The 57,671-nt window shown below is 55.9% G+C and carries 46 protein-coding genes and 1 tRNA gene (2 of these 47 running past the window's edge); 17 read left to right on the forward strand and 30 right to left on the reverse strand.

The window, feature by feature from the left end:
* Both vapC and J2I48_RS18035 read left to right on the forward strand, forming a co-directional pair.
* A protein-coding gene (gene vapC, locus J2I48_RS28685) for a type II toxin-antitoxin system VapC family toxin (RefSeq protein ID WP_207336873.1) crosses the window boundary here: on the forward strand, positions 1-214 show its 3' portion. 119 nt of this gene lie to the left of the window's left edge; 214 of the gene's 333 nt are visible here — the last part of the coding sequence; its start codon lies off the left edge, out of view; its stop codon occupies positions 212-214.
* 43 nt (positions 215-257) lie between these two features.
* Positions 258-899, forward strand: coding sequence for a Uma2 family endonuclease (locus tag J2I48_RS18035; protein WP_207336874.1), 642 nt, complete (start codon positions 258-260; stop codon positions 897-899).
* Between the two features lie 121 nt (positions 900-1,020).
* Here J2I48_RS18035 and J2I48_RS18040 read toward each other — a convergent pair whose 3' ends face one another.
* From J2I48_RS18040 to J2I48_RS18080, 9 genes are all read right to left on the reverse strand, one after another.
* Complete coding sequence (locus J2I48_RS18040; RefSeq protein WP_207336875.1) at positions 1,021-1,377, reverse strand: hypothetical protein; 357 nt, start codon at positions 1,375-1,377, stop codon at positions 1,021-1,023.
* A 71-nt stretch (positions 1,378-1,448) separates the two neighbouring features.
* The gene (locus tag J2I48_RS18045; protein WP_207336876.1) at positions 1,449-2,963 is read right to left on the reverse strand and encodes a c-type cytochrome domain-containing protein; all 1,515 of its coding nucleotides are present in this window, start codon (positions 2,961-2,963) and stop codon (positions 1,449-1,451) included.
* Between the two features lie 17 nt (positions 2,964-2,980).
* Entirely contained in the window at positions 2,981-3,541 is a 561-nt protein-coding gene (locus J2I48_RS18050; protein WP_207336877.1) for a hypothetical protein, read from the reverse strand.
* A complete protein-coding gene (locus J2I48_RS18055; protein WP_207336878.1) occupies positions 3,519-4,988 on the reverse strand; it encodes an alpha-amylase family protein in 1,470 nt (489 codons plus the stop codon). Before J2I48_RS18055 ends, J2I48_RS18050 begins: the two co-directional genes overlap by 23 nt.
* Complete coding sequence (locus J2I48_RS18060; protein ID WP_207336879.1) at positions 4,981-6,027, reverse strand: 6-bladed beta-propeller; 1,047 nt, start codon at positions 6,025-6,027, stop codon at positions 4,981-4,983. Before J2I48_RS18060 ends, J2I48_RS18055 begins: the two co-directional genes overlap by 8 nt.
* 64 nt (positions 6,028-6,091) lie before the next feature.
* Positions 6,092-7,678, reverse strand: a complete 1,587-nt coding sequence (locus J2I48_RS18065) for an N-acyl-D-amino-acid deacylase family protein (protein ID WP_207336880.1) — start codon at positions 7,676-7,678, stop codon at positions 6,092-6,094.
* Positions 7,675-7,965, reverse strand: coding sequence for a hypothetical protein (locus tag J2I48_RS18070; protein ID WP_207336881.1), 291 nt, complete (start codon positions 7,963-7,965; stop codon positions 7,675-7,677). Before J2I48_RS18070 ends, J2I48_RS18065 begins: the two co-directional genes overlap by 4 nt.
* 147 nt (positions 7,966-8,112) lie before the next feature.
* Positions 8,113-9,624, reverse strand: coding sequence for a DUF1501 domain-containing protein (locus tag J2I48_RS18075; protein WP_207336882.1), 1,512 nt, complete (start codon positions 9,622-9,624; stop codon positions 8,113-8,115).
* Positions 9,624-12,398 (reverse strand): DUF1553 domain-containing protein, encoded by a 2,775-nt coding sequence (locus J2I48_RS18080; RefSeq protein ID WP_207336883.1) that lies wholly within the window; start codon positions 12,396-12,398, stop codon positions 9,624-9,626. Before J2I48_RS18080 ends, J2I48_RS18075 begins: the two co-directional genes overlap by 1 nt.
* A 286-nt stretch (positions 12,399-12,684) precedes the next feature.
* Here J2I48_RS18080 and J2I48_RS18085 point away from each other — a divergent pair, with 286 nt between their 5' ends.
* Complete coding sequence (locus J2I48_RS18085) at positions 12,685-14,346, forward strand: M28 family peptidase (RefSeq protein ID WP_207336884.1); 1,662 nt, start codon at positions 12,685-12,687, stop codon at positions 14,344-14,346.
* A 91-nt stretch (positions 14,347-14,437) separates the two neighbouring features.
* Here J2I48_RS18085 and J2I48_RS18090 read toward each other — a convergent pair whose 3' ends face one another.
* Positions 14,438-15,679 (reverse strand): MFS transporter, encoded by a 1,242-nt coding sequence (locus J2I48_RS18090; RefSeq protein ID WP_207336885.1) that lies wholly within the window; start codon positions 15,677-15,679, stop codon positions 14,438-14,440.
* A 205-nt stretch (positions 15,680-15,884) separates the two neighbouring features.
* On the opposite strand from J2I48_RS18090, the gene J2I48_RS18095 reads away from it, so the two are divergent.
* Positions 15,885-16,175 carry an ArsR/SmtB family transcription factor gene (locus J2I48_RS18095; RefSeq protein WP_207336925.1) on the forward strand — a complete coding sequence of 97 codons (291 nt, stop codon included), beginning with the start codon at positions 15,885-15,887 and terminating at the stop codon, positions 16,173-16,175.
* A 162-nt stretch (positions 16,176-16,337) separates the two neighbouring features.
* Here J2I48_RS18095 and ruvB read toward each other — a convergent pair whose 3' ends face one another.
* Positions 16,338-17,366: a Holliday junction branch migration DNA helicase RuvB gene (gene ruvB, locus J2I48_RS18100; protein ID WP_207336886.1), complete on the reverse strand. Its 1,029-nt coding sequence runs from the start codon at positions 17,364-17,366 to the stop codon at positions 16,338-16,340.
* A 156-nt stretch (positions 17,367-17,522) separates the two neighbouring features.
* Positions 17,523-21,551, reverse strand: a complete 4,029-nt coding sequence (locus J2I48_RS18105; protein ID WP_207336887.1) for a T9SS type B sorting domain-containing protein — start codon at positions 21,549-21,551, stop codon at positions 17,523-17,525.
* 372 nt (positions 21,552-21,923) lie between these two features.
* Here J2I48_RS18105 and J2I48_RS18110 point away from each other — a divergent pair, with 372 nt between their 5' ends.
* Entirely contained in the window at positions 21,924-22,958 is a 1,035-nt protein-coding gene (locus J2I48_RS18110; RefSeq protein WP_207336888.1) for a PorP/SprF family type IX secretion system membrane protein, read from the forward strand.
* 91 nt (positions 22,959-23,049) lie between these two features.
* On the opposite strand, the gene J2I48_RS18115 is transcribed toward J2I48_RS18110, so the two are convergent.
* The 8 genes from J2I48_RS18115 to J2I48_RS18150 all read right to left on the reverse strand — a co-directional run bounded on the left by J2I48_RS18115 (position 23,050) and on the right by J2I48_RS18150 (position 29,094).
* Entirely contained in the window at positions 23,050-24,330 is a 1,281-nt protein-coding gene (locus tag J2I48_RS18115; RefSeq protein WP_229376450.1) for an aspartate kinase, read from the reverse strand.
* The gene (locus tag J2I48_RS18120) at positions 24,327-24,785 is read right to left on the reverse strand and encodes an energy transducer TonB (protein ID WP_207336889.1); all 459 of its coding nucleotides are present in this window, start codon (positions 24,783-24,785) and stop codon (positions 24,327-24,329) included. Before J2I48_RS18120 ends, J2I48_RS18115 begins: the two co-directional genes overlap by 4 nt.
* 4 nt (positions 24,786-24,789) lie before the next feature.
* Positions 24,790-25,617: a geranylgeranylglyceryl/heptaprenylglyceryl phosphate synthase gene (locus tag J2I48_RS18125; RefSeq protein WP_207336890.1), complete on the reverse strand. Its 828-nt coding sequence runs from the start codon at positions 25,615-25,617 to the stop codon at positions 24,790-24,792.
* Complete coding sequence (locus J2I48_RS18130; RefSeq protein ID WP_207336891.1) at positions 25,529-26,065, reverse strand: hypothetical protein; 537 nt, start codon at positions 26,063-26,065, stop codon at positions 25,529-25,531. The genes J2I48_RS18125 and J2I48_RS18130 overlap by 89 nt, the downstream gene beginning before the upstream one ends.
* 36 nt (positions 26,066-26,101) lie before the next feature.
* On the reverse strand, positions 26,102-26,527 hold the full coding sequence (locus J2I48_RS18135) for a phage holin family protein (RefSeq protein ID WP_207336892.1): 426 nt from the start codon (positions 26,525-26,527) through the stop codon (positions 26,102-26,104).
* A 207-nt stretch (positions 26,528-26,734) separates the two neighbouring features.
* Complete coding sequence (locus J2I48_RS18140; protein ID WP_229376452.1) at positions 26,735-27,301, reverse strand: RNA polymerase sigma factor; 567 nt, start codon at positions 27,299-27,301, stop codon at positions 26,735-26,737.
* A gap of 296 nt (positions 27,302-27,597) precedes the next feature.
* Positions 27,598-28,350, reverse strand: a complete 753-nt coding sequence (locus J2I48_RS18145; RefSeq protein WP_207336894.1) for a ferritin-like domain-containing protein — start codon at positions 28,348-28,350, stop codon at positions 27,598-27,600.
* A 24-nt stretch (positions 28,351-28,374) separates the two neighbouring features.
* Positions 28,375-29,094 (reverse strand): ferritin-like domain-containing protein, encoded by a 720-nt coding sequence (locus J2I48_RS18150; RefSeq protein WP_207336895.1) that lies wholly within the window; start codon positions 29,092-29,094, stop codon positions 28,375-28,377.
* 265 nt (positions 29,095-29,359) lie between these two features.
* On the opposite strand from J2I48_RS18150, the gene J2I48_RS18155 reads away from it, so the two are divergent.
* From J2I48_RS18155 to J2I48_RS18165, 3 genes are all read left to right on the forward strand, one after another.
* A complete protein-coding gene (locus tag J2I48_RS18155; protein WP_207336896.1) occupies positions 29,360-29,875 on the forward strand; it encodes a hypothetical protein in 516 nt (171 codons plus the stop codon).
* Between the two features lie 398 nt (positions 29,876-30,273).
* The gene (locus J2I48_RS18160; RefSeq protein WP_207336897.1) at positions 30,274-33,828 is read left to right on the forward strand and encodes a DUF1553 domain-containing protein; all 3,555 of its coding nucleotides are present in this window, start codon (positions 30,274-30,276) and stop codon (positions 33,826-33,828) included.
* Between the two features lie 109 nt (positions 33,829-33,937).
* A complete protein-coding gene (locus J2I48_RS18165) occupies positions 33,938-35,380 on the forward strand; it encodes a DUF1501 domain-containing protein (RefSeq protein ID WP_207336898.1) in 1,443 nt (480 codons plus the stop codon).
* A 76-nt stretch (positions 35,381-35,456) separates the two neighbouring features.
* Here J2I48_RS18165 and J2I48_RS18170 read toward each other — a convergent pair whose 3' ends face one another.
* Together J2I48_RS18170 and J2I48_RS18175 are read right to left on the reverse strand one after the other, a co-directional pair.
* Positions 35,457-35,924 carry a hypothetical protein gene (locus J2I48_RS18170; RefSeq protein WP_207336899.1) on the reverse strand — a complete coding sequence of 156 codons (468 nt, stop codon included), beginning with the start codon at positions 35,922-35,924 and terminating at the stop codon, positions 35,457-35,459.
* 359 nt (positions 35,925-36,283) lie between these two features.
* Complete coding sequence (locus tag J2I48_RS18175; RefSeq protein WP_207336900.1) at positions 36,284-37,360, reverse strand: glycoside hydrolase family 53 protein; 1,077 nt, start codon at positions 37,358-37,360, stop codon at positions 36,284-36,286.
* A gap of 78 nt (positions 37,361-37,438) precedes the next feature.
* Here J2I48_RS18175 and J2I48_RS18180 point away from each other — a divergent pair, with 78 nt between their 5' ends.
* Both J2I48_RS18180 and J2I48_RS18185 read left to right on the forward strand, forming a co-directional pair.
* The gene (locus J2I48_RS18180; RefSeq protein WP_207336901.1) at positions 37,439-39,124 is read left to right on the forward strand and encodes a hypothetical protein; all 1,686 of its coding nucleotides are present in this window, start codon (positions 37,439-37,441) and stop codon (positions 39,122-39,124) included.
* Positions 39,125-39,162: 38 nt separating this feature from the next.
* Entirely contained in the window at positions 39,163-40,245 is a 1,083-nt protein-coding gene (locus tag J2I48_RS18185) for a mechanosensitive ion channel family protein (RefSeq protein WP_207336902.1), read from the forward strand.
* Positions 40,246-40,280: 35 nt separating this feature from the next.
* On the opposite strand, the gene J2I48_RS18190 is transcribed toward J2I48_RS18185, so the two are convergent.
* From J2I48_RS18190 to J2I48_RS18200, 3 genes are all read right to left on the reverse strand, one after another.
* Positions 40,281-41,786, reverse strand: a complete 1,506-nt coding sequence (locus J2I48_RS18190; protein ID WP_229376454.1) for a S41 family peptidase — start codon at positions 41,784-41,786, stop codon at positions 40,281-40,283.
* A 173-nt stretch (positions 41,787-41,959) separates the two neighbouring features.
* Complete coding sequence (locus J2I48_RS18195; protein ID WP_207336904.1) at positions 41,960-43,054, reverse strand: VanZ family protein; 1,095 nt, start codon at positions 43,052-43,054, stop codon at positions 41,960-41,962.
* A gap of 123 nt (positions 43,055-43,177) precedes the next feature.
* Positions 43,178-43,250 (reverse strand) — tRNA-Phe (locus J2I48_RS18200).
* A gap of 140 nt (positions 43,251-43,390) precedes the next feature.
* On the opposite strand from J2I48_RS18200, the gene J2I48_RS18205 reads away from it, so the two are divergent.
* The 4 genes from J2I48_RS18205 (at position 43,391) to msrC (ending at position 46,841) form a co-directional block, all read left to right on the forward strand.
* The gene (locus tag J2I48_RS18205) at positions 43,391-44,776 is read left to right on the forward strand and encodes a 4Fe-4S dicluster domain-containing protein (protein ID WP_207336905.1); all 1,386 of its coding nucleotides are present in this window, start codon (positions 43,391-43,393) and stop codon (positions 44,774-44,776) included.
* Positions 44,777-44,873: 97 nt separating this feature from the next.
* Positions 44,874-45,674, forward strand: a complete 801-nt coding sequence (locus J2I48_RS18210) for a (Fe-S)-binding protein (protein WP_207336906.1) — start codon at positions 44,874-44,876, stop codon at positions 45,672-45,674.
* A 152-nt stretch (positions 45,675-45,826) separates the two neighbouring features.
* Complete coding sequence (locus J2I48_RS18215; protein ID WP_207336907.1) at positions 45,827-46,324, forward strand: hypothetical protein; 498 nt, start codon at positions 45,827-45,829, stop codon at positions 46,322-46,324.
* A gap of 10 nt (positions 46,325-46,334) precedes the next feature.
* Complete coding sequence (gene msrC, locus J2I48_RS18220) at positions 46,335-46,841, forward strand: free L-methionine (R)-S-oxide reductase MsrC (protein ID WP_207336908.1); 507 nt, start codon at positions 46,335-46,337, stop codon at positions 46,839-46,841.
* A gap of 2 nt (positions 46,842-46,843) precedes the next feature.
* Here msrC and mnmC2 read toward each other — a convergent pair whose 3' ends face one another.
* Positions 46,844-47,503, reverse strand: coding sequence for a tRNA (5-methylaminomethyl-2-thiouridine)(34)-methyltransferase MnmC2 (gene mnmC2 / locus J2I48_RS18225; RefSeq protein ID WP_207336909.1), 660 nt, complete (start codon positions 47,501-47,503; stop codon positions 46,844-46,846).
* Between the two features lie 95 nt (positions 47,504-47,598).
* On the opposite strand from mnmC2, the gene J2I48_RS18230 reads away from it, so the two are divergent.
* Positions 47,599-48,072, forward strand: coding sequence for a DUF4293 domain-containing protein (locus tag J2I48_RS18230; RefSeq protein ID WP_207336910.1), 474 nt, complete (start codon positions 47,599-47,601; stop codon positions 48,070-48,072).
* Between the two features lie 108 nt (positions 48,073-48,180).
* Here J2I48_RS18230 and J2I48_RS18235 read toward each other — a convergent pair whose 3' ends face one another.
* From J2I48_RS18235 to J2I48_RS18250, 4 genes are all read right to left on the reverse strand, one after another.
* Entirely contained in the window at positions 48,181-48,375 is a 195-nt protein-coding gene (locus J2I48_RS18235) for a hypothetical protein (protein ID WP_207336911.1), read from the reverse strand.
* A 152-nt stretch (positions 48,376-48,527) separates the two neighbouring features.
* Positions 48,528-49,244, reverse strand: coding sequence for a cytidine/deoxycytidylate deaminase family protein (locus tag J2I48_RS18240; RefSeq protein ID WP_207336912.1), 717 nt, complete (start codon positions 49,242-49,244; stop codon positions 48,528-48,530).
* A gap of 44 nt (positions 49,245-49,288) precedes the next feature.
* Entirely contained in the window at positions 49,289-49,750 is a 462-nt protein-coding gene (locus J2I48_RS18245; protein ID WP_207336913.1) for a YDG/SRA domain-containing protein, read from the reverse strand.
* Positions 49,751-49,808: 58 nt separating this feature from the next.
* Positions 49,809-50,075 carry a hypothetical protein gene (locus tag J2I48_RS18250; RefSeq protein WP_207336914.1) on the reverse strand — a complete coding sequence of 89 codons (267 nt, stop codon included), beginning with the start codon at positions 50,073-50,075 and terminating at the stop codon, positions 49,809-49,811.
* A 325-nt stretch (positions 50,076-50,400) separates the two neighbouring features.
* Here J2I48_RS18250 and J2I48_RS18255 point away from each other — a divergent pair, with 325 nt between their 5' ends.
* Positions 50,401-57,003, forward strand: coding sequence for an alpha-2-macroglobulin family protein (locus J2I48_RS18255; RefSeq protein WP_207336915.1), 6,603 nt, complete (start codon positions 50,401-50,403; stop codon positions 57,001-57,003).
* Between the two features lie 199 nt (positions 57,004-57,202).
* Positions 57,203-57,671, forward strand: partial view of an aminomethyl-transferring glycine dehydrogenase gene (gcvP, locus tag J2I48_RS18260; RefSeq protein ID WP_207336916.1) — the 5' portion only. It continues 2,468 nt past the right edge of the window; the window shows 469 of its 2,937 coding nt (coding positions 1-469); it begins with the start codon at positions 57,203-57,205; its stop codon lies beyond the right edge, outside the window.

A 57,671-nucleotide genomic window follows, 5' to 3' on the forward strand; every position in this document is an offset into this window, starting at 1 on the left:
AGCGCTTAATTTCTTTCAGTGTGACGCATTTACAACAGCAATAGGAGCGGCAGATCTCTATCGCAGCTTGCGTAAAAAAGGCGTTACCATTCGTAAAGCAAATGATTGTTTGATTGCTCAGTACGCCTTACAGGCCGACATGGCATTGCTACACAACGACTCGGACTTTGATCTAATTGCCAGCCAGTCGCCTCTAAAAGCTAGTCGATCGTAGCGTATTTTAGCTTTTCCGTTGTTGCTATTACTCATACTCAGCCATGACCACAACTGCACCTGCATTACTGCCATTAACACTTGCTGAACGCGCCCTCGCGCCAGACGTGCTGCACGTGAAGGCCACGTTTGAGGAGTACCTTGACTTCGCCGAACAGTGCGAGTATAATGTTGAATATGTCAATGGCGAAATTCTATCCATGTCGCAAGCATCCCTCCCTCACGAATCATTGGTTAGCCGACTGAGTACCATCTTCAATATCCTTTTCGATGAGGATGATACTATTATGGTTTGCGCCAGCAGTATCAAGATTCACGTAGCAGCCACAGGCGATTCATTCAATGCTGACGTAAGCATCATTCGGGGTGAGCCATATTACCTGCGTTTGCCAAGTGGCCAACTCTCGACGGTAGAAATCACGAACCCAATTTTGGTCGTAGAAATCCTGTCGAAGAGTACGCAGGCGTTTGATTTGAGTGATAAACTGGAGGCATACAAACAAATACCATCGCTTGAACAAGTGTTATTTGTGAGTCAGGAGCAGCCTTGGGTTAGCGCATTTGTCCGCAGCGAAACGCCGGGTGTCTGGCTCAACACCAGCGCCCACAGTTTAACCGATAGCATTGGCGTATTGACCCACGATGTTTCGCTGGCGGAGGTTTACAAGAAAATGAAATTTGCGTGATATAAACATTAATAATATAATAGTAAAAACAGCGATTGTTTAAGTATAGTAGTTCAGGCCCAGCGGCGGTCGGCCTGAGTTAAATAACTTGAGCAACTATTATAGTTGCAAATTTACATTGTTAATATCTAGGCAATGAATCTAGTTGTTTTTGAGTAAGAATAGACAATTTTCTTTCGTTCCTAATGTCAATTTTATCAAATTTTTTTGGTGTAATAGTCATCCATACCACTGCATTTTTATTGTTGAAATGAATAGTCGTATCCATCTTACTAAATTTTGTAAAGTATTGACACCTGAGTGCATTATCATCTTGTAGATCATACATACTGTTCCAGAAAAAATTTCTGTTTTGAACATAGTCAAATTGGAACGTGGTATCTAACCGATTTGCGGCATTAATTTCTACTATAACACGTTCGCCATTTTCAAAATTACCGCTCATGTCAATTGCCTGCGAACGGTCGCACGATGTCATTGTTGAAACTATTAATATGAAAATAATTATCTTTTTTGTCAACAAGATCATAATATGGCATTTATTTTTCTTCACTTCCCCAATGCTACGCTATTCCCACTCATGCCACCAACCACTTCCAGGTTGGGCAGGGCTTTTTTGAGGGTGGCAATGCCTGCTTCGGTGGTTTTGGTTTGCCAGAGGTAGACCGTCTGGAGCGATTTCAGGCCTGCCAGGCTACTCAGGCCCGCGTCGGTGATGGCGGTGCCGTAGAGGTTTAGGTATTCGAGGTAGGGCAGGCTGGTGAGTTGGCGGAGGCCCGCGTCGGTGATGGCGGTGCGTTCCAGGTGGAGTTTCTGGAGGTGTTTCAGCTTGGCGATAGACGCCACCGCGCCGTCGCCCACCTGGGTGTCGCTTAGTTTTAGCCACACGAGTTGGTCACTGATTTTGGTGAGCAATGCCGCCTGCGCATCGCTGAACGTGCGGACGTTTACTGCGCTGACTTCCAGTTGGTTATTCTCTTTCGAAAGCGGCAACACCAGCAATCCGGTCTTTTTCAGTTCTTCCACCACTTTTGGATCAGCCACGGGCACTTTCATGGTCAGCACCGGCGAGACGGGGCGGGGGGCGCTGGGGGTAGCACTCGCCACAGCTAGTGTTCTGTCGCCCGCCGTGATGGCACCGCCCGGTCCGGCGTCCCGGCCCAGAGAGGCTAGGGCCGGTTTCACGGCATCATTCACCGTCAGGTCGGCCACTTTTTTATCGAACGAAGCACCCTGATCAATCCACCAGGTCAGGAGTGTTACCTGCTGGTCGGTAAGTTGGGTTTTGCCTTTTGGGGGCATGTGGTGTTCGTCGCTGTCGTCGAGTAGGCACCGCTTAATCATCTCGGAATCAGCACCTTTGCCCACTACAAAGATGGGGCCGTCTTCGCCGCCCTTCTTCAGCATAGCGGGGGTATCCATGCGCAGATCACCCTTCGATTTTTCGGCGTTGTGGCATTGTATGCAGCGGGTTTGCAGAATGGGGTTCACAATCTGGGCGTAGACCATCGCCTGATTTACGTCGGTGATGGGTTCGGCTTTGAACGCCACTGCCGCCGCACGGGGGGGCAAGCCCGCCAGGCCCCGGAAGGGTTCGGGTGTGTACTGCGTGAGGTAGTCTGAGCCGTGGGTGAGCGCCCCGCCATGGTGCCCGGCGGCCATGAGCAGCACCAGCGTCAGCACCAGTGCGGGGGCGTAGAGGGCATTGCCAAACGGAATGCGGTGCATAAACCGGTCGCTGGAAACGGCCCACGCCACCCACGCAAATACGGCCACGCCAATGCCCTGCCACTGGTGTTCGGTCAGGATGTCGATGTCATACCCGCCCCCCAGCGAAAGCAAATACCCAAACACGCACGACACCGTGGCGCTCACCGCCGACCAAAACAAAATGGCCGACATCGTGCTGTTGCTCAGGCTGATACGCCCCGTCCGCCGCCCGATTTCGAGCAGCCCGGCAATGAGCAGAAAGCCGATGGGGAGGTGAACGACCAGCGGGTGGAAATGACCAAAAAACAAGGCCCAATCAGAGGGGTTAGCCTGGAGAAGAAGGAATGCGTTCATAGCGGTAGGCTACGCGGTTACTCGTTGATAACAACAATAGAGTGAAGAGCGAGGCTAGAAATAGTAAAGGAAATTTCGTTGTTTTTATACGTAAACGCTACCGGCTTATTGTCGGGTTGCAACGTCAACTGCTTCGGCTTTCGGGTAGCCCGACAGGTGATCCTCAACGGGCCAAGCGGTGGGATGTCGTCGGTGGAAAAAACGGCCTGATTGCCGTGATTACCCGCCATGTTGATCAAATTCAACATCGTTTTGCCCGCTTTTTTTGTCAACGCCACCTGCACAAACTGCGACCCCGCCACCCGCACCTGCGGACTGAACAACCGCTGCGCCAGCCCGGCAATGACCCGCCTGCCCACGTGCGTTTCACGTCGGAACTGCGCGTCGCCCGCGTTGAGGTACAGTCCGGCTATTTGTCCCTTGCCCAGCCGCGCTATTGAAGCCAGTGGCCCCGTTCGGAACCGGCTGTCCCGTTCGGCATATACACCACCGAAAACAGCCGTGCCAGGCAGCGGCTGAAAAGGTTGGTAGAAGCTTTTGATGCCCGTTAGGTCATCATCGAAACCAAAATAACCCACAGGCCGGTCCGGTAAACGTAACGCCCAGTTCGCGCTCGAACAGCCGCACCGTTTCGTGGCCCATCACCAGCAGGTTGCCGCCCTCCCGTACGTATTGCACCAGCTCCGTTCGGAAGGTGTCGGCCAGCGTTGGCCACTCTGGCACCACAATGAGCGGGTACTGCGCCATGCGGCCGTGCAGGTGATGTTCCATCAAAACTTCGGTAGGTAATTGGCTGTAAAGCAGCGCATTTAGCGTACCCAACAAATTGCCCGACTGGCTGGCATCGAACTTAAACGCACCCGTTGTCTTAGCCCGGTGCGCCACGCCCGAATATAACAGCGCTACCTGCGGCACCTGAGCGGCTTTGTGGCAAAATGGCTGGCGGGCACGGCAAAACCGGGCTAGTTCGGCCATGGTGGTAAAGGCCCAGGGCGTCAGGCTGGCATCGTTGTTTTGTGTCCAGTAAGCCTGAAATCCCCCGCCCATAGCCAGCACCTGCGCCGCCTCCTGACAGAGTTGCACCGCCGGTTTGGGTGTGCCCACCTGATCCGTCCAGCCATAGCCGAAACTCCACGACATAAGGTCCCAGGGTTTGCCCTGCGGGGCTATGCAACGGGCCTGAAACGCCGAGCGGTTGGCCCCGTTCAGCGGGTCGGTATCGCCCGAAATGAAATCGACGGGCAGGCTCACCGGTTCGGGCATAAACGACGAAAACGCCCAGTTACTGGCTACCTGAAATCGGGGGTTATATTGGTGCAGGGCGTTGGTGTACTTGGCCACGTAGCGACGAAATGCCTGCCGCTGAATGTCGATAAGAGCGGTGTAGCCGGGATCGCTTTTTCCTTTCGGCACGTCAACAAGGCCAGTTGCCTGCCGAAACGCCGCTACCGACGCTGGGCCGTAATCAGGCTCTACCGCCCAGCAGTCGCCATCGACCCAAACACCATCAACGCCGTAATCGCTGATTTCTCTCAACTGCGGAATCAGCAGGCTGTCGGCGTAGCTGCTCCAAAGCGACGTTTTTTGGGTATCGGCGGTACCGTCAGGGCGGATTCTGGCCCACGTGGGATGGTGGCGCACGGCCTGATCGTCCCACACGCCGGAGTGATGCACGTACAGCGCCACACCATGCCGGGCGGTTACGTCGCGAAAAAGCCGGAGCGTGTTTTTCTCGAACCGGCTGGGGGTATAACCAACCTTGGTGGGGTAGCTTGTCACGCCCGGATGCCCCTTACTGTCGACCTGAATAAAATCGGGCTTGACCAGCCGTAACAGGCTGTCAATCATGCCGTCGGTGAGGGTCTTGCCAATGAGCGTGTCGGTGAGGGCGGCGTGAAAATCGAAGTGCAGTCCAAAAAAACTGTCGGCCCGGCGCAGGGGCACTTGGTGGGGTGTTTGCGCCATTGCCCCGCCCGCCAACAGGCATCCGACAGCCAGCCATCCCAGCGTTTTCAGCCTACACACGTTCCAGTTTGATTGGGTACGTTTTCCGTGAAGCCCACTGCGCTACGTAGAGGTTTTCGTCGTTGTCAACCAGCACGTCGTGGGGGTGCAGAAACGACATAAACGACCGGTCTTTGCGCTGTTCCTGTAGCTGCCCGTTCTGGTAAACGGGTGCCGAACCGCCCGGCGTCGAGACCACCTTGTCGTTTTTATCCAGGATCTGCACGTAGCCAGAATCAGGATAACTGTCTGACGTTGAGCGAAATACGGCGGCGTAAATATAGTCGCCTTTGATCACGGGGCGGCAAACGTACGAGCCGGGCAAGCTAATGGTGCTGAGGTACTTACCGTCCAGCGTAAAACGTTTTAGTGCGTTATGCCGACGGTCCGTAATCAGTAGGGTTGGATTCGAAGCATTACGTGAATCGACGATGATGCCGTGGCAGCAATCGAACTGCTCATTGGCCGCGCCCGCCCCGCCGAAGTAGCGAATGAGCTTACCCGTCCGGTCGAACTGCGTGATGTAATTTGAGCCGTAACCGTCAGCCACGTAGATATCGCCGTTGGCCCCATTGATGGCCGTTTCGGTGGGCTTGAACTGCCCCGGGTAAGCATACACGCCCGTTTCGCGGGGGTAGTCGAGCTTCATCAATTCCTTACCTGCCAGATCAGTTTTGATCACCTGATGGCGGTCAGTGTCGCAGATGAGCAGGTATTGATCGGTGCCTTCGGTGCCCAGCGTCAGGCCGTGCCCACCGGGGTAGGTTGTGCCCCAGGAATCGAGCAGTTTACCCGACCGGTCATAAATCAGGACGTTGTTTTTGGTCTCGTTGCCGAGCAGAAAGATGCGCCCCTTGGCATCCTGCACCATTTCGTGGCAATCGTTGACGGGGTTTTTCCCGGCATCCAGAACCCCCCAATTAGGCACCACGCGGTATTTGTGGGTACCCTGTCCAACCACTACGGCTTCCTGCTGCCGACTTGTGAAGCTGACAGCGGGGCCTGCTAACGCCGCCGAAGCCAGCGCCGTGTGTTTCAAAAAGGTGCGTCGAGTCTGCATGATCTAGGGTTTGAGTTAGAAGGCCAAAAATGGGCTGTTTTACCCGGTTGAAGCCTAGGCGACATCACTCCCGCTCATACCCACTTCCCAATAAAATCTGACCCGGTTTTTTGCCGGTATGCTTGCCGTTCTCTACCACCGGAATACCATTGACAAGGACGTAATTGATGCCCGTGGCATAGGCGTGTGGAGCATCGTACGTAGCTTTGTCGGAGACCGTGTTTTCGTCGAAAATGACCAGGTCGGCGGCGTAGCCGGGGCGCAACAGGCCACGGTCAGTGAAGTGGAACCGCTGGGCGGGTAGTGACGTCATCCGACGAATGGCCTCTTCCAGCGGAATCACCTTCAGCTCTCGAACGTACCGCCCCAACACCCGCGAATTGGTGCCATAGGCGCGTGGATGCGGCATATTCGACCCAAACCGAGCCACACCCGCGTCTGATGCAATCATGGTATTCGGGTAGCGCATGATCGTGGCCACGTCCCCTTCCGACATGGTGTGGTAGACCATCTGAATCCGCTTCATCTGCGCCTGTTCCAGCAAGGCCAATACCAGATCAGCCTCGGCAGCCGCACTGGTTTTCAGACCGCGCAACCCCGCAATCTGGTGGATGCTTTTGCCATTATACGTCGTGTCGGCCTCGAATCGCGACACCACGGCGTACTCGTAATTTTTGCGGTCGTTCTTCTTGAGCGAAGCCAGCATGTCGTCCAGAATTTTGCGGCGTGTGGCCAGATCACGGAAGCGTGACAGGGTAGCCGAATCGCCGTCGGCCATGGCCCACGAGGGTATAATGCTTTGCAGCGACGTGCTCGATGCCGTGTACGGATACTGATCGACCGTGACATCGATGCCTTCGTTTTTGCGGGCGGCTTCCACCATAGCCACGGTGGTGGTACTCAGGCCCCACAGCGGTTTGCTGGCCACTTTGAAATGCGAAATCTGCACTGGAATGTGCGCCTCACGGCCAATTTGAATGGCTTCATTAATAGCGGTTTGCACGTCCTGTCCTTCGTTGCGCATGTGCGAGGCGTATACCCCGCCATACTTAGCCGCCATTTTGGCCAGGTTCACGATTTCGGGGGTACGGGCGTAGGTGCCGGGCGTGTAAATCAGGCCCGTAGAGAGGCCCACGGCTCCATCTTTCATAGCCTGTTCCACCAGGGCCTCCATCTCGGTCTGCTCTTTGGCGGTCGGTTCGCGGAAGGCGGCTTTCATCACCTTCATCCGCACCGAGTTATGGCCAATAAGCGACGCCAGATTGGGCGTGAACCCGCGCATTCGCAGGGTGTCGAACATGGCGCGGAGATGAATGTTTGAACCACCGCAGTTGCCCGTGACCAAGGTAGTGACGCCGTCGTAGATGAAGTTTTCGGCACCGGGCTGCCGTTCCAGATCCCCTTCTACGTGGGCATGCACGTCGATGAAGCCGGGTGCCACAATCTGCCCCTTCGCATCGAGCACCTGTTTCCCTTCCGAAGCCGAAATAAGCCCAATTTGAGCTACACGGCCCTCTTTTATGGCTACGTCGGCATAATACCAGGGGTTACCCGTGCCATCTACCACGCGCCCGTTTTTGATCACGAGGTCATATTGCTGGGCGTAGGTGGTAGTGGTCAGGAAAAGGAGAAGCAGAGAAAGGTGTTTCATAGATCATCAGTCACTCTTGAGGCGACATAAACAAACAACAGAAAAATGTAGGCTGGGGGCGCACACACGGCAAGGATCAGGTTTAGTTTCAACCGCCCCCGTTGTGATGAATCGACTAGCGCATAGACCATGTAGCTTATCCCGAACAGTACTACAATAAGTAGTATCAGCAGCAGGGGAATGGATACAGCCGGGGTACGGATAACCATGATTGTCATTGTTAGAATCACCTCGATAGCTAGAACTAATCCAGCTGTTTGGAGTGGTTGATTTAACACTTTCTTCATAGTCAATCGAATAGAGATTTTTTTGTCATCCCGACGTTAGGAGGGATCTACTTTCCTATCACTCAGTTCTGAATTAGGAAAGTGGATCCCTCCTAACGTCGGGATGACAAAAAAACGGCGCGATGACAAAAACAACCAAACCATCCCTTACGCAATTACCCCCTTCACTACTTTCCCCGCTACGTCGGTTAACCTAAATGGGCGGCCCTGAAAATGGTAGGTGAGCTTAGTGTGGTCGAAGCCCATCTGGTGAAGAATCGTGGCTTGCAGGTCGTGGATGTGCACTTTGTCTTTCACGGCGTAGTAGCCAATGGGGTCGGTTTCGCCGTAAGAAAGGCCCCGTTTGATGCCGCCGCCGGCCATAAACACCGTGAAGGCATCGAGATGGTGATCACGGCCGTAGAATGCCTGCGTTTGGCCGTCGCGGTTTTCCTGCATGGGCGTCCGGCCAAATTCACCGCCCCATACCACCAGCGTATCGTCGAGCATGCCGCGCTGTTTGAGGTCGTTGATGAGCGCTGCCACGGCCTGATCCGACTCCTTGCATTTCAGCTGCAACCCAATGTCTACCGACGTGTCTTTGCTGGTGCCGTGGGTATCCCAGCCCCAATCGAAAAGTTGCACAAACCGTACGCCCCGCTCCACCAACCGTCTTGCCAGCAGGCAGTTGCGGGCGAATGAGCCTTTGTTTGGATCTACGCCGTAGGCATCCAGCATATACTGGGGTTCGCCGGAAATGGCCATCGCGTCGGGGACGGAGGTTTGCATTTTAAAGGCCATTTCATACTGCGAAATGCGCGTCAGAATCTCCGGGTCTTTGGCGGCTTCGTACTCCTGTTGATTGATCTGGTTAATGGCCTCGATGGTTTGCTTCCTGATGTCGCGGGGCATACCGCTGGGGTCCGAGACATAGAGTACGGGGTCGCCGTCGGTGCGGCATTGTACGCCCTGATACACCGTGGGCAAAAATCCGCTGCCCCATACCGACTTACCCGCGTCGGGTTGTTTGCCGCCAGAAGCCAGCACGATGAAGCCGGGCAGGTTATCATTCTCAGAACCAAGCCCATACGTCACCCATGACCCCATGCTGGGCCGACCTAACCGCGCCGAACCCGTGTGCATCAGCAACTGTGCCGGAGCGTGGTTAAACTGGTCGGTGTGCATGGATTTGATGAACGTCAGTTCATCGGCAACGGTCTGCAAATGAGGCATATAATCGCTGATCCACGCACCCGACTGCCCGTGTTGCCGAAAATTAGCCGTTGACCCCAGCATCTTGGGGACCCCCCGGATAAAGGCGAATTTCTTACCCGTCAGCAACTCCTGCGGACAGTCTTTACCGTTGTATTTGGTCAGTTCGGGCTTGTAATCAAACAGTTCCAGCTGGCTCGGTGACCCGGCCATATGAATATAGATGACCCGCTTGGCCTTCGGCGCAAACTGCGACAGCCGGGGGTCCATGGGCGCGGCCATGGGGTCGTAATCGGCGTTGGGAATACTGGCCGCCACGTTGTTCTTCCGGCCAAAAAGGCTATCACAGCCACCCAGGATTGAGCCAAGCGCCATAGCACCGAGGCCTGTAGAGCAGGTCTGCAAAAAATGCCGCCGCGTGTCGCGTTGCAGGGCCGCTTGCTGAAGTTCTTGCTGAAGCTTGTTCATCAATCTTTGGTTATGACCTCGTCTAAATTCATCATCGCGTTGGCCGTTACGGTCAGCGCCGCCAGCTTTGGCGATGCCGTGGTGCTGGCCAATAGCTTGCCCGCTTCGGCGGGGTTTTGAACGTAATATGTCTCCGTATCCTGGTATAGTTTGGTCAGCACGGCCAATTTTTTTGGGGCTAACTCGCGGAGCAGTAATCGGCGGAAACCAGCTTGTAGCTGTTGATTGGGCGTTTTTCCGTGAGCCGCCATGTAATAGGCCAGGCGCTGGGCGGCTTCTACGTAAACAGGGTCGTTGAGCGTGACCAGGGCCTGCAAGGGGGTGTTAGTGCGCAGGCGGCGAATCTGGCAAAACTCGCGGCTGGGGCTATCGAAGGTGATCATCGAGGGGTAGGGTGCCGTGCGTTTCCAGTAGGTATACAAGGCCCGGCGGTGTGCATCTTCCCCTTTGGCCAGCACCCACGATTCGCCGCTGTAGGGCGACTGCCAGATGCCATCAGGCTGGGCGGGCATTACGCTGGGGCCGTACATTTTGTGGCTTAGTAGCCCGCTCACCACCAGCGCCTGATCGCGCACCTGCTCAGCTGCCAGCCGCACCCGTGGGCCACGGGCAAAGTAGTGGTTGTACGGATCTTCAGCCACCAATTGCTTCGTCACGTCCGACCGTTGGCGGTAGGTGCTGGAGAGGACCATGCGTTTCAGCAAGGCCTTCATTTTCCAACCGTCTTCCTGCACAAACGTCGTGGCCAACCAGTCGAGCAGTTCGCGGTGGGTGGGCTGAATACCCTGCGTACCCATGTCTTCCACGGTTTCGACCAGGCCCGTGCCAAACAGCTGTTCCCAGAACCGATTTACGGCCACGCGGGCGGTGAGTGGGTGGTCGGGGCGGGTCATCCACTGCGCCAGGCCGAGGCGGTTGCGGGGCAATTTTTGGTCATCGGTATCCATTGGCGGCAGCGAATGCGGCACGTCGGGCTGCACTTCTTTTCCGGGGGTAAGCCAGCTCCCGCGCGTAAAGACGTGCGTTTTCCGGGCCAGATCGCCCTGCCCGTCCAGCATGATCGGCGTTGCTTCCGGCGATTTATTGAGCAAACTCAGCAGAGTTACTTCGGCGGCCGGGGCTATGGCGGGCTGAAACGACACCCACTTAATCATCATCCACTCTTTAGGTTCAACGGGGTTGCTCAGCGACAGATACAGATTATGCCGCCCCGTAACCGTGGGTAATTGCAGCACCTGAACGGTGTCGGTCCAGCCGTTGTGGGTGTTGGGTACCAGGGCCGAGGTCAGCACCCGACCGGTGGGGCTATCGAGCCGAAACGTAACCTGTGCGTGGTTGGCGTTGGTACCCCAGGCCACATAGAGGCGAGGCCGCCCGGTTAGGGTCACGTTTTTGATCCGCGCCGAGCCGTTGTTCAGTGCTGCGAAATATTTAGCATCGAACAGCGAGGCATTGACGTGCTGATCGAAATCGTGCGAGTTGATCTTGGGTTCCAGCGTCCGGGCCATCAGTTCCACGCGGTTGGCTTCGGCGGCAGCGCGGCCTTTGTCGGGGCACGTTTTCTGTACAAAAGCCTTTAACTGACCTAATTTGGCCGAGTCGGCTCCTTTGTAGAACCGCAGTGTGGGGGTGTCGGAGGTGACGTCTTCGTCGCGGGCGTTGTTGAAAAACGCCATGTATTTGTAGTATTCGTCGTGCCGGAAGGGATCATACGGGTGGCTGTGGCACTGCACGCAGGAGAAGGTGGTGCCCTGAAAAACGTCCCACGTCGTGTTGACCCGGTCAATGACCGACGCCACCCGAAATTCTTCGTCCTGGGTGCCGCCCTCGTCGTTGTTCATCGTGTTGCGGTGAAAGCCCGTGGCAATAAACTGCTCGTCACCCGCGTGCGGCATGAGGTCGCCAGCCAATTGTTCGGTCAGGAACTGGTCGTAGGGTTTGTCGCTGTTAAAGGCCTTGATGAGGTAGTCGCGGTACCGCCAGATGTTCCGTCCGGGGTCGCGTTCGTAGCCTTTGGTGTCGGCGTAGCGGGCCAGGTCGAGCCACATACCGGCCCACTTTTCACCAAACGCAGGTGAGGCTAACAGCCTGTCTACCAGCTTTTCATAGGCGGCGGGCGAGGGGTCATTCAGGAACGCGCTAGCTTCAGCCTCGGTGGGGGGCAGTCCCGTCAGGTCCAGGCTCACACGCCGGAGCAAGGTAGCTTTGTCGGCCAGGGGGGCGGGCATGAGCGTGCCGCCGCCGGGAGCATCGGCCGTGTGGAGTTTAGTCAGTACAAACCGGTCTATTTCGTTGGTGGCCCAATCAGTTTCGGGATGATTGGTCAGGCCTATCCGGCTCCAAATCGTGCCCACGTTGGGCACCGACGGTGTTTCAGGCGTTTGGTAGGCCCAATGATCACCCCACTCGGCCCCCTGATCGATCCATTTTCTGAGCGTCTCGATATCTTCCGGCTTCATAGGCGGCCCATCCAGCGGCATCCGTTCGTCGGGATCGCTGGCCGTCAGGCGGCGAATGAGTTCGCTCTTATCGGCATCGCCGGGGATGATGGCTGGGTGGCCCGATTTGGCTGGGGCAAAGGCTTCTTCCTTAAACAGTAAGGAAAAATCGGAGGCCTTTTTCACCCCTCCATGGCAGGTAATGCAACTTTTGTTCAGGATGGGCTTTACCTGCGTGTTAAAGTCGACACGGTCGCCGAAGCCACCCAATAGCGAAAATGACGATAACGCCACTACGCCACTCATGCTACTTACCACCAACCAGTTTGCTTTCATACCCTTTATGGCTCGTTCCGAATAATCTGCTACTCACCTAAAGCGACTCTACGCGTTGCTCTCGCTGCTTAGTTAACAAATTTCTCACTTAACAACGTAAAAACCCTGTGAATCAATCGTTTATGTAGTGCACTATTTTAACCGTAAACTGGGTGATTTTGATAAACACCCGCACCTAATCTACATGCCTAATTGTCTCAGAAGCACATACCACCCCAAGCCCGCGAATCGTTTACCTTTGCAGTATGTCAGCAGGCTGGCAGTTCATCACAATCCTTTTGCGTCTATGCACACATCGCGCGCCAGTCGGCTGACTGGCCTATTGATTCTCACGGGGCAGCTGGCGGTTGCACAGGCCCCGTCGGCCAGTGTGGCCACGCCAACAGCCTCGGCAAGCACGGCTTCTTTCGCCAACACCTACGCCCAAACCGTTTCGGCGGCCGACCTCGAAAAACACCTGCGCATTCTGGCCGCCGACGATATGGAAGGCCGCGAAACGGGCACTCGTGGCCAGAAAAAGGCTGCAGCTTACATTGCCGGGCAGTTTCAGAGCTTCGGCCTGACCCCCGTGGTGAAACAGGCCGACGGCCAAATGGGCTATCTTCAGCCGTTTACGCTCTACAAAAAAACCTGGGGCGACCTATACGTAAAAGCCAACGGCAAGAGCTTCACCTACCTCACCGATTTTCTGGTGAATGGCCTGTTTTCGATCCCCACCGAAACCAATTTTGAGACCGTTTTTGTGGGTCACGGCATCACCGGCGAAAAAATTGACGACTACGCCAACCGCGACGTGAAAGGCAAAGCCGTGGTCATGATTGACGGTGAACCCAAAAACGCCGATGGCACCTCGCTCATCAGCGGCACCAAAGACCCCTCTAAGTGGGGCCGCCCCGACAGCTACCGCGTGAAACTGACCGCTGCCAAAGACAAAGGCGCGGCGCAGGTCTTCATTATCTCGGCGGCTGATGCCGCTTCGTTCAAACAATTGCTGGCCGAACGGTCGGCGATGGTGCAACGGTTCAACCGCCTGGGTTTGAAGCCGGGCAACGAAAACACGGGTACCGTGGGTGCGTTTATGGTCTCGGCCGATATGGGCGCGGCCCTGCTGGGGCAGAAACCCGACAAATTTCGGAAAGCGCTGGAGCAGTCGGTCAACGCTACGCAAACGCCTTTTGGTAAGCTGACGGGCAAAGTGGCCGTGAAAGCCGAACGCAAAGACGAGAACGTGCAGACCGAAAACGTGATGGGTTACCTGGAAGGTGGGGACAAAAAAGATGAAGTCCTCATCATATCAGGCCACTACGACCACATCGGCATCAGCCCCGACGGACAAATCAACAACGGCGCCAACGACGATGGCTCAGGCACGGTGTCGGTGCTGGAGTTGGCGCAGGCGTTTGCCAAAGCCAAAGCCGAAGGCCACGGTCCCCGCCGGTCGGTATTGTTCCTGACGGTAGTGGGCGAAGAAAAAGGCCTGCTGGGTTCCGAATATTACGCCGATTTTAGCCCGGTGTTCCCCCTAGAAAAGACCGTAGCCGACCTGAATATCGACATGGTGGGCCGGGTGGATGACCTGCACAAAGACAAACAACCCAACGACAACTACATCTACGTGATTGGTTCGGACAAGTTGTCCAGCGATTTGCACAAAATCAGCGAGGCCCAAAATGCTGAACATACGCAGATGGAGCTTGACTATAAATACAACGATCCGCAAGATCCCGAACGCATTTATTACCGGTCGGACCACTACAATTTCGCGAAGCACAAAATACCCATCATCTTCTATTTCAACGGTTTACACGCCGACTACCACCGCCCTACCGACGATATCGAGAAGATTGATTTCAAGCTGGCCGAAAAAACCGCCCGCCTCGTTTTCTACACCGCCTGGGACATCGCCAACCGCGACGAACGGCTGAAAGTAGATAGCAATAAACAATAGGCAGGTTTTAATGTACAATGAATAATGAACAATGTACAATGGGCTGACGCGAACACACCCATGCGTCAGCCCATTGTACATTGTTCATTATTCATTGTACATTAAAACCCTCTTCCGGGTCGATTCTAAACCACAGCAAACACCCGCCCAGGAGCAGGGCGGCGATGAGGAAAAGGGGTTTATTGAAGTCGCCAGTGATCTCGACAATGTAGCCGAAGACCACACCCAGGAACACCGCGCCCAGTTGGCCCACCATGTTCATAGCGCCCGACACCACGCCCGCCCGGCTACGGCCCACGTCGTTACAGACCGCAAACGCCACGGGCAGCGTAAGGTCTTTAAAGCCCATACCCACCGCCAGTAATATAGCAGCTGTCTGATTATCAGACGTTAACGCCGCCGTCAGGATGATTGCGCTGGAAAGGCCCATGCCCACGATACCCACACTCCGGCGGCCGGTGCGCAGGCCGTAGCGCTTGCTGAGCCAGTCGCTGGCGTAGCCGCCCGTGAAGCAGCCAATGGCCCCCAGAATAAACGGTAACGTGGCAAACAGCTGCATCTGGCTTTGGTTGAAATGCCGTCCTTCTTTCAGGTACGTAGGTAGCCAACCCGTGAAAAAGTAGGCCCCGTACATGAAAAAGTGGAACATGAGCATGATGGCCCACATGTTGCGGCTGCGCAAAATGGCCCGCCACGGAATGTGGTGATCACTGCTTCTAAACCGCCGGTTTTCTTCAATAAAGGCCTGTTCCTGGACCGAAATGCCCTTTTTCTCGGCGGGGAAATCGCGGAACCAGACGTACCAGACTACCACCCACAGCAGGCCCAGCATGGCCATGGCGTAGAACGATACCCGCCAGCCGTAAGCCGCCGAAATAGGCAGCACCAGCCACGGTGCCAGCACGCCCCCCACGCGCCCCGCCGCCCAAATTACCGCCTGCGCCCGGCCTGTTTCCCCTTTCGGAAACCACCGCGACACCACAATGGAGGCGTTGGGGTAGGCACCCGCCTCGCCCGCGCCAAACAAAAACCGGACAATCACCAGGTACAGCCAACTGGTGGCCGTGCCCGTCAGGGCCGTGAACACCGACCACCACCCCACTACCCGCACCAGCACCCGGCGTGGCCCCAGCCTGTCACCGAGGGCACCGGTGGGAAGTTCAAACAGGGCGTAGGACAACGCAAAGGCACTAAGTACCCAGCCCCAGGCGTCGTTGGCAATGTGGAGGTCTTTCTTGATCTCTGCCGCTACAAGCGAGATGCACGTGCGGTCGATGTATGTGATAGTGGATAGCACCGCCAGAAATGACAGCACACGAGAACGGTAATTCATAAGGTCATTGGCGATTTAAGCTATTTGCCTAACTATCATATGGTTAGATGACTATTTAGTAAACAATGTCACGAACAGACGAACATATGGCCCTTTAAATAAATTAGTGCCAACAAACGTATGAACTTTTAGGTAGGTAGCGTCATTACCCTTATTTTAACGACCTGGAACAGCCCTAAGACACACCCTACAATTGACAATGATTATGGAAGATGATAAAAAGATCGAAAAAGCGGCCTACGTGCTCAAGGCAGTAGCACATCCGTTGCGGATCAAGATCATTCAGATGCTTCACGAAAATAAGGAGCTGAATGTATCAACGATCTACAAAAACCTTCACGCTGAGCAATCGCTGATCTCGCATCACCTTATCAACATGCGCGATAAAGGCATCCTGGAAATTCGGCGGAGTGGCAAGAACATTTACTATTTCCTTGTCGACAATGCCGTTGCTGAAATCATTGAATGTATTTACAAAAGCAAGATCCTTGCATAAACTCTACCTGACCAATACGCAAAAAGGGGCCGGTCTTCGTTATGAAGACCGGCCCCTTTTTGCGTATTGGTCATTTTGCTTCGCTGTCATTAGTCATCAGTCATTCGCCATTTGTCGTATTCAGCTACGAATGACAGCGAAGCGAAATGACTAATGACCACCTTACCCAAACAACTCACCGTTTTTGTAATTGGGCACCACGCCGAGGTGGAAGTAAGCTTTCTCGGTGGCTTCGCGGCCGCGTGAGGTTCGTTTCAGGAATCCTTCCTGAATCAGGAATGGCTCATATACTTCCTCAATTGTCTCCGACTCTTCGCCGCAGGCCGTGGCAATGGTGGATAACCCCACCGGGCCACCTTTAAACTTCTCGACGATGGTCATCAGAATCCGGTTGTCCATTTCGTCGAGGCCGTGCTGATCTACCTCCAAGGCGCTCAGGGCAATTTCGGCGATGGCAATATCGATGACGCCGTTGCCTTTTACCTGGGCAAAATCGCGGGTGCGGCGCAGCAGGTTGTTGGCAATACGGGGCGTACCGCGGCTACGGCGGGCAATCTCAAACGCGCCCTGCTCGTTGATGGGCGTCCCCAAAATGCCCGCTGACCGCTGAATGATGCCTGTGAGTAATTTGGCGTCGTAATATTCCAGCCGGGCACTAATGCCAAATCGGGCGCGGAGGGGGGCCGTGAGCATACCGGCGCGGGTGGTAGCGCCAATGAGCGTGAAAGGATTAAGCTTGATCTGCACCGACCGGGCGTTTGGCCCCGAATCGAGCATGATGTCGATCTTGTAATCTTCCATGGCCGAATACAGATACTCTTCCACAATGGGGTTGAGGCGATGTATTTCGTCGATGAAAAGCACGTCGTTTTGCTGAAGGTTGGTCAGCAAACCGGCCAGGTCACTGGGCTTGTCGAGCACGGGGCCGGAGGTCATTTTTATGTTGGCACCCAGCTCGTTGGCAATGATGTGCGAGAGTGTGGTTTTGCCCAAACCGGGGGGGCCGTGGAGCAGGACGTGGTCGAGGGCATCGCCCCGCTGCATCGCTGCTTTAACGAATACTTCGAGGTTCTCCAGTACCTTAGCCTGACCCGTGAAGTCCTCGAACGACAACGGCCGGAGCGCCCGCTCGATTTCCTTCTCAGAGGTCGACATTCCCTCGCCGGAACCCGTCATAAAATCTTTGCGCATTGTTGATTATCAGGCAGTTAGCTAATAGCCTGACCTATTCAAAGATACGAAAAAAAATGGAGAAAAGCAGGAAGGAGGAAAGGAGAAAAGGATTGCTGACGCAGATTTTTTCCGCGTCAGCAATCCTTTTCTCCTTTCCTCCTTCCTGCTTTTCTCCTACCTTAATAACAACACACTCCCCCGCTTCACCACGGTGGGGCGTTCAGGGAAATATTGGCTGCGGTAGCTGATGACGTAGGGGTACACCATCGACTGGGCCGGTTCGCCTCGGTAGGTGCCGTCCCAGTCGGGTTTGTCAGGTGTGCTGGCGAAAATGACCTCGCCCCACCGGTTGTAAATCCGTACTTCCAGGTCGGTCGTGTAGGCATAGAGTGGCCCAAAGCGGTCGTTGTTGCCGTCGCCATTGGGCGAGAAAGCGTTGGGCGTTTGTACGCGGGGTTCGCAGAGGTCAACCACGCGGGCGGCATCGCTGGCTACGCACCCGTTGCTGCCCGTCACCACCACCGAATACGTCCCCACCGAACCCACCGTAATGGCCGTGGTCGATTCGCCCGTAGATACCCACCGGATAACCTGGCCCGGTGCCTGCGGTACCACGCGAAGCTGCGCCTGCTGCCGGTCGCCTACGCAGATGATGGCCTCGCGGGTGAGCGAGAAGCGCGGCGCGGGGTCAACCGTCACCTGCACGTCGTCGGTTTGTTCACAGCCCGCCAGATCAACAATCAGCGTATAACGCCCCGTTTGGGTAGGTCGCAATAGTGATCCCTGCGTACCGTCTGACCACCGGAAAACGGCCCCTGGCGAGCCTGTGGCCTGCACCGTTCGACCGGTACCTTCGCAAAACGTGAGATCAAGTCCGGCGCTGGCTACGGGTGTAGGCTTCAATGATAGCTGTTTGGGTGCGGAATTGGCGCAGCCGTTGGCCGTCACGGAATACGTCAGCGTGATGGTTTGGCCAATCAGCGCTGGGGCTGGTGTAAAGCGCCCCGTGGGATCAACCCCCGTGCCCGACCAGGTACCCCCAACCGGACTACCCCCCGACAGTTGCAGTGAGGTCAATGACCCCGGCGCACCCAGACAAAGCGACAGGTTATTACCCGCCGAGACGCTGGGTTTATTCACAAACTGCACCGCCACGGCATCGGTACCTACGCAGCCATTGGTGGTGTTGGTCAGCGTGAGCGAATACGTGCCGGAAACGTTTACGCCATTAGAACTGCTTGTGACGCCGTTGCTCCAGCGGTAGGTTCCCCCCGCCACCGCCGGACTCAGCAGCAACACCGTATCACCCACGCATTTGCTCCGGTCGGGTCCCAGGTCGAGTGGTATTACCGTGTTCAACCCAACCTGCACCGCTGACAAGGAGGACACACAACCCAGGTTATCGGCCACCGACACGCTGTATACGCCAGCCGAAACGCCTGTCAATGAAGTACTTGTGCTGACAACGGCTCCCGATTTGTCTCGCCATTCATACAACACCGGCACCCCGCCCGACACCCCCAGCGTAGCACTGCCACTGCCCGGTTTGTCGCACTGCTGCGGGGTGGCCTGAGTAGTCAGCAATAGGGGTTGGGCCTTGGTTCGCAGGGCAAAGGTGCTGTCGCGGTAACAGGTATAAGCATCCGTGGCCCTGACTCGGTAATCACCCTGCGTAAGCGCTGATGCCGAACTGGTAGAGGTGGAAATAGGCGTTCCTGCAATGGTTGTCCACGAGTAGGCGAACGACCCCGCCGGGCTGGGCGTGAGGGCAATGACCCCGTCGACGGTGGTGCAACCGGCGGGGTTGGTGAGGGCGGCGGTCAGGGTGGGGTTGTTACGCTGACTGATATTGATCGTGTCGCGGGCTACGCAGGTGACGTCGCCAATTTTGTACGAACCCGTCACCGAATAAGATCCTGGTTTACCAACCGAAATAGTCGCCGAGGTTTCGCCGGTGCTCCAGGCGAAGGTATTGAACGCCTTTTGTGGCACGCTCAGCGCGTAGGTCCGGCCCTGGCAGTAGGACGTATCGGGACCCAGGTTCAGCCGTTGCGGAATACGGAAGGTAAGCCGAATGGTATCGCCGTTAAAACAGCCCCCGTTGGCTGCCAGGCCAATATATTCCCCAGACCGGAAGGCCTGGAAGGTCTTGGTGCGGGCTACCACGCGCCGGTTGAACAGCCAGATATAGAACTTGGCCTGCACGCCAATATCGAGCAGTTTGCCCCGCAGATCGCAGACTTCCACGTCGGGCCCAAGCTTCACCGTATCTGGCACGGCCAGGATGTTAATCGGGGCCTGCACCAGCGTGTCGCGGCAAACGCCGCCGTCGGCCCGAAGGGTCACAATACGGAGCGAAGCCGTGTAGGAACCAGGGTTGGTATAGGTATGCTCCTGCGGCGACGCCTGCGTAAACGATTTGGGTGCACTGCCATCGCCGAAGTTGAGCGTATACTGCTCTTTCAGCTTCTGGCAATTGGGCGTAATCTGAAACGTGGTGGGTTGCCCGGCGCAGGTGTCGCTTACCGACAAGCCAGGGCTGTTCGATTTTTCGTTGAAGTTGGCCACCTGGTTAGGTAAACCCAGCTGACTCACTTTACCGCCCAGGTTGATGCCGTCGGGGTTGAACTTCAGGCTGTCGAGCAGGCCGCCGTTGGGGTTCACGATAACACCCAGTGAGGGGTTGTCTTTTATGGCTACGTAGATCTTGCCGTCGGGCGCCACCTGCAACGAACCATATTGCCGTGTGCTGCTACTGTCGACCACCGTTTTCGAGCTTTTTATGAGCGAATCGGACGGCTGCGTAAGGTCATACCGCAGAATGTAGGATAGTCCTTTTAGCGAACCGTTGGCGTTGGTATCGGCCAACATACTGACGTACAGCGTCTTGCCATCGGGTGAAAACTCCACACCATAAGCTTTGGGCGGTGCGGGACCGAGGTCTATGCGCCGGAGGGGTTCGGTAATCTTGCCGGTCGAGTCGTTGAAGTTGAGTAGTTCGACAAAGTTGTTGGTCTGCTTGCCTTTGGTGGTATCGCCAGGGATAACCACCGCCAGTGGCCGCTGCCCTTTGTTGGTGGTGTCGGTGGCGGGGCCAACTTTCATCTGTCCCTCGCCTTTTTGGGGCGTGTCGTGGGCCGTACCCAAACAGAACGTGGCGGCAGTGGCACTTTCGGCTTTTGTTAAGTGATTGACTCTAAAACAGTTGCTACCGTAATCGTGCGTGATGGCCCAGTAGGTAGTATCGCGGTCATTGCGTACCGAGGCCGTCCGTTCGGTGCTGGGGGTGGTGCCGCCCACGGGAATGTTACGGTCGATGATGGCCCCGTTGCCGTTGTTGAGCCGCATGTCTACAATGCTGTAGGTGAGTTGCTTCGTACCCCGAATCTCGGACGTCGTGTAGACGTAATATTGGTAGTCGCAGCCGTTACAAACCGGTTTGGGTACAATCAGCGCCGACTGTGTAGAGCGTATGTTTCCGCCCAGCTGCGCCACCGTGTCTTTGGGGTTCAGCGGGTCGAAGAACTTCATCTTATTGCCATTTCGATCATAGACCGAAATACCGTCGGTGTAGAACAGCAGCTTGCCTTTGGTGTCGGCAATAGACGAGGTGCCTTCAATGGTATTCAGCTTACCGTTGTCGAGCGCTACGGGCGAACCACCCTGGAAATCGAGGCCCGCGTTGCCGCCAAAATACCACTTAACGCCCTGTTTCTGAGGTTGTTCGCCACAGACATCCACATAGATCCTGTTTTGCGTACTACACCCGCCTGCATACGACACCTCTACCGAATAACAACCCGAGCTGTCGACCTGAATGGTCTGGAGCGTGTCGCCTTTGGGAAACCATCGATACGTCACCCCCGACGGTGCAGGCCCGGACTGATAGGGGTTGAGTATAATTTTGTCGCCCTTACAAATGGTGGTGTCGGAACGCCAGCCCGTAAACTGCGGGGGGCGGTCGCCTACATTGATGGGAAAGACGTAGGTGGAGTCAGTACCATTTTTAAACTTCCGGACCAGCGTGAATTGCTTTACGCCGGGCGTAGCAAAAGACACATTGATGGTGCTGCCCGTAGTAGACGTTCCGCCCGTGCTCAAGGTGCCACCTGTAACGGTCCAGCTGGATGAGGCTACTTCAGTAGCCGACAGCACGTCGCTGATGAGAATGGAATCGGCTGTATTACAGCTAATATCAGGCACGCATATCTTGCGGGGTGCAACGACCCCACGTGGCAAACCAGATGTTGATGTGGGTACCGTCTGTGCCATGCTGACCGACAAGCCCGTCAGCAGCCACAAAACAGCCCACAACCAGTTAAAACGTATAAGTTGAGTGTGCAGTACCATTTGTTGCTTAAAACGAAAGTCGGAAGTCGGTATAACAGACAACAGACACGTTACGTTAGTATAAACGAATGCCAGCGTGTAAAATTTTACCGGCTGAACCGGCATCTTTACAGGGTTTTACCTATGTGCTGATTGGCACATTGACGAGGGGTAAGTATCTATTCGCTGCCTACAATCTTTAACAAATACGCTCATTTGGCAATGAATTTGCGCTGCCCTAACAATATGGCTAAACAGTATACTCTTCTTGTGCTCCTGCTGTTGCTCAGCACGAGGCTGGTTTGGGCGCAGGACCCTCAATTTACGCAGTTTTATGCGGCACCGCAGTACCTCAATCCGGCCTTTGCCGGGTCGGCGCTGGCTCCGCGTGCCACCATCAACTACCGCAACCAATGGCCTGCCATTACCAACTACGTGACCACCGTGGTTGGCATTGACCACTACATCCCCAAGCTTAACAGCGGCATCGGCCTGATGCTGGTGAGCGACAATCAGGGGCAGGGCGCCGTGCAGAGTACCGAAATAGCGGGGCAATATGCGTACCAGTTTCAGGTTGGCGAGGCTTCTTTTGTGCGGCTGGGGGTCCAGGCCAGCTACGTAAACCGCAACGTCAACTACTTCGGCCTCACCTTCGGCGACCAGTTTTCGTCGCAGGGCCTCATCCGCGACAAAACCTCTGACGCCGTGGTGCTGGGCGGTTCACCTACCAACAAGTATGTCGACTTTTCGACGGGTGGCCTGTTTTATTCTGACTGGTTTTGGGTGGGGCTGTCGGCGCACCACATCAACCGGCCCGACCAGAGCTTTTTTGTGAAAAATTCAAGTCGATTGCCCGTAAAAGGCAGTTTGCAGGCCGGGTTGCGCATTCCGCTGAACGGGTTCACGGGCCGAGGCGACGAGATGGAACGTGAGATCAGCTTCTCGCCGGTGGTGTACTACAAGTTTCAGGGCAACTACAGTCAGCTCGATCTGGGGGCCTACCTCACCTATTCGCCCATCACGATTGGGGCTTATTACCGGGGTATTCCGTTCAAAAAATACGATCAGCGGATCAACAACCACGACGCTGTGGCAGGCCTGATTGGCTACCGCGCCGACAAGTTTTCGATTGGCTACAGCTACGATGCCACCATCTCGACGTTAGGTTTTGCTTCTGGTGGTTCGCACGAAATCTCGATCTCCTATATCTTCGACCGTCCCGAAGGCCGCTCCAGCCGCTACAAACAGCGCAAAGGCGAGCTGTCCTGTCCGAAGTTTTGACATTGGTCATTCGCTTCGCTGTCATTCAATGGTCATTAATTGTAAAAGCAATGAATGACCACTGAATGACAGCGAAGCGAATGACCAATGACTACCCCTCCCTCACCACCAATTGCACCGTGGTGCGGCTCTTTTGTTCCAGGAGTAGTGTCTTGTCTATCAGGACGCGGTCTATCGTGGCCTGATTGTAGTGGCGGATCGTGATGAGTTCCAGGCCCTCGTTGTAGTTGACCCGGAAGTGGGGGCGCAACGCCGCAAACAGGCGCTCGATACGGTCGGGCCTGTTGTCAACTACGAAGGAGAAGTTCAGGGCCGTTTGCTGCATGAGGTTGATTTTCAGACCCGCCGCCGATAACTCGCTGAAAATCAGGCTTAGGTTGTCTTCCGTGATAAACGAAAAGTCGGTGGGATGCAGCGAGATGAGCCATTGGTTTACTTTGAAAATAAACGACGCCACCGGCGACGATACCTCCGCTACGCCCACCACCGTACCCGGTTGCGTGGGTTGCAGAAATGAGCGCACGTAGAGCGGAATCCCCTTGTTTTGCAGCGGCTTAATGGTTTTTGGGTGAATAACCGTGGCCCCGTAGTAAGCTAGCTCGGTAGCATCCTGATAGGTGAGCGCCGTTAGCAGCACCGTATCGTCGAAGTATTTGGGGTCGGCGTTGAGCACGCCAGGCACATCTTTCCAAATCGTAACGCTTTCAGCATCAAGGCAATAAGCTAAAATGGCCGCCGTGTAATCTGACCCTTCGCGGCCCAGCGTAGTGGTTTCGCCGGTAGAGGTGCTGCCAATGAACCCCTGCGTGATCATGATCTCGGCTGTGCCGGTGGTGGCAGCGGGCATGGCGGCGCGGAGCTGGTTTTTCGTAACGGTCCAGTCAACGCGCCCTTCGCGGAAGGTGGCATCGGTGCTGATCAGTTGGCGGGCATCGGTCCAGCGGGCGGGCAAGCCCTGTTGCCGCAGGTAGGCCGTTACGAGTTGCGTGGACAGGATTTCGCCCATCGACACGAGTTGGTCATACACCTGATCGTAGCTGCCTACGGGGGGCATACGCAGCAAGGCCCGCACGGCATCCAGATGGGCCTGTACCGGTTGTGTGTCCTGCTCAGACAGGCTTAGTTCGCTGCTGATTGTCAAGTGGTTAGCCTCAACAACGGCCCATCGTTTCAGCGCTTCGTCGGTGTTGCCAGCCCAATAACTGTCCACCACTGTTTCAAGGGCATTGGTTGTTTTGCCCATGGCCGAAATAACCACGCTCAACGGCTGACCAGCATAGGTTTGCAGGATAGAAGTCAGATTGCGCACCCCCGCCGCATCGCGCACGGAAGCCCCGCCAAATTTGAAGATAGCTATGCTGTCATTAGTCATTCCACCACCTGAATGGGTACGGTATATAACTGCGCCACGGGCTGACCATTGAGGCGGGCGGGTTGCCAGCGGGGCATGATCTCGATGGCATGGATGATGCTGATGATGTAGTCATCCATACCGCGTTGAGCCTCAACTTTTCGTACCGGAGCCGAGTCTACGGTGATGTCGTAGAGCTTGCCGTCGGGGGCCACGATGAAGCGTACTTTCATGGGACCGGTTTTGTACTTCATCCGGTCAAGCGCCGAGGGGTATTCGATGTGATCAGCCATAAACCGGAGCATGGCATCGCGCCCGCCAGGAAACTCGGCCAGTTTTTCTACAGACGTATAGTAACGGCCCGGATAAGTCTGTTTGGGCATTTTCTGGGCCGTAGCGGTCAACGATAACGTGGCCAGACAGGCTATATTGGCTAACGTCCTCAGCCAGCGCAGAAACAAGAACGACGATTTCATTCGACTAAATGGATTCGTTAACGACGGGTATTTTTGAGTTGAACGCGGCCAGGGCGGCGGCCAGTTCGGGCAGCAGGGCGCTGTTTTGTTCAATGCCGTTGCCCACCACAATCAGATCTGCACCAGCGGCCAGGGCTTCGTAGGCGCGCTCGCCCGAATTGATGCCTCCCCCAACGGCAATAGGCGTGTCGACGGCGGCGCGGACGGCAGCAATAAGCGCAGGTGGAACGGCCCGCCGGGCACCGCTACCGGCGTCGAGGTAGGTGAGTTTTAGGCCCAGTAGTTCGCCTGCCATAGCCGTGCAGGCTGCCACGCCGGGCTTGTCGTGGGGTAGGGGAGTGGTGTTGCTGATGTACGAAACCGTAGTCTGCGCCTCACCGTCGACCAGCATATAGGCCGTGGGAACAATGTCGAGGCCACTACGCTTAAGCAGTGGGGCCGCCACCACGTGTTGCCCGATCAGAAATTCGGCGTTGCGGCCTGAGATCAGCGACAGCAACAAGAGCGAATCCGCAGATGGTTCGATGTGGGCGGCATTACCGGGAAAAAGAATGATGGGCGTATCGGTCAACTGCCGGATCGTGGCAATCATGTCGCGCTGCACGTAGTCGGTGATGAGGCTACCCCCAACGAAAAAAAAGTCAGCCTGATACCGAACGGCCCGACTGACTGTGTCAACAAAGTCGTATTGCTCCACCTTGTCTGGGTCGAGCAATACGGCCAATGATTTACGCCCTTCCTGTCTACGCCTCGTTAGCGTAGTTAACAGGCTGAACGGGTGCTTTTTCGTGATACTGGGGTTCAGCGGGTTTCGCTGTGGGGTTGATTGCATTGTTATTCCGAATACGGGTCAGCAGTCCCGACACTTGCTCACGGGCGATGTTGGTCAGTACCGACGTTAGCAGTCCACCAATTAACCCGCTGGCGGCGGCTGATTTCTGGGTGGCCTTAGCCTCTTTTTTCACGACGCTTTGGGGGCGACGGCTGCTAACGTAGTCTTCTTCCTCCTCGTCGTCATCATAGTCTTCGTCGTCGTCATCACGCTCACCGTATTTCTCGGCGTAGCGGTACTCGTCAGACTTGGGCAGAATCAGACTGGCCAACAAAAATACACCTAAAGCAACACCTGCCACCAACGCGGTTGTTTTGCCAACCTCTGATGCCTCAGTTTTCAGCGAATCTACACTATCCTGAATAGACTCTTTAAACCGTTCGGTGGCTTGCATCAGTTGCGCCCGGCGGGCTGTGGTATCGGCAAAAGGTACTTTGGGATCTTCCATTATCTTGTGTAGCTTAAATTATAACAAAAATTCACTTTACCGCAGATATTGACCTTCTTCGTTGATCGTTGCGGTGGTTTGGTTCATCAGATCCTGTACGGCTTTCGATTTCTCTTCGCCTTTTTTCTCCTGACTTTCCTTCAGCGCGTTGTAGGCTATCTTCCGGATGAAGTTGATCATCGACGGTTTCGATACGGCCCAGATAATGGTGAGGAGCAGAAAGAAGCCCGCTACAATCAGAAAGCCGAGGTAACGGCTGTTGGTTACTTCGTTGAGATAAGCAGCCAGCAAACTAAACAGGAAAATGGTGGTGATTGTGGCCAAAAAACCCAGGATAACCCCGTGGATGGCCGCCACAGCCCCTTCTTCTACCTTACCGCGCGTTTCGAGTGTGAACAACTCAATACGGGCCTCCAGGTAGCGAAACAAATTTTCGCGGATTCCTTCCAGACGTTCTAACATGGGCTACGTGTACAGTTTATCGTGTGTACATAGGTAGTACAAAAAAGGCCCCACTTTGTTCCGAACTTCGATTCTGTTACAAAAAACTGCCACTAACTGACTAGTAGTCAGTAAATTAGTGTATCAGACATAATCGGTCGGTCATCCAGAGGACACCAGTCCGGGTTGCCGATTTGACACAATAGTGTGGAGTAAAGTCGCCGTCGGTTAGCGACTGAAGAGCGCTTTTAGCTCTTGAAGCGCCGACCTGATACGGGTCTTCACAGTACCCAGGGGTAACCGCAACTCTTCGGCAGCTTCTTCGTGCGTATAGCCGCCGAAGTACACCAGGTTAATCAGTTCACGACGTTCGGGGCGCAGGCGGCTGACTACGTCTTGTAACCCAATATGGTCGGGGTTTTCGGGGGATATTGCGTGTTGGCGATCCACGAGAAACGTGCTCTCGTCGCTGGTTGAAAGGGTTTGGGCACTGCTGGGGCGGCTCATGGCCTTACCCGCCCGAATGCTGTCTATGGCCGCGTTGCGGGCAATGTTGAGCATCCAGGTAAAGAGGCGGCCTTTTTGGCGGTCGTAACTGCCCAGGTTGTTCCAAATTTTTACAAATACCTCCTGAAGCAAATCCTGCGCCTGTTCTTCTTCGCGCACTACTTTCAATAATACACCATACAGGGCGGCCGAATAATTTTCGTACAGCCACTGAAAAGCCCGCTCGTCACGTAGCATGAGCTGGTCAACCAGCACAGATTCGTCGGTAAGCAACGGGCGGCGTTTCAAGAGTAGGTTTTGTTGTGAACCCAAATATACTGGCTTCGGAGAAGAAAGGCTTGGAGGGTTCATGGGGGCGACTGTAAAGCAGTAGGTATAAGTAACTACCAATAACCTATCCACTGTTTGCCCCAACGCCCTAAACCTATTTATAAACTAAAAAGAAAGCGTGGAAACAGGCTTACTTGCTCATTTCCACGCCAAAAAAACTGATTTTATGGTCATTAGACCACCGCTTGATAATCATGTCAAGGCTGTTTGTTCACCAAAATCGGGGAATAACAGCTACAACCGCTTACTTTTCTCTACAGGTAAGCACCCGCGATAGCCAGTACGGCCTGCCTGGTCAGAATTTCGTCGAATGCTTCCCGTGAACGTGCCGCGTCGATACCCGTTACGTTGGGCAGGGTCGTCACGTTTACCGTGGCCTGCGTCACGTTGTCCTCTCCGGCATAGGCGGCGGCGGGCGTTTCGGCGGGGTCAGAGATCCAGCCTTTCAGCCCACGAATGCGCCGAACGATAGCCGCATGGCGGGCTTCTACCGAGTGGATTTGCAGGGCCGTGGTCAGTACTGCCTGACCTAAAAGGTTGCCTGCCTGCCCTTTGTAGGCCCGGACCCCTATGTCTTCAAACGCCTGCGCCGTGGCCAGAAACACCGGGTACGTAGAAAATGCATTACCAAACTTGAACGTAGGCTTGGCCATGGCAGCCGTACCCAGTGCGCCTTTCAACAGTGCTACGTGGGCGGCCTCGTGTTTACTAATCTGAGCAATAACGGCCTGATCACCGGCGGCTATCAATCCGGCGGTGGCCAGACCCGTGCGGTAAAACTCGTCTTCGAGGTATTCCAGCGTGAGGGCAAAGTTGAGAACCTCGGCCACAGTCGCTGACTGAGCGTAGGCGTCGTTGAGACTGGCTGCCAATACGGTTGGTGCGGCCATAGCCGTGGTAGCCTTGCGACCCAGCTTGAACAGGTTGCGGCGGGTGTAGTATGCTACGCGCTCGGCCACATCACCGTCTACTTTTTCTATGTCTGAAAACAGATTGAACAGATTCATAATGTCTTTTGGGATTAAAGGTGATTAGACGGGCAGGTTGGCGCCTGAAATTTTGTTGGTCACAAATGGCTGCGCCAGTGGCAGCACCTGCGCAGGCGTGAACTGTTTGTCGAGGCCCATAGCATCAATCACGTCATCACCAGCGAAGGCCGCCGTGCGGGGGTTGAGCAAGTCACGGATGATGGCCGCGTGGCGGGCTTCAACCGAAACAATCTTACCGGCAAGGGTCAGGTAATCAGCACTTTTAATGAGTTTGCCCGCACCATTATACGCACCCACGCCGAGGTCTTCAAACGTTTTGGCGGCGTTGAGCACGCTGGAACGGTCGCTGAAATTAATGGTCGAGAAGTTGGGCGTCAGGCCAATGATAGCCGACGAGCCGATGGCTGCTTTAAAGAATTCGCGGTGGATGATTTCGTGATCCCGAATTTCGGTCAGGATGGTTTTCTCATCGGCCGACATATTGGCGTAAGGAGTAGCAACGACCTGCGTGTAGAAAGCCGCTTCGAGTTGCTCCAGCGCGTAGGCGTAGTTCAAAATGCCGGTGTCGCCACTGCCGAGGTCAACAATGGTAGGGGTTACCTGCACAGTTTCGGTTGAGCTACAGGCCATAAGCAGGCCAGATGCCGCCACGGTAAAGCCTGCATAGCGCAAAAATAAGCGCCGACCCAGGAACATCGACGGGTGTTCGGGCGACACAAACACGCCGGGAGCGACCTGTTGGTCTTTGTTTGATGAGAGCATAGTTGTCAAGTTGTTAATTGGTTTTCACTCCTGCCACGTGCAGACCTTTCCATGTATACGGCGGTAGTTACCGACATGGATTCATAGCCTTAACAAAAAAAGGGGGGTGAGGGATTAGCCATCGGTTGAAGTTGCGGGCCAAAACGATACCTATACCGCTTGATTACTAAGTGAAACGCTCAGGCACAAAACGGCCCGGATGAGCGAATTAATGTGTAATTACCTGTTCTTCTTTCGTTGTTTTTCAACTAAACAAGCACTAAAAATGAATACGATCTCGATTGCCAGACACCGTTTTTTCGTCCTCCTGGTGGCCATGGCGGCCATTTTTGCTGTTACGCTGAGTTGCAAAAAAGACACGCCGACAGACCCCGTTGCGCTGACGTCGTTGCAGGGCACCTGGAAGCTTACCAGCCTCATCGTATCGCCCGCTTACCTGGGTCTGACCGACCTGGCGGTGGGGCTGAACGCGCTGGAGAACAACTGCCTGGGACAGGCCACCGTCACGTTTACGGCGGCCGGGGCCATCACCAATAATTTATCGTCGGTAACAGCCTGCGCCACCGCTACTAACTCACAAAGGTTGGTGAACTCGTTTTTCAGTTCAACGACCACCTATAGCGAAACCAGCACTGGCGTTACGCTGGTGACGAGCGGCCGGACTGTAGCAGCCACCAAAGTGCTAACCGCCACCACCGCCACCATGGTAGCCAACCTCGACGTTGACCCCGCCAACAACCCTGTAAAGACAACTTACACGGTGGTGCTGACCAAGCAGTAAAACGATTTTAGGCTTTTGACGTTTTTTATTGTGGCTTCGCGCTTGTGGCCCTTCGACTAGGCCGGTCCGCCGGTGCGGTCCCCGACAGGCTCAGGGTGACAACGAACTTGAATCAATTTAAGAACTTGTATCAAGGTCGTTGTCACCCTGAGCGCAGTCGAAGGGCCACAAGCGCGAAGCCATACATATTCAACACACCGAAACAAAGCCGCTTACTGGTGTGTAAGCGGCTTTGTCAATTGTAGGATAGGGTAAACTTATGGCTTTCTTAACCCATAGAAGGTCAAGTTCAACTATAAACTGGTCAATATCGTATAATCTACAAGTGTTTGTAAGTGAGCCGTTTTGCACAATTCCGCTGTAAATTTGTTTACTGTAAACTATTCATACTCAACTGTATGGTTCGTCAGTTAACGAAGCGCGTAAAATCTATAGGGCTTGCTATAGCGGTGGCGGCCTTTGGTAGGGTGGTCTGGTCGTCGTGTAGCCACCTGAGCCACGTGAGCAAACCCGCCGACGTGCTGGCGGCGGAGATCAACCTGCCCGAGAAAGTAGATTATAACCTGCACGTGAAGCCCATCTTGTCTGACCGGTGCTTTGCCTGCCACGGTCCCGACAAGAACAAACAACAGGCCGGCCTGCGCCTCGACACGCCCGAAGGTGCCTACGAAGCCCTGGCCAAAAGTGGTCACAAAGCCGTGGTGCCCGGCGACCTTGAAGGCAGCGAACTCTTCCGCCGCATTACCAGCACCGACCCCGACGAGGTGATGCCCACGCCCAAGTCGAACCTGACGCTCACGGCGGCGGAAAAAGCCATGCTGTTGCGCTGGATTGAGCAGGGGGCCGAATACAAACAGCACTGGTCGCTGATTGCGCCCACCATGCCCGAACTACCCACGCCCAAAAACAGCCGTTGGGCGCGCAACGACATTGACCGGTTTGTGGGTGCGAAACTAGATGAGAAACACCTGCTGCCCGCTGCCGAAGCCGACAAGCTGACCCTGCTCCGGCGCGTTACGCTCGACCTGACGGGCCTGCCACCTACCCCCGCCGAGGTCGACGCGTACCTGGCCGACCATTCGCCCAACGCCTACGAAAAGCTGGTGGACCGACTGCTGGCTGATTCACATTACGGTGAGCGTCAGGCGGTTGAGTGGATGGACGTGGCCCGCTACGCCGATACCCACGGCTACCAAGACGACGGCCCGCGTACGATGTGGCCCTACCGCGACTGGGTGATCCGATCGTTTAACAAAAATCAGCCGTTCGATCAGTTCGTGACCTGGCAGCTGGCGGGCGACATGCTGCCTCGCCTGACCAACCCCGACGATCAGCGCGACAAGCTGCTGGCCACGGCCTTTAACCGCAACCACCAGCAAAGTCAGGAAGGCGGCATTGTGGACGAAGAATACCGCGTGGAATATGTGGCCGACCGGGTGGCCACGTTTGGTAAAACGTTTCTGGGTCTGACCACCGAGTGCGCCCGTTGCCACGACCATAAGTACGACCCCATTTCGCAGAAAGATTATTTTTCGCTCTTCGCGTTTTTCAACAGCAACAACGAACGCGGGCAGATTCCCTACAACGGCGAAGCTGCCCCCACCATTACGCTGCCCAGCCCGGCCGTGGTGCGGCAGTTGGCGGCGGTCCGGAAAAAGGTGGCCTCGTTTCAACCCCAGCTTAATCCAAACAAGCCTGAGTATCAACAGCGTTTTGGGTCGTGGCTGGCGCAGGTCGAACGGCAGCAGACCATTCAGCCAGACCTGGGGCTAGTGGCTCGCTATAGTTTCGATGAAGAAAACCGGGGCGACGTGGTGGCGTATGTGAAGGCGAAAGAAGAAAAAAAGAAGCAGGAAGAAGCTACAAAGAAGGCCGAAGAAGCCCGGAAGAAGCCCGCCAAACTCGGTGCCGCGGCCAAGCCAGCCGTGGCCAAAACCGAACCAAAAAAGCCCAGAACCCGCGCCGACCTGGAGAAGGACCCGCGCAATGCGTTCCTCAATTCGGTGAACGATACACTACCCGCCTCGCTTGCTGGCGACATCGATAACCTGCCCAAGCCCGTGGCGGGGCGCTTCGGTAAAGCGCGATTTCTGCCTGGCGATAGCTGGATTAGCCTGCCTTACGAGTTCGGTGCGTATGACCAGAATCAGCCGTTTACCATCAGTAGCTGGTTCAAAATGAACAAGTTAGGTTCGCTTGTGACGCTGATGGGCCGCACCGCCGGACCCATGGACGGCCAACGTGGCTACCAGCTCGACCTGTTGGCCGACGGGCGGTTGAAGCTGATGCTGAGCCACGTTTGGCCCGCCAACGCCATTGATATCGAGTCGGTAGAAAAGGTACGCGCCGGGCAGTGGTTTCAGGTAGCCTTTACCTATGATGGTCTGGGCCGGGCGCAGGGGCTGACACTCTACCTCAACGGCAAACCCATGCATAAACAGGTGGTGGCCGACCAACTGCAACACAGCATGATCTGGGGCAAAAACAAGACCCACTGGGCGCAACACGCGTTTTACGTGGGCCGGATGCACGACAATTACTACCGTGATTTTGCCGTAGATGAACTCCGCATCTACACCCGCTGCCTTACTCCCGCCGAGATGCCCCGCCTGGCCGGCCAACCCGACGCGCTGACCACTGCCCTGCGTATGCCCGCCGCCCAACGCACTCCCGAACAGCGGGCGAGTCTGTATACTTATTACGTGACTACGCAGGATAGAGTCTACCGCGCTGCGCTGGATTCGACCCTGAAACTACGTGGCGAACAGTTTATGGCTCTCACCAACGCCGATCAGGTGATGGTGATGCAGGAGCGCAGTCAGCCTAAGCCCACGTTTATCCTCAACAGGGGTGCCTATGATGCCCCCGGCGAACCCGTTCAGCCCGCCGCGCCGCACTTTTTGCCCGCCCTGAGCGACACCAAAGCGGGCGAAGCACTCCCCGCCAACCGCCTGGGCCTGACCAAGTGGCTACTCCGGGCCGACAACCCACTGTTTGCGCGGGTGATGGTAAACCGCATCTGGCAAAACTATTTTGGGCAAGGCCTGGCCAAAAACGCCGACGACTTCGGCAATCAGGGTGCGCTCCCTTCCCACCCCGAACTGCTCGATTACTTGGCGATCCGCTTTAGAGAAGGGTCTGAAAAAGAAGGTATTAGGCCCTGGGATGTGAAGGCCATGCACCGCCTGATTGTAACGTCGGCTACCTACCGGCAGTCATCGTCGGTGACAGAAGCGGCGCGGGAATATGATTTCGATAATACGTATTTGAGCCGTGGTCCCAGTTACCGCATGAGTGCCGAGCAGGTTCGGGATAATGTGCTGGCGGCCAGCGGTTTATTAAACAAACGGATGGGTGGGCCAAGCGTATTACCCTACCAGCCGTCGGGTATTTGGGAGGCACTGGCTACGCGCAACGCGGTGGTGTATAACCAGCAACATGGCGACTCGCTCTATCGGCGCAGCATGTACACGATTTGGAAACGGAGCGCCCCGCCCCCAATGATGCTCAATTTCGACGCCGCCGAACGCCACGTCTGCATTGTGAAACGCCAAAAAACCAGCACCCCCCTGCAAGCCCTGGTCACGCTCAACGACCCGCAGTTTGTGGAGGCGGCAAGGGTGTTGGCGCAACGGGCGAAGGGCCGGGAGCAGGGAGCAGAGGGCCTAGAGGAGAGAGTAAACAGCGTGAAGAAAACGGCTGATAGTCAGTTGATTAATCAGTTTTTCAAGGCGGTAATCAGTCGGCCGGCGCGGGCGGAGGAGGTGAGTTTGATGCAACAACTGCATGCCGAAGAACTGGCTGATTTCAAGAAAAACCCCAAACGTGCCACGGCTCTGCTTTCCGTTGGTGAGTACCCCGTTGACAAGACAATCCCCCCCGCCGAACTAGCCGCCTGGACTGTAGTGGCCAGCACGATTATGAATTTTGACGAAGCGATTGTGAAAAGGTGAAATAAAATCGATAGTCGTCAGTCGGTAGTCGATAGTGGCTTCACCTGTAAAGGCTTAGATACGAAGCAACCATTGACTACCGACTGACGACTATCGACTTACCACTCCTATGGACGAACTACACGATACCCTTAGCCGCCGGAATTTTCTGGGGCAGTCGGGCGCGGGCATTGGTGCGCTGGCGCTGGCGTCATTGCTCAACCCGACCAATTTGTTTGGTGGCACGGCCCCGGCGGGCGATCCGGCGCTGGGCAAACCCCATTTCCCGCCCAAGGTGAAGCGGGTTATTTACCTGTTCCAGAGTGGGGCGCCCTCGCAACTCGACCTCTACGACTACAAGCCGAAGCTGGAAACCATGTGGGGTCAGGATCTGCCCGCGTCGGTGCGGAACGGGCAGCGCCTCACGGGCATGAGCGCCGGGCAAAGCAAGTTTCCGCTGGCCGCGTCGACGTTCAAATTCAAGCAGCACGGGCCGGGCCAAATGTGGGTAAGCGAGTTGTTGCCGCACATTGCGGGCATTGCGCCAGAAGCCACGTTCATTCGCACCATGAACACCGACGCCATCAACCACGACCCCGCCATCACGTTCATCCAAACGGGTAGTCAGCAGGGCGGGCGGCCTAGTTTTGGGTCGTGGGTGAGCTACGGCCTGGGGTCCGACAACCAGAACATGCCCGCGTTTGTGGTGCTATTATCTAAAGGCAACCCCGGCGACCAGCCGCTCTATGCCAAGCTCTGGAGCAACGGTTTTCTGCCCTCCGTGCATCAGGGCGTAGTTTTTCGGTCGGGGCCAGACCCGGTTTTCTATCTCAACAACCCGCCGGGCATCGACCGTACCAGCCGCCGACGCATGCTCGACTACCTCACCAAACTGCACCACGAGCAGAGCAAACACGTGCTCGACCCGGAGATCAACAACCGGATGGCGCAGTACGAGATGGCCTATCGGATGCAGGCGTCGGTGCCCGAAACGCTGGACATCGCCCACGAACCTGACTACATTTTCGACATGTATGGCCCCGACAGTCGCAAGCCCGGCACCTTCGCCGCCAACTGTTTGCTGGCCCGGAAACTGATTGAAAAGGACGTGAAGTTCGTGCAACTCTATCATCAGGGCTGGGATCAGCACGGCAACCTGCCATCGGCGATTAAGCCACAGGCCAAGAGCATCGACCAGGCATCGGCGGCGTTAGTGAACGACCTGAAACAGCGCGGTTTATTAGACGATACCCTGGTCATCTGGGGCGGCGAGTTTGGCCGTGGCCCCTACTCGCAAGGCAAGCTCACCCGCGAGAACTACGGCCGCGACCACCACCCCCGCGCCTACACGATCTGGATGGCCGGGGCGGGCGTGAAAAAAGGCTTCGTCTACGGCGAAACGGATGATTTCGGCTATAACGTGGTGAAAGACCCCGTCCACGTCCACGATTTCCAGGCCACCATCATGCACCTGATGGGCGTAGACCACGAAAAACTCACCTTCAAACACCAGGGCCGCCGCTACAGATTAACGGATGTACACGGCAAAGTGATCAAGCCCCTGCTGGCGTAGGAACTTTGCTTAAAAGATCCACTAAGCCGTAACATCAGTAATAAATGAGAGTAGTTGATTTGTCAATCAAAGTATTTTACTGCTTGACAGCTGTGATACGCACCTCTCGCAGAGGAGGTTCGTAATTGGGGGGTAAGGGCCGTGGTATTGAATCAACATTATAGCCCACAGTACGCTCGTAAAAAGTGGTCCCATCAACGTAGCTCTCATAAACTGTTAGAGTAGCATTTCTATCTGAGAACTGAAACCGGCTGTTCGTTTCTTTAACGGCAACATATTTTCCGGCACCAAGAGAAGACCCATCCCTGACATAGACAGTCACTATACCCACACTGTCTGCCGCTTTACGACCAATTTCTACTCTATATGCTCTAATGCCAGGCTTATTTTTACCCCCCTGTGAAAAAACAGTATCGCCATCCACCACGTAAGTCTTCACGTTGTAAATACCCGATGCACGGCCTGCAACGTCTAGCGGTTCTTCATTTTTATGCTGGCAACCAAACACGCTGATTACTAGGCACACAAAAGATAGCTTTTTCATGTGTTGAGTGTTTTGCTCTTAACGACTAGCGACGGTCATTTCATACACTAATCGGTTGTTAAAATCTGATATCGATTAAACGACTTACCGTTTTTTGGAAGTGTCATTACTGTGTATAATGGCCTTTCTGAAATCTGAAGACTAATACGACATTTGGCCCTTTACAGCGGCTTCGAGGTCTATTATATTGGTATGAATATAGCTTCGCGCTCTAGTGGCTTCGCTAGCTAGGCCCCTCGACTGCGCTCGGGGTGACAGGTTACTAGAGTCAAGTTCACTGGGTTGATTCAAGCTCGTTGTCACCCCGAGCGCAGTCGAGGGGCCTATCTAGCGAAGCCAGACGCTAATTCAACAGTGTACTACTCTACCAGAAACGCGCTGAGGGCTTTGGTGGGTTTGCCATCGTTGCCCCAGGCGCTGAGGGCGTATTTGCTCCAGCTGCGGGCACCTTCGGGTTCCCAGTAGAACACGCCGAGGCCTTTGTTGCCCGGCACGGCCCGCGTACTGCGCTGCACAGCCACCAACATATCGTAAGTATTTTGGGCTTTGGTGTCTTCGCCGCCTACTTCCACCACCATCACTTCTTTGCCATAAGTCGCGGCCATCTCGTTCATGTTGGCGCCTAAGTCATTGATAGACAGCGTGTAGTCTGGGCTACCCTTTAGCCAATAGGGATAATACGACAGCCCGATTACGTCATATTTGGCACCGTTGGTGGTGGCGGTGCTGAACCAGTAGCGGAACCGTTCGCGGTTGTTACCCTGGTCTACGTGGAGGATCACTTTTGACTGGGAGCTAACCGATTTAATGGCTTCGTAGCCTTTGTTCATCAACTGCACCAGTTGCGGCCAATTGGCGGTGCTGCCTTCGGGGTAGAGGAACCCGCCGGGGGTTTCATTGCCTACCTGCACCCACTCCGGCGTGACGCCAGCCGTTTTCAATGCGTTCATTACCTGACGGGTATAGTCATAAACGTCGGTCTGGAGCGTGGCAAAGTCGTGGCCCTGCCAGGCAGCGGGCTTCACCTGCTTGCTGGGGTCGGCCCAGGAGTCGCTGTAGTGGAGATCGATCATGACGCGCATACCCCACTGTTTGGCGCGCAGGGCCATCGCCACGGTTTCGGCGGTACTACAGTGCCCGTCGATAGGGTCGTTAGATGGGTTGACGAAGGCACGCAGACGAATGCTGTTGATGCCGTTGTCTTTCAAGATCTGAAAGCAGTCCTGCGCCTGATTGCTGGCGTTGTAAAATTTGTAGCCACTGGCCTCCATCTGTAGTAACCAGCTGATATCGGCCCCTTTGGCAAAGCCCGTGGCAGGCATGGTTGGTGTGGTTACTGTGGTTGCCGAAGGCATATTTTGGGTGGCACAGCCCAGCGCCCCGTTTAGGAACACCACAACACAGGAAGACAGGAACAGGCGTACAGTTAGGATCATATATAGAGAACGGCAGTTGGTGCCAACTGTTTCCAGAACCGCCGCGAGACTATTTTTGCAGCCTTACCAGTGCTACCTATGTCATTGTCTATTACCCGGCCCCGCCAAATCTGGCCCACCCTGTTGGGCATACTGCTGCTGGCCCTGCCGGTGCTGGTCTGGCTGTATGTGTTGCAACGCTACGCCGTTAACGTGGTCATGTTCGACGACTACGCGCTGCTACGATTCATCACCCACTGGGCCAACCCCGCCACGTCGTGGGCCACGCGCCTGAGTGAGTTGCTGGCCGTGCATAATACCCATTACATCATCTACGACCGGCTGGTGGCGCTGGCTACCTACTACGCCACGGGCCACATCAACTTCCTGGCGATGATTGTATTGGGCAACGCGGCACTGCTGGGCATCGTGTGGCGGCTATGGACGCTGTTTCGCGAACTGAACCTGCCAGTCTGGGCCTTTTTGCCGGTGCCCTGCTGGGTGCTAAGCCTGCAATCGCACGAAAACATGTTCTGGGCTATGGCCGGGCTGCAAAATTTCACCGTCGTCTGGTTTGTCCTCGAATCGCTGTACCAGTTGCACCGTCGGCAGTCGCTGGCCCTGCCGTTGGGGCTGGGCGTGGCGGCGGTGCTGACAAGTGGCAATGGTGTGCTGGCGTTTTTGGTGGGATCACTGGTGTTGCTGCACCAACGGCGGCGTGGGGCTAACGGGTTGATCTGGTGGGGCATAACGGCCCTGGTGATGCTGGTGCGGCTCACGATATTGCCCGTCAACGAACACAAAACGCCGTTCATGAACTGGATTCCCAATACCTTCCTGTCGCTGGGGTCGGGCATGACCAACCAGGATGCCCGGCTGTTGCCCATGCTGGCGGGCGTAGGACTAGGCGGGCTGCTGGGGCTGGCGCTGCTGGCGTGGCTGTTTGGTTTGGGCAACGTAGGCAAACGGCTTCAGCAGCAATCCACTACCAACGTGCTGATGGCCTTTGCCGTGGTCATACTGGCTACCTGCCTGCTGCTGGCCATCTACCGCCCCACCGAAGACATCCTGCGCGACCGGTACAAGATTTATGCCCACCTGGCCCTCAGCGTGGCCTATTTACTGGCGTTGTCGGTCATGAAACGGTCCTGGGTACGGGGGTTGGCGGCCGGGGTGGCGGCTGGTGCCGTGGCCATGAATGTAGCAGCGTTCCATGCCAGTATGCCTGCAGTGGTGGCGGCGCATCAGCTTCGGCAGGCCGACGCGTATAATTTCCACTTCTACCAGACCGTGGTGCCGTTGCCTTATTTCCGCGGCCCCCTCGACAGCCTGTTGCTGGAAGCCAAACAGCGCGACACCTACCAGTTTCCGGTGGCTTTTATTCCACCCACCACCTGGCCAACCATAGCCCTCATCAGCCCTGTTTCGATCCGTATTGCCCCCGACCTCACCGTCAACAACTCGATGATTGGCTTCCACCCCAATGTAGTGAACATTAGCCAGCCCACCGTACCGCGTGTACCCGAAGGCCCCGGTGGACGGGGCACCTACGTGGTGATTGAAGCCTCAGACGGCAAACGATTCCTGATGCCCGCCACACCCGCCAAAAGCGGTTTCCGGCATTTTCTCACATCTGGCGAACTCTTCCATCCGGGCTTAAGTGCGGGTATTTTTGCCAAACGGTTCACGCCCGGCAGCTATCGGGTAAAGGTGCTACAAGTGACAGACAGAACCCCCCGGCTCTACGACACTGGTCAACAGTTACAGATAGATGGGGTAAACTGACCACCAGGGTTTGGGGTTAGGTCGTTACTTTTAAGCCTATGCAACAGCAAATCGACCTCTGGATTCGTGCCCTTGTGCGCTGGTTTGGCTACGTACCCAACCGCGACCTGTCGGGCTGGATATTGCTCATCATTGCCGTCATCACGGGCGTGGGTGCCACGTTGCTGCTAACGCAGATTATCCGGCTGGTCCTGCAACGGCGTAGCGATGCCGTGCTGACCCTGCTACGCAACTACCTCCGTACGGCCTTTTATTTCTGGTTGCCTTCGCTGTTTTTCCTGCTGGGGACTAACGTGCAGTCTGAGCGGTTTTTGCAGCGGCACCCCGTGGCCGATAAAACCGCCGAAATTCTGTTTTTGCTTACCAGCGCCTGGCTGGGGCTGCGTCTGCTGAAAGTAGGTGAAATCCTGCTGGTGCGCAGTTACGACATCAGCAGTGACGCTAATCTGTCGCAACGCAAGTTTGTAACCCAGGTGCAGTTTGTACGGCGCATTATGGCCACGCTGCTGGTGCTGGTGACCTTTTCGCTGTTGCTGCTCAGCTTCCAGGGTAGCCGCAAGCTGGGCGTCAGCGTGCTTACTTCGGCGGGCATCGTGTCGGTGTTGGTGGGGTTTGCGGCGCAGAAGTCGCTGGGCAACCTGCTGGCGGGTATCCAGATTGCGTTTTCACAGCAAATTCGCCTCGACGATGCCGTGGTGGTGGAAAACGAGTGGGGCCGAGTGGAAGAAATCAACCTCACCAACGTGGTGGTGCGCCTCTGGGACCGGCGGCGACTGATTTTGCCCATTACCTATTTCGTGGAAACACCCTTCCAGAACTGGACCCGCTCCGACGCCTCCATCACCGGCACGATCCTGCTCTACCTCGATTACAATACCCCCGTCGACCTGGTCCGCGCCAAAGCTCGCGCTCTGGCCGAAGCCGACCCACTCTGGGATCAGCAGGTTTTTGCCGTGCAGGTGACCGACACTACGCCTACCACGGTGGTTGTCCGTATTCTGGTCTCATCCCGTGACGCCCCCTCCTCCTTCGACCTCCGCTGCCATCTTCGCGAATCCCTCATCCAGTTCCTCCGCGACGAACACCCGCAGAGCCTGCCGCAGACGAGGGTTTTGATGTGAAGGGGTATTAATGTACATTGTACATTAATACCCCTTCACTGCACATTACCCCCATCTCCTATCCTCACAGCCGTTACCTGTTGCCGAATGAGCTTCAGGGCGTAGTCGAGGGCGAAATTGCGGTTGGTGAGCAGGTCGGTGTAGGAGCGGGTTACGGTAAAGTCGGGTTCAACGGTGAAGCCGTTGGCGTGGTCGGCATCTACGGCGTGGGTTAACTTTTTAAGGGGAACACGCACCTGAATCCGCGAATGGGGCAGGGTGATATAGTTGAACTGACCGGCGAAATCGCCCCAATAGGCCCCTCCGCAGGCCTCACCTACAAACGTGCCTTTGCCCGCGTCGAGTGTTTTGGCCAGCACCGACGTAGCCGCCGAAAATGACGAACCGTTCATGAGCAGGTACAGATTGCCGCGAAAAGCCAGTCGGCCAATGGGTCGGTACTGCCGGTTGGCCATGCGGCTAATGAACCCGCCGCGCCCATCTTTTTTGTAACGCAGCTTGAAATCGAGCACCGACAGCGGGTTCCAGCGGGTTATGAGTTGCGGGCGGGCGGCCAGTTTCATTTCTTCGCGGGCCATAATGCGGAAGGGGGCAGGCATCCAGAACTGCAACAGCCGCGCCGAGTTGATTACCGCCCCGCCGCCGTTATCCTGCATGTCTACGATGAGGTTGTCGATACCCGCCTCTTTTACCTGCCGAAATGCCCGTTTCAGCCGTTTCCTGAATCCCCAGCCAAACGGGTCGAACCCCCGCGGATTGCTGAACGACGACACCCGCAGCACCGCCGTGCCCGACAGTGAGTCAACAATGCGCAGGCCCAGGTTAGGCTGTCGGCTCTCCGATTTTGGGCCGAAATCGGTGGGGTAGCGCTGCCAGAGCTTTTCGCGAAAACGGGCCACGGTGGGGCAGGCAAGGCGTTTTTCGTGCAAAACGGCATCTACCGTGCCGTCGGCGCGGGCCGGGCGATACTGCACCGTAATAGAGTCGCGGGAACCAAACCAGCAGGCGTAGTAGTCGGCAAACTGCGTGAGGCTCCACTGCTGCCGCCCCGATACGTTGTCCCCGTCCGACCCCGACCGGTCGCCTTCCAGCAACGCTTGGTGAATGTCGGCCACGGTTTGGCCGTCGATGCTGACAAGTTGGGTACCCCGCCGCAACGTGCTGTCTTCCGAGGCGTTATGGCTGATGAAATAATCGCCGTCTACCTGCCTGATATAGAACGGTACGTAGCGGGTGTAGCGGTTGATGAACCCCTTCCGGTGATTGAGGTTGGTATGGCCGTCTTTGAGCGCGTTGAGGTAGGGCGACAGGTGCCGGAAGAAGGGCAGGTAGTCAATCGGCGCATCCACCCGGTTGTAGAGCGAATCGAACACTTGCTCCATGCGCTGTTCGGGCGTGTAGTGGCCGAGGCCGGGGTGGTAGGCCCGCAGTTGTCGGCGCAGGTACAGTAAATCGTCATGGGCCTGATCAGGCGTGAGTGGCTGGGCTGCTGTTGATAAGGGAACGATGAGGGTCAACAGCAGCCCCCAACAGACGAGCATCAGCCTAGTTGCGCGTGAGAAAACAGTCATCTTATGGTTAGTACAAGACTATGCCTGTGGGCTTAGTCAGTTGTTACGAACCGTTAAAATAAATGCTTTCAGAACAAAAATCAACCGCTGGCTAATTAGGCCGTAATTAATTTGTCATATGACAAAAGATTCCGAATAAATACTCAAAAATAGAGCCACCACAGTTTGGGTTTGGGGCCTACCTGCACCGTGGGCATGGGCACTTTGATGTAATTCAGCAGGTGTAACATGGTGCGCATCAGGGGCTTTTTGGGCTTAAACAGCTTCACCAGGTCAAGATCGGGGGCCAGGTAAAATTCCCACAGTCCGCCTTCGCCGTTGCGCGTGGGACTCCAGGTGTCTGCGTCCAGACCAAACCCCGCCGAGAGTTGCAGCCAGTCGGGCCAGTTGCGCCGCATAGCCGAACCGGGCTTACCGAAGTAGCGCGGCGAAAACGAAAACCAGTAGGTTTGATTGATGTAATCGTCAATGGAAAAGGCCGGGATATCGACAATACCCCGGTGGTCCCAATATTTGTTGGTACGTTTCCAATAGCTGATTTTCAACTGCGAATCGGCCAAAAACGGCGACCGGTGTTGCATCATGGGCCAGAAACCACCCAGCGTACCGGCCGCTACATCGGCCCAACTGAAGCCGTAGTTGGGGGCATATCCGTCTTTGAACTCGATGCAAAGCTGTACCAGAGCCGTAGCGCCAAACGCATACCATTCGGCCCGGCGCTGCGGCATACCCGCCCAGCGGAAACCGGCGTAGTAGGCATCGGCGGTGAAGGCACCACCCAGAAAGTGCCCTACCTTGTCGAGGTTGCTGGCGTACCGAAAATCGCGGCCATCGTCGAGGTGGAAGTTGGCGTAGCCGTCGCTCCACCAGCGTTTTTCCAGGTAGCCATAGGTAGACCCCAGCGTCAGCAGCGACGTCCCCGCCAGCAGGTATTTCCGAGACCGCGGTACCCCCGATAGGCACGTTGTCGATGTCATTTCCAGAAAAGCGTCTGCCTGCGTTGCCAGTGCCGATACGTTCGCACCCGTGCTGACGGCGGGCACTGGGGTGGGTACGAGCAAGCTGTCGTGCTGCGCCTGGCCAAGCGCGGGTATGAACAAACAGATCAGTAGCAGTGAACGGTACATTGATTGAGTTACGGTGCTGTCGGGTCGGAATAGGCCAAAATTACCCTGAATTACGGTTTGGCGACCAAGCCTGAAGCCGTATATTTGCCCGTCCGAAAAAATAGTATGCATGCATACTATTTAACTGAAATCAACTCTGCCTTTGCGTCGTTATCCCTATGAAATGCCTCGCCCCGTTTTGGTTTGACCACAACAAAAAAGCCTTCCCCAAACTGGGGAAGGCCTCTTTCGCGGTGGTGATGGACGGAATCGAACCGCCGACACAAGGATTTTCAGTCCTTTGCTCTACCAACTGAGCTACATCACCGCGTCGTCTGACTGTCAAACGTGGGTGCAAAAGTAGGGCGTAGGGGCAGGTTTTGCAACCCCGTGTGCAAAAAAAGTTTTGATTTGAACAACCCTCCGGCTTACGCGTTGAGCCTTAATCAGTTAATCCAGTAACCTATCATGCAGGTACTTCAACAAGTTTTATTCGCCGCCGCTCTGGCCGTAGCGGCGTTCATTATTACCAAACGTGTCAAATACATTGCGCAGGCCATTAACCTGGGCCGTCCTGAAGACCGCTCCGACAACCCCGGCGAGCGTTTCAAGATTATGCTGTTGGTGGCGTTTGGGCAGAAAAAGATGTTCACTAACCTCACCGTGGCACTCATGCACCTGGTGATCTACGTTGGCTTCGTCATCATCAACGTCGAGATCGTGGAGATCATCCTCGACGGGCTGCTGGGTACGCACCGGCTCTTTGCGCCTTACATTGCCCCGGTCTATCCTTACCTGATTAACTTCTTCGAAATCCTGGCCTTTGGGGTACTGGCGGTTTGTGTGGTGTTCCTTAGCCGCCGCTACCTCACGCGGGTAAACCGCCTGCAAGCCGCCACCAACGAAGAACTTCGCCCCCGCTGGCCTCTGCTCGATGCCACGCTGATTCTGGTGTTCGAGATTGTGCTGATGATCGCGTTTTTGTCGTGGAATGCCTCCGACAGTGTGCTGCGCGACCGTGGCGTAGGGCACTACGGCGAACTGAAGGGTGTGGTGCCCGATTTCCTCATTAGCCAGTACCTGAAACCACTTTTCACCGGCCTCAGCGACGGTACTCTGGTGGGCGTTGAACGGGCTACGTGGTGGTTCCACATTCTGGGCATCCTGTTCTTTGCGGGCTACGTGACCTACTCGAAACACCTACACATTGGCCTGGCTTTCCCGAACGTGTATTTCTCTGACCTGGTGCCGAAGGGCGAAATGAAAAACATGCCCAGCATCACCCGCGAGGTGCAGTTGGCGCTGGGCATCGAACCCACCGGCGGCGAACCCATCCTGGCCGATGGCTCCCAGGCGAACGAGAACGGTACACCACCGTCAGACATTGGGCGATTTGGGGCTAAAGACGTGCCCGACCTGTCGTGGGTAGACATTATGGGTGCGCTGTCGTGTACGCAATGTGGCCGCTGCACGGCGGCCTGCCCGGCCAATATGACGGGCAAAAAACTGTCGCCGCGCAAAATCATGATGGACACCCGCTGGCGCGCCGAAGAGATCACCACCAACCGCCAGAAGCACGGCAACGACTACGACGACGGCAAGTCGCTCCTCGGCGACTACACCACCGTGGAGGAAATCAACGCCTGCACCACTTGCCAGGCCTGCGTCAATGCCTGCCCGGTGAACATCAATCCGCTGAACATCATCCTGCAAATGCGCCGCTTCAAAGTGATGGAAGACGCCCAGGCTCCCGCCTCGTGGAATGCCATGTTCAGCAACGTAGAAAACAACATGGCCCCCTGGAAATTCTCCCCCAGCGACCGGTTTAACTGGGCAGAGCAGGTTAACGACTAATTGTTTGGCTGTTTGTTGGTTTATCTGTTTGATTACGCAGGCCGATGGCGGCTCAACAACCAAACAGACAAATCAACAAACAGCCAAACCCTCTAAAATGACTACTGAAAAGACATACTCCGTACCCACCATGGCCGATATGATGGCCAACGGCGACACGCCCGACATTCTGTTTTGGGTAGGCTGCGCTGGTTCGTTTGACGACCGGTACAAGCGCGTGACCATTGCGTTTGTGCGCATCCTGAACCACGTCGGCATCAAATTCGCCGTACTTGGCCCCGAAGAGGCCTGCACCGGCGATCCGGCGCGGCGGGCGGGCAACGAGTTTTTGTTCCAGATGCAGGCCATGGCCAACATCCAGGTGCTGAACGGCTACAACGTCAAGAAAATCGTGACGGCCTGTCCCCATTGTTTCAATACGCTAAAGAACGAATACCCCGACCTAGGCGGGCAGTATGAGGTTATTCACCACTCGCAGTTTTTGCAGCAGCTGATTAATGAAGGCCGCGTGAAGCCGCAGGACGGGCAGCCGTTCAAAGGCCGCAAAATCACCTACCACGACTCGTGCTACCTGGGCCGGGCTAACAAAATTTACGAGGCTCCCCGTGATGTATTAGAGTCGTTGGATGCCGATTTGGTGGAAATGAAGCGCGTGAAAGCCAACGGCCTCTGCTGCGGGGCGGGCGGCGCGCAGTATTTCAAAGAACCTGAACCCGGCAAAAAAGACGTGAACGTAGAACGGGCGCAGGAAGCCCTCGCCACCGGTGCCGACACCATCGCCGTGGCCTGTCCCTTCTGCATGACCATGATGAGCGACGGCGTGAAGAACCAGAACCGCGAAGACACGGTGAAGGTCTACGACATCTCGGAACTCATCGCGCAAGGGCAAGGGTTATGATTTACGAATGACGAGCGGTCCGCCGCTGCGGGACGAATTACGATTTGTTGCTTACGCCGGTCAGCCGGTGCGGTCAGCCTTCCCTTTGGCGTAGGCAACAAATCGTAATTCGTCCCGCAGCGGCGGACCGCTCGTAAATCGTAAATCAACCCATGTTTCTTCCTTTTGATCAGCTGCCCGCCTCGGCGCGGCTTTGGGTATACCAAGCCAATCGGCCATTGAGTGCCGATGATGTAGCAGCAATTGATGCGGCCATCCGCCCCGCGTTGGAGGCCTGGGCAGCGCACGGCCACCCGCTGCTGGCTTCCGCAAAGGTGGTGGAGGGGCGTTTTCTGCTGCTGGCCGTTGATGAGGGCGCGGGCCTTCCCAGCGGCTGCTCTATTGACTCATCTGTACATACGGTGCAGGCCATTGGTCAGGCGCTGGGTGTGGATTTTCTGGACCGCGCCGTGGCCTACCGAGCCACCGATGGTTCGGTGCATACCCTGCCACTGGGCGACGTGAAAGCGGCCGTTGCAGAGGGTATATTAGCCCCAGAAACGTTGGTTTTCAACACGTTAGTGAAAACTAACGCCGAATTCCAGACTAACTGGCAACTGCCCGCCGCCAGCAGCTGGCTGAAACGGTATTTTAAAACAGCTTCTGTTTAGTTAAAGAACAATGGCCGAGACACTCATTATTCCGCAAACACAAGACCGGGCGGCGGTGTATGACAGCCTGGTGCCGCAGATCGAAGCACTACTGATGGGTGAGACTGATCTGGTGGCGAATCTTGCTAATGTGGCGGCAGCGCTGAAAGAGGCATTCGGTTTCTTCTGGGTGGGTTTCTACCTCAAAAAAGAAGACCAGTTAGTGCTGGGACCATTTCAGGGACCTATTGCCTGTACGCGCATTGCCTTCGACAAGGGCGTTTGCGGGGCCGCCTACACCCGTCGCGAAACCATACTCGTGCCCGACGTAGACGCCTTCCCAGGTCACATTGCCTGTAGCTCGGCCTCGAAATCAGAAGTGGTCGTGCCTATTTTCGACCAAAGTGGCATCGTCGTGGCTGTGCTTGATGTAGACAGTGACCAGCTAAATGACTTCAACGAAGCCGACGTGACGGGGCTGGAGGCCGTGGGGCGTATGCTGAGTTCAACGTTTAATCGCTCCGGCGAACCGGTATAAAGTTATTTCAGCACTGCACGGATTACCTCTCTTTTCCGAGCTGGTCCGCTATGTTTCTCAACGGTGAAACCGGCAGCGCGGAGGTTATGCTGTACGTATGTTTTCGAGCAGTAGGTAGTCAAAAAACCGCCTGGACGCATCATCGAGGCCACTTTCTCGAATATCTCCTGCGTCCACAGTTCGGGTTGGCCTTCGGGGGGGAAAGCATCATAATAGACTACATCGAAGGGCCCAATGGTCGGCAGGTATTCCAGCGGTGTCTGGTATTTGGTCAGCATCATGTAGGGCGTCACGGCCGTGGGCACATCCCAAGGGGCATCATGCACGTCGCCCAGCCAAAACGTGTGCAGTAGGTCATCGTAGTTAAGCTGACGGGCATCATCTGACGGCAGCGGGTAAGGCTCAACGGCCACGTATTCCACAGGGCGATTATACCGAATGGCTTCGCGCAGGGTCATCAGGGCGTTGAGACCCGTGCCAAAGCCCATCTCAAACACCCGAACCGCACCTTCAATGGTATCGAAAGCATGTTGCAGACCCAACTCGATATACACGCGCTGCGACTCCTGCACGGCCCCGTATACAGAGTGGTAGTGGTGACCTACCTCCGCATTATATACCGAATGGGACCCATCGGCGGTGACGACAACTTGTGTATTCATGTATAAACTCCTGCTTTTGGGCTAATTTTGTGGGTCGATCTTACCACGAAGCTACTTATCTGTATCGTAAACAGATCTATTTCTATTGTGTTACCATGATTCAACGAATTCAAAGCGTATTTCTGTTCCTCATCAGCGCATCAACAGGTACAGCGCTGGTAAATCCCATATGGGAAAAACACGGCCTCAAGGCAGGCGAAGAGGCCGAGCTTACGCCCATGCAGTACTCTTATGAACAGGGCATTACTACCTTCACCACCCCCACCTGGTACCTGGCAGGCCTGTTAGTGTTGGTAGGACTGGTGGCATTAGTGGCTATTTTTCAGTACCGGAAACGTATTGTGCAGATGGGGTTATGTGCCGTTAATGCCATTTTACTCACTGCTGCCATGGGTGTGGTACTCTACAACATTTTAGTAAATGGTAAGGCCTACGGCAATCCCGGCGATCAGGGATCATTCCTGACAGGCTTCTGGGCTATTTTGGCCGCACTAGTCTTCAACTTCCTGGCCAACCGCTTCATCCGCCGCGACGAAAAACTCGTCCGCGAATCGAACCGGATAAGGTAGATAGGAGGAATGTACAATGGATAATCGGTCCGCCGATGCGGTACAATGAACAATGGGCTGACGCGAAAGTAAGACGCGCTAGCCCATTGTTCATTATCCATTATTCACTTAATGGTTCGGGCAGCCGCAATCGTTCTTTTTGAACAGGCCCCAGAGGAAGCCTTTTTTGCGGCGAAATCCTTTTTTCTTTTTACGGAAAATAGCCACCTCTTTCACGGTCGGGCTAGCCGAGTAGGCCGCCGCCGGTGCTTCTGTTATTGCCAATGAGGCAATAAGCAGTAGCACAACTGTTGTCGATTTCATGCTTGATTATCGTTGAGAGGCTGTAAACTAACTAACGTGAAAAAGGGCTGAAACGTTGTGGGAAAAGAAGCAAGAGAGGAGAGGCAAGAAACAAGAAGCGGCTTATGGACTTTCTCACTTCTTGTTTCTTGCCTCTCCTCTCTTGCTTCTTTTCAAAGCATAAACGAATAAAACAAACAGTGGGCCAATTGCTGTAGAACCGGCCTGTTTTTGGCGGCAACAATTTTGTGTTTCTGGCTTAATTCGGCCCAAAATGGGGGCAGACAGGCCGCCCGGGCGTTCATGCCGTCGTCAGGGCCGGTGCTCACGTAGCGCGTGTCGACACCCACGATGGCTACCCGAATAAAACACATGGGGCAGGGTTCAGCAGAGGTGTAGAGGCGCAACTGTTCGGTATAGATGGTATTGCCCCCGCCCGTGAAATTCCCCTTCGACTGGTATTTTTTGAACTGTGGCAAACTCTCAAACTCTGTGAGCAGGTTCATTTCGGCGTGGAGGTCTGATCGCCCCCGCTGAAGCTGCGCGTTGTGGGCACCGTGCAAGATGCGGCCCTTGCCGCCTACCAACACCGCGCCAATGCCATAGCCGCCCGTGAGTGCCCCACGCAGGGCCTGCACCACCGCCGCTTTGGCATACACATCGTCGGCCTGAGCCGGGTCGGGCTTATAGGCAGTGAGATAAGCTTTAATCTTTCGTAACACAATGGCCTTTGTATCAGCCGATTGAATGCCACAGGGCAGGGCCACAAGCTGCGCCATCAGGGCGGTCCGGCTCGCAGGAGTCACGTTGGCCGAGTCAGTGGGAGTTTGGGCGAAAAGGGGTTTGGTAAGCAGGAAGAGCAGGCAGATAATGGCGTATAGCTGTTTCATGGCGGGGGTGATTGGTAGGCTGTAAATTAACATGCTTACGCCAGCTATATGCGATGCAATTGAAACAGCCAAATCCAGAAACCCGACTTGCCCCGGATGCGCTCGTAAGAAGTGACGCGGAAGAGGCCCTCGTAGCGGTAGCCGGTGGCGGGGGCGTGTTCGTTGCGGAGGGTGGCCCCGCGGATGAGCCGCACCGGATGCCCCGATGCCACGTTCCGAATCAGGGCCGCGTTGTAGCCGTCCAACACCTGATCGGCAATCTGTTTACCCGTTTTCTGGTCGCGCCCGCCATGACCCGCGTAGGCAATATGGTCTCCCGCGTCGATGTCGTCTTCGTACATACCCGCCAGGATAATGGAGTCGGCGCCAAGTGGTCCTGTACCGCTGATGCCCGCCCGCCGTGGTCGGTGTAAGCCGCTCATCGATAGGTCAATACGGTTTACAAACACGTCGCCGGATCGGAAATCAGCGAGAGTAGCGGTAGACGGTTTTGCGATAGAAGCCATAGCCCTGAAACAAAAAATCCTGGCCAGATGGTCAGGATTTTCTATTGAGCAGACTAGCCTACCGCCAGCCGCGACGACTACCAAAACCACCATAGCGGGGACCGTAGTTTCGATACCCGTAGCTAGGGCCACGATAATACGGACGAACAACATAGGGGCGAGGGGCAATAATCACGGGCGGACGGTAGCCATATCCATAAGGCCGCGCACCATAATAACCGGGACCATAGCCCGTGCGGACACCCACGTAAGAAGGCCCGCAACTCCAGAGCGTCAGCACGAGCACGAGGCTCAGTGCTGTATAGATTAATGAACTGTTTTTCATCGGGTTAACCCGGCTGGGTGAACGTGGAATAGCCAGCTGAGCATCTGTAAATAAAACGATATAAGGCAACGATTAATTTACCGATCCGTAGTTCTAATGGAGATTTAAGGGGGGTGAAAGACAGAAAGAGTGAAAGAGTGTACGTTGTCGCTTGGCTGGGCGCCCCCGGCTCATGCCGAGTGACAACGTACACTCTTTCACTCTTTCTGTCTTTCACCCCCTCTCCAACCCTTGCCCTAAAAAGTGTACTCTTGTATACCAAACAGGGCCGCCCGCTAAACGAATGCGGCCGTTTTTTGTCTGACTGATCTAACGCTGGTTCACTATGATCACCTATCCCACCGCTTGGCGCCTGTTTTTTTTGTTGCTACTGCCCCTATTTGGCTTGGCGCAAACTAACCCCACCCCCATGACCGACTACCAAACCGACTGGCGAAAGGCCGATTCGCTCATGACAAATGGGCTGCCCAAATCGGCATTGGAGATTGCCGACCGGATATATGCCGCTGCCAAAAAAGCCAATAACTACCCGCAGCTGACTAAGGCCGCCATGCGCCGGGTGGTGTTCACTACCGCCGCCAGTCGTGAGGAAAGCACGTTTTTGACGTTGATTAAAACACTTCGGACCGACGTAGTGTCGGCTCCGGCCCCCGCCAAAGCCATTCTGCAGTCGGTGCTGGCCGATGTGTACTGGCAGTATTACCAGAATAACCGCTACCGGTTTATGAACCGCACGAGCGTATCGCCCAATGCCAGCCCAACGGTAGGTGATGCCGACAAAGCAGACGACTATGACCCCCGTACCTGGGACGCCCGCCACCTGAGCAGTGTGGTCATGAGCCTGTACCTGGCCTCGGTGCAGGACGAAAAACTACTTCAGCAAATTCCTGCCGACGCCTACGCCGTGGTGAGCAGCCCCGGCAACGCGGCGGGCCGTGCCCTGCGCCCCACGCTCTACGACCTGCTGGCCCACCGCGCCATCGACTTTCTGGCCAACAGCGAAGCCGACGTGACCCGACCCACCTACCGCTTTGAACTGGACAAGGCCGATTACCTGGCCGAACCGGCGGTTTTCACGAAAACGGCCCTCACAAGTCAGGACACGCTGTCGGGTAAATTGCAGGCGTTGCGGTTGTACCAAAAGCTGGTGGCGTTTCACCTGACTGACAAAGACCCGATGCCCCTGGCGGCGGTCGATGCTGAGCGGCTGACATTTGCCCATCGGCAAAGTGTGTTGCCTGACAAAGAGACCCTTTACCGCCAAACATTGACGGCGCTGGTGGCCCGCTACAAAAGCGGGGCAAGCGATGCCGAAGCCGAATACGCCGCCCTGTTGATTGAACACCTGGTTGGTAACAACTACCAACCCGTTAGTCGCGGGCGGCGTACAGATGTTGATAATCAGAACAATACACCCGATTCGGCGCGGCGCTGGGATCGCAAACAGGCTGCTGAACTGGCCCGCGACCTTATCCGGCGGCGGCCCAATGCTTTCGCTACGCAGCGCGTCCGGCCGTTGCTGGATAACCTGCTGCGGGCTTCGCTGGAGGTGCAGTTTGAGGAGGCCAACGCGCCAAATGCTCCTTTCCGGGCGCGGGTGGGCTATGCCAACGTGAAAACGCTGTTCTACAAAATCGTGCGCGTGACGCCCGACGAGGCGCGGGAGATCCGCCGGGACTATTACCAGAACTACGACAAACGCACCTCGCAACTGGAACTGCTGGCCGCCCGGCAGTCGGTGGTCGCTGGACAGGTGGCCCTACCCGACGATGGCGATTTGCACAATCACAGCGTGGAAATGCCCGTGGCGGGCCTGCCCGTTGGCCATTACGCTATGATTATTTCTAACCTTGGCACGTTCGATGCGGTACGAAACGATCCTCAGGAAATCTTGCAGGTGGGCCAGTTTGCCGTGTCGCATCTAGCGTATTTTTCCCCCCGTCAGTATGACAATTTAGATACGGCGCGGGTCACCTATGTGACTGACCGCCAGAGCGGTAAGCCACTGGCCGGAGTAAATGTGCAACTGTGGGTGCAGAAAAAGGATAGTCGTAGAAGTACAGAATTTTGGGCTGCTGAGCGCTACAAGACAGATAATCAGGGCCGTTTAATCGCACCACGCAAGCACTTACCAAATGGGTTAGCCTACTTCTTCCGGCTGTCATCGCAAGGTGACGTACTCGATACAGAAGACCGGTACACGTATTCATATGACCAGCCCCAGCCTCAAAACGCGAACGACATCGCCCCGCAAGCCCGGTTCTTCACCGACCGTGCTATTTATCGTCCCGGTCATACCATTCACTGGAAAGCCTTGATTTTCAGGGGTGCCAACAACGAATTTTCGGTAGTGCCGAATGATGAACTGAACGTGCAACTGCGCGACGCCAACAACGAGACGGTGGCCAAGATCACGCTGAAAACCAACGAGTTCGGCACGGCCAGCGGCACATTTACGGCACCCGTTGGGCGGCTAACGGGGCAAATGACCATTACTACCACCGAGTACGTTGGTGAGGCCAGCATTCGGGTGGAGGAATACAAACGCCCCACCTTTGCCGTGGTGGCCGAACCCCTCACCAAAGCCGTGGTAGTAGGCCAAACCGTGCCCGTGCGGGTGGTGGTCAAAACCCTGGCCGGAGCCAACCTGGACGGCGCATCGGTGGCCTACCGCGTGACCCGGACCCAATACCAGCCCTACTGGGGTGGCGGCTGGTGGTGGCGCCCCTACCGCCCTTCGCCCGAACAGGAAATCACCAACGGCACCGCCACCACCGACGCCGACGGGGTAGCCAGCCTGACCTTCGTGGCCGTGCCCGACCGCAGCATCGCAGAAAGCAGTAAACCCCAGTTTACCTACACCGTCACTATCGACGTAACGGACCAGTCGGGCGAGACGCGGAGCACCACGCAGAGCCTGCGAATCGGGTACGCGCCGTTTTCGGTGGAACTGCCCCTGCCCGGCACCGTGCTCACCACCAACAAGACCACCTACGCCGTGCGGCTCACCAATGCGTCGGGCAACGCGGTGGGGCTGAAACAGGGCAGCGTACGCATCTCGCGGTTGGTACCCACGCGGCCCGGCCCGCTGCGGAATCGGCTCTGGGAGCGTCCAGACCGCGATTTGCTGACCCGTGCTGAGTTTGAGAAGCAGTTTCCGCTGGACCTCTACGCCGACGAAGACAACCCCGCCAACTGGACCAAAACCCTCGTCCGCACCACCGACCCGCGCTCGGTTACGCTGGCGGGGTTGGCACCGGGCACCTACGCCGCCGAAGTAAGCGCGCAGGATTCGACGGGCAAAACAGGCGTGGAAACCGTCTACTTCACCGTGCGCGATGAGCAGGTGCCCACCCCGTCGGAACGCGTGGGCGAGTTTGTGCAGGTAGTGAAAGCAACGACCCTGCCGGGTCAGGAGGCCGTTTTTTGGGTCGGTTCGTCTACGGGAGAACCCGTTTTGATGGCCGTGGAAACAAAGGGCAAACCCATTATTGAGCAGTGGCTGTTTCCCAAACCCAGCAAGCCCCTGCACATTGCCCTGCCCGTGACCGACGAGCAACGCGGCGGGTTTATGGTGCATTTCGCGTCGGTACAAACCGGGCGACTGCTCACCAGTAGCCAGCAAGTGACGGTGCCATTTACGAGCAAGCAACTGACCGTAGAAACCGAGACGTTTCGCGACAAGCTGCAACCCGGCCAACCCGAACAGTGGACGTTGCGTGTGAGTGGCCCGAACAAAGACAAAGTACTGGCCGAAATGGTAGCCACCCTCTACGACGCCTCGCTGGATGAATTCGCCAAACTCGACTGGCCCGATTCGTTTTATTCGCCCAACGGTCTCTCAACAAATTATTGGGAATCAAGCGCTTTCGGCATTGAACGGGCGCTGGACTATCGCCAGCCGGTAGGGAAAAATTACCCAAACGAAACCACCCGCGAATACCCCGTACTTGGCTGGTATCCATACATTTACGATCCTTATCGCGGCAACTTCGGGGGAGGCTATTCCTATTCGCGGGGTGGCAAGAGCAGCGATAGTTATACCATCACCGGGACTGTTTCGGACAGCATCGTGCAGGGGCACATCGGTAACGCAAAAGAGGATTTACCGGGCGTATCAATTTCCTGGAAAGGCACTACCATTGGCACTAATACCGATGCACAAGGCCGTTTTTCACTAGCTCGTTCGGCCAAATCGAGTACGCTGGTGTTTTCTTTTGTTGGTTTCAGCAAAGCCGAGGTCAAACTAGGCAAAGCAAAAACGTTCAAGGCCTTTATCAACCCGGATAGCAAGTCGTTGCAGGAAGTCGTCGTGGTTGGGTATGGCAGCGCAAGGAGACAGGATATCACGGGAGCGGTATCATCTATACGACTTCGAGGCACGAACCCTGGTCAGGCTCAGGATATGGTTGCCGCAGCGCCCATGATGGCTGATGGTAGTGTTGCAAAAAGTAAAATGGCTGTCTCTCAAAATCAACAGTCTGAAAATGAACCCACTGCGAAAGACAATGCTCCCGCCGGCACCCCGCCGGTGATTCGGAAGAATTTCAACGAAACGGCCTTTTTCTTCCCGCAACTGCTCACCGACAAAGACGGGCGCGTGGTGCTGAAATTCACCATGCCCGAAGCCCTCACGCGCTGGCGGCTGCTGACGTTTGCCCACACCAAAACCATGCAGACGGGCAGTATGGAGGCCACCGCTCAAACTCAGAAAGAGCTGATGGTAACGACCAACGTGCCCCGCTTTTTTCGCGAAAATGACACCCTGCGCCTCACCGCCCGGATCGACAACCTCAGCGGCAAACCCCTGTCCGGCACCGCCAAACTCGACCTCACCGACGCGCTCACCGGCGAACCGCTGAACGCCAGAATGGGCCTAGTAGCTCAGAGCCAGGCTTTTTCGAGCAAAGTAGGACAGAGCGCAGTGGCTGTCTGGACGCTCATTATGCCCCAAAACCTGCCCCCCGTGGCTGTGCGCGTAACGGCGCAGGCGGGTAACTTTTCGGATGGCGAAGAGCGCGTAGTGCCCGTATTGCCTAACCGCATCCTTGTCACCGACGTGCAGCCGATCTGGATTGATGGGGGTAGTCAGGCAAAAACGTTCCGCTTGAAACCCCTCGCCGACCGGTCGCCGGAGTTGCCGATGCAGACCGAGCGGCTCACGGTAGAGGTGACCAACAACCCCGCCTGGTACGCCCTGCAAAGCCTGCCCTACCTGATGGAGTATCAATACGATTGTGCCGAACAGTTGTTTAGTAAGCTGTATGCCAATGCGTTAGGTGCCCACATTATCGGCAGCCGCCCCGCGTTCAGGCAGGCGGTAGACCTTTGGAAGCAGACCCCGCCGAAGAGTCCGCTGATAAAAAACGAGGAGTTGAAGGCCGTTACGCTCGAAAACACGCCCTGGCTGGCCGAGGCCAAATCAGAAACCGAACGCACAGCCAAACTGGGGCAGTTTTTCGACCAGAACAACCTTGCCGCCGAACAGCGCCGGGCACTCGACAAGCTGAAAAAATTGCAGGACGAAAGCGGTGGGCTGACCTGGTTTCCCGGTATGCGGCCCAACGCCTGGATGACCCTGCACGTGATGGCCGGGCTGGGGCACCTCCAGAAAATAGGCGTCCAATTCGCCACCGACATAGCCACCGACGTGGCCGCAATGCAGCAAAAGGGATTAGTTTACATCGATGCCGATGCCCGGCAGCAACTGGCCGAACACAAACGGATGGAGCGACAGGCCAAGCAAAAAACGGTGCCGTACTGGGCCTCGTTTTACCTTTATGCCCGGTCGTTCTACCAAGCCAAAAACCCGCTGGATAGGGCCTTTCTGGCCGAATTGATCCCCGCGCTGACCACCAACCTCACGGGCGGCAGCTTGCAGGGGCAGGCCATGAGCGCCGTGACCTTGTTTCGCTACGGCTATGGCAAAGAAGCCTCGGCCATTCTGCAATCGGTGACAGAGCGGAGTAAAATTTCGGACGAACTGGGTATGTACTGGCCTGATAACCAAAGCGGTACGTACTGGTATCAGGCCCCGGTAGAAACGCAGGCGTATTTGATTGAGGCGTATCTGGAAGCGGGCAAGGCCACCAACGGCGCGGGCGACGGCTTTGCGTGGTATCGGAAACAGCCGGCCTATGCGCAAACCAAAGATGGTCAGGTGTTTATCGACAAAATGCGGCAGTGGCTCATCCAGCAAAAACGCACCCAGTCGTGGCCCTCGACCAAAGCCACCACCGAGGCCATATACGCCCTGCTGCTCACCGGATCGGACTGGATGGACACCAAAGCGACCACCACCGTGCGCCTGGGCGGTCAGGATATGGCCAAACGCGTAACGAATACCGAGGCCCTGACCGGCTACCAGAAGGTGACCTTTGCCCCCGCCGAAGTAACGCCGCAGATGGGTGTGATCGAGGTGAGCAAATCGGCCAAGACGGGTATCAGTTGGGGCGGGGTGTACTGGCAGCATTTCGAGCCGCTGGATGCCGTGCAGAAAACTGGTAACAACTTGACAGTCAGGAAGAACATCTTCCGCCTGCGCAACACCGACGCCGGACCCGTGCTGGACCCCATCACGCCCCAAACGCCCCTGAAGCCCGGCGACAAACTGAGTGTGCGCGTGGTCCTGACCACCGACCGGGCTATGGAATACGTACACCTGAAAGATGGTCGGGCGTCGGGTTTTGAGCCGGTGGCGGTACTGTCGGGCACAAAATACCAGAACGGCCTGAGCTTCTACGAAGCTCCCCGCGACGCCAGCACCGACTTCTTCATCGAGCGCCTCTCCGTGGGTACGCACGTGTTCGAGTATAACCTGCGGGTGGTGCATGGCGGCGAGTTCAGCACGGGCATTGCCGAAGTGCAATGCTTCTACGCCCCCGAATTCGCTGCCCATTCTACGGGTACACGCGTGGTGGTGAAGTAACGTACCACGGACTTCAGTCCGTATTCTTGATACAATACGGACTGAAGTCCGTGGTACGTTACACCCACGGTCGTTTCGCACGTTTTGGCGTACCTTTGGGTTCTGAAAAAGTGGATGTTAGGCAAGGGCTGTTAGACACTGGATTTGTCTGATATGTTATGTCTAACGTCCAAGATCCAATGACCAACATCTCTCTCAGATGAACCTAACGCTTCAGCAAACAGACCGTTTTGAAGACCGCCACAACGGTCTAGTTGATGCCGATTTCGACCAGATGCTCAAGGCCGTAGGCGTTGGTTCGGTCGATGAATTGATCGAGCAAACCGTACCAGCCAAAATCCGGTTGCCTCGTCCGCTCAACCTGCCCGAACCGAAAGGCGAACAGGCATTTTTGAGCGATTTCAAGAAACTCGCGCAGCAGAACAAAATCTTCACGTCCTACATCGGGCAGGGCTACTACGACACTATCACGCCCAACGTGATTCTGCGGAATATCCTGGAGAACCCGGCCTGGTACACCGCCTACACGCCCTATCAGGCCGAAATTGCCCAGGGTCGGCTAGAGGCGCTACTGAATTTTCAGACCGTGGTGTGCGACCTGACGGGTATGCCCATTGCTAACGCGTCGTTGCTGGACGAAGCCACCGCCGCCGCCGAGGCCATGACCA

The organism is Fibrella aquatilis (assembly GCF_017353255.1).
Lineage (GTDB): Bacteria > Bacteroidota > Bacteroidia > Cytophagales > Spirosomataceae > Fibrella > Fibrella aquatilis.

Bases quoted from the DNA above. Each gene is read 5' to 3' on its own strand.
- msrC (WP_207336908.1), top strand. From the start codon at position 46,335: ATGGCCGAGACACTCATTATTCCGCAAACACAAGACCGGGCGGCGGTG.
- J2I48_RS18235 (WP_207336911.1), bottom strand. From the start codon at position 48,375: ATGAAATCGACAACAGTTGTGCTACTGCTTATTGCCTCATTGGCAATA.
- J2I48_RS18070 (WP_207336881.1), bottom strand. From the start codon at position 7,965: ATGAAGAAAGTGTTAAATCAACCACTCCAAACAGCTGGATTAGTTCTA.
- J2I48_RS18155 (WP_207336896.1), top strand. From the start codon at position 29,360: ATGAATACGATCTCGATTGCCAGACACCGTTTTTTCGTCCTCCTGGTG.
- J2I48_RS18150 (WP_207336895.1), bottom strand. From the start codon at position 29,094: ATGCTCTCATCAAACAAAGACCAACAGGTCGCTCCCGGCGTGTTTGTG.
- J2I48_RS18125 (WP_207336890.1), bottom strand. From the start codon at position 25,617: ATGCAATCAACCCCACAGCGAAACCCGCTGAACCCCAGTATCACGAAA.
- J2I48_RS18160 (WP_207336897.1), top strand. From the start codon at position 30,274: ATGGTTCGTCAGTTAACGAAGCGCGTAAAATCTATAGGGCTTGCTATA.
- J2I48_RS18195 (WP_207336904.1), bottom strand. From the start codon at position 43,054: ATGCATACTATTTTTTCGGACGGGCAAATATACGGCTTCAGGCTTGGT.
- J2I48_RS18035 (WP_207336874.1), top strand. From the start codon at position 258: ATGACCACAACTGCACCTGCATTACTGCCATTAACACTTGCTGAACGC.
- J2I48_RS18120 (WP_207336889.1), bottom strand. From the start codon at position 24,785: ATGAAATCGTCGTTCTTGTTTCTGCGCTGGCTGAGGACGTTAGCCAAT.
- J2I48_RS18080 (WP_207336883.1), bottom strand. From the start codon at position 12,398: ATGAAAGCAAACTGGTTGGTGGTAAGTAGCATGAGTGGCGTAGTGGCG.
- J2I48_RS18190 (WP_229376454.1), bottom strand. From the start codon at position 41,786: ATGCTCGTCTGTTGGGGGCTGCTGTTGACCCTCATCGTTCCCTTATCA.
- mnmC2 (WP_207336909.1), bottom strand. From the start codon at position 47,503: ATGAATACACAAGTTGTCGTCACCGCCGATGGGTCCCATTCGGTATAT.
- J2I48_RS18175 (WP_207336900.1), bottom strand. From the start codon at position 37,360: ATGATCCTAACTGTACGCCTGTTCCTGTCTTCCTGTGTTGTGGTGTTC.
- J2I48_RS18165 (WP_207336898.1), top strand. From the start codon at position 33,938: ATGGACGAACTACACGATACCCTTAGCCGCCGGAATTTTCTGGGGCAG.
- J2I48_RS18090 (WP_207336885.1), bottom strand. From the start codon at position 15,679: ATGAATTACCGTTCTCGTGTGCTGTCATTTCTGGCGGTGCTATCCACT.
- J2I48_RS18135 (WP_207336892.1), bottom strand. From the start codon at position 26,527: ATGTTAGAACGTCTGGAAGGAATCCGCGAAAATTTGTTTCGCTACCTG.
- J2I48_RS18110 (WP_207336888.1), top strand. From the start codon at position 21,924: ATGGCTAAACAGTATACTCTTCTTGTGCTCCTGCTGTTGCTCAGCACG.
- J2I48_RS18060 (WP_207336879.1), bottom strand. From the start codon at position 6,027: ATGCAGACTCGACGCACCTTTTTGAAACACACGGCGCTGGCTTCGGCG.
- J2I48_RS18215 (WP_207336907.1), top strand. From the start codon at position 45,827: ATGTTTCTTCCTTTTGATCAGCTGCCCGCCTCGGCGCGGCTTTGGGTA.
- J2I48_RS18145 (WP_207336894.1), bottom strand. From the start codon at position 28,350: ATGAATCTGTTCAATCTGTTTTCAGACATAGAAAAAGTAGACGGTGAT.
- J2I48_RS18240 (WP_207336912.1), bottom strand. From the start codon at position 49,244: ATGAAACAGCTATACGCCATTATCTGCCTGCTCTTCCTGCTTACCAAA.
- J2I48_RS18205 (WP_207336905.1), top strand. From the start codon at position 43,391: ATGCAGGTACTTCAACAAGTTTTATTCGCCGCCGCTCTGGCCGTAGCG.
- J2I48_RS18255 (WP_207336915.1), top strand. From the start codon at position 50,401: ATGATCACCTATCCCACCGCTTGGCGCCTGTTTTTTTTGTTGCTACTG.
- J2I48_RS18115 (WP_229376450.1), bottom strand. From the start codon at position 24,330: ATGACTAATGACAGCATAGCTATCTTCAAATTTGGCGGGGCTTCCGTG.
- ruvB (WP_207336886.1), bottom strand. From the start codon at position 17,366: ATGCGCAAAGATTTTATGACGGGTTCCGGCGAGGGAATGTCGACCTCT.
- J2I48_RS18210 (WP_207336906.1), top strand. From the start codon at position 44,874: ATGACTACTGAAAAGACATACTCCGTACCCACCATGGCCGATATGATG.
- J2I48_RS18245 (WP_207336913.1), bottom strand. From the start codon at position 49,750: ATGGCTTCTATCGCAAAACCGTCTACCGCTACTCTCGCTGATTTCCGA.
- J2I48_RS18075 (WP_207336882.1), bottom strand. From the start codon at position 9,624: ATGAACAAGCTTCAGCAAGAACTTCAGCAAGCGGCCCTGCAACGCGAC.
- J2I48_RS18185 (WP_207336902.1), top strand. From the start codon at position 39,163: ATGCAACAGCAAATCGACCTCTGGATTCGTGCCCTTGTGCGCTGGTTT.
- J2I48_RS18065 (WP_207336880.1), bottom strand. From the start codon at position 7,678: ATGAAACACCTTTCTCTGCTTCTCCTTTTCCTGACCACTACCACCTAC.
- J2I48_RS18045 (WP_207336876.1), bottom strand. From the start codon at position 2,963: ATGAACGCATTCCTTCTTCTCCAGGCTAACCCCTCTGATTGGGCCTTG.
- J2I48_RS18040 (WP_207336875.1), bottom strand. From the start codon at position 1,377: ATGACATCGTGCGACCGTTCGCAGGCAATTGACATGAGCGGTAATTTT.
- J2I48_RS18170 (WP_207336899.1), bottom strand. From the start codon at position 35,924: ATGAAAAAGCTATCTTTTGTGTGCCTAGTAATCAGCGTGTTTGGTTGC.
- J2I48_RS18230 (WP_207336910.1), top strand. From the start codon at position 47,599: ATGATTCAACGAATTCAAAGCGTATTTCTGTTCCTCATCAGCGCATCA.
- J2I48_RS18095 (WP_207336925.1), top strand. From the start codon at position 15,885: ATGGAAGATGATAAAAAGATCGAAAAAGCGGCCTACGTGCTCAAGGCA.
- J2I48_RS18130 (WP_207336891.1), bottom strand. From the start codon at position 26,065: ATGGAAGATCCCAAAGTACCTTTTGCCGATACCACAGCCCGCCGGGCG.
- J2I48_RS18180 (WP_207336901.1), top strand. From the start codon at position 37,439: ATGTCATTGTCTATTACCCGGCCCCGCCAAATCTGGCCCACCCTGTTG.
- J2I48_RS18085 (WP_207336884.1), top strand. From the start codon at position 12,685: ATGCACACATCGCGCGCCAGTCGGCTGACTGGCCTATTGATTCTCACG.
- J2I48_RS18250 (WP_207336914.1), bottom strand. From the start codon at position 50,075: ATGAAAAACAGTTCATTAATCTATACAGCACTGAGCCTCGTGCTCGTG.